Source organism: Micromonospora noduli, assembly GCF_003264475.1.
Classification (GTDB): domain Bacteria; phylum Actinomycetota; class Actinomycetes; order Mycobacteriales; family Micromonosporaceae; genus Micromonospora; species Micromonospora noduli.
Map to the genome: position 1 here is coordinate 341853 of NZ_PYAC01000042.1, position 57066 is coordinate 398918.

At 71.7% G+C, this 57066-nt stretch carries 52 protein-coding genes, 2 tRNA genes and 2 pseudogenes (1 of these 56 cut by a window edge); 24 read left to right on the plus strand and 32 right to left on the minus strand.

Going from position 1 to position 57066, the window contains the following annotated elements; all coding sequences use genetic code 11:
• Window positions 1-11: 11 nt before the first annotated feature.
• Complete coding sequence (locus MED15_RS30560; protein ID WP_112737587.1) at window positions 12-1520, plus strand: glycosyltransferase family 39 protein; 1509 nt, start codon at window positions 12-14, stop codon at window positions 1518-1520.
• Between the two features lie 398 nt (window positions 1521-1918).
• Here MED15_RS30560 and MED15_RS30565 read toward each other — a convergent pair whose 3' ends face one another.
• Together MED15_RS30565 and MED15_RS30570 are read right to left on the minus strand one after the other, a co-directional pair.
• Complete coding sequence (locus MED15_RS30565) at window positions 1919-3511, minus strand: PAS domain-containing sensor histidine kinase (RefSeq protein WP_112600963.1); 1593 nt, start codon at window positions 3509-3511, stop codon at window positions 1919-1921.
• A 25-nt stretch (window positions 3512-3536) separates the two neighbouring features.
• Entirely contained in the window at window positions 3537-4568 is a 1032-nt protein-coding gene (locus MED15_RS30570) for an SIS domain-containing protein (protein WP_112583670.1), read from the minus strand.
• A gap of 189 nt (window positions 4569-4757) precedes the next feature.
• On the opposite strand from MED15_RS30570, the gene MED15_RS30575 reads away from it, so the two are divergent.
• Window positions 4758-6599: a tetratricopeptide repeat protein gene (locus MED15_RS30575; protein WP_112737589.1), complete on the plus strand. Its 1842-nt coding sequence runs from the start codon at window positions 4758-4760 to the stop codon at window positions 6597-6599.
• 31 nt (window positions 6600-6630) lie between these two features.
• Here the strand turns inward: MED15_RS30575 and MED15_RS30580 are convergent, their stop codons facing one another.
• The gene (locus tag MED15_RS30580) at window positions 6631-8217 is read right to left on the minus strand and encodes an MDR family MFS transporter (protein WP_091406083.1); all 1587 of its coding nucleotides are present in this window, start codon (window positions 8215-8217) and stop codon (window positions 6631-6633) included.
• 111 nt (window positions 8218-8328) lie between these two features.
• On the opposite strand from MED15_RS30580, the pseudogene MED15_RS30585 reads away from it, so the two are divergent.
• A pseudogene (locus MED15_RS30585) lies at window positions 8329-9048 on the plus strand (TetR/AcrR family transcriptional regulator).
• Here the strand turns inward: MED15_RS30585 and MED15_RS30590 are convergent.
• Together MED15_RS30590 and MED15_RS30595 are read right to left on the minus strand one after the other, a co-directional pair.
• Window positions 8949-9458 carry a GNAT family N-acetyltransferase gene (locus tag MED15_RS30590; RefSeq protein ID WP_112583673.1) on the minus strand — a complete coding sequence of 170 codons (510 nt, stop codon included), beginning with the start codon at window positions 9456-9458 and terminating at the stop codon, window positions 8949-8951. The pseudogene MED15_RS30585 and the gene MED15_RS30590 sit on opposite strands and share 100 nt — an antisense overlap.
• Window positions 9455-9676 (minus strand): biotin/lipoyl-binding carrier protein, encoded by a 222-nt coding sequence (locus MED15_RS30595; protein WP_181518367.1) that lies wholly within the window; start codon window positions 9674-9676, stop codon window positions 9455-9457. Before MED15_RS30595 ends, MED15_RS30590 begins: the two co-directional genes overlap by 4 nt.
• A gap of 182 nt (window positions 9677-9858) precedes the next feature.
• Between MED15_RS30595 and MED15_RS34835 the strand changes: the two genes are divergently transcribed.
• On the plus strand, window positions 9859-9972 hold the full coding sequence (locus MED15_RS34835; protein ID WP_370453046.1) for a 50S ribosomal protein bL37: 114 nt from the start codon (window positions 9859-9861) through the stop codon (window positions 9970-9972).
• Window positions 9973-10112: 140 nt separating this feature from the next.
• Here MED15_RS34835 and rsrA read toward each other — a convergent pair whose 3' ends face one another.
• From rsrA to MED15_RS30620, 5 genes are all read right to left on the minus strand, one after another.
• Window positions 10113-10400 (minus strand): mycothiol system anti-sigma-R factor, encoded by a 288-nt coding sequence (gene rsrA, locus MED15_RS30600; RefSeq protein WP_030490399.1) that lies wholly within the window; start codon window positions 10398-10400, stop codon window positions 10113-10115.
• Window position 10401: 1 nt separating this feature from the next.
• Entirely contained in the window at window positions 10402-11226 is an 825-nt protein-coding gene (locus MED15_RS30605) for a sigma-70 family RNA polymerase sigma factor (protein WP_112583674.1), read from the minus strand.
• A gap of 235 nt (window positions 11227-11461) precedes the next feature.
• Window positions 11462-12079, minus strand: coding sequence for an alpha/beta hydrolase family protein (locus MED15_RS30610; RefSeq protein WP_112737591.1), 618 nt, complete (start codon window positions 12077-12079; stop codon window positions 11462-11464).
• 51 nt (window positions 12080-12130) lie between these two features.
• A complete protein-coding gene (locus tag MED15_RS30615; RefSeq protein WP_091406097.1) occupies window positions 12131-12523 on the minus strand; it encodes a WhiB family transcriptional regulator in 393 nt (130 codons plus the stop codon).
• A gap of 195 nt (window positions 12524-12718) precedes the next feature.
• Window positions 12719-13429: an SOS response-associated peptidase gene (locus tag MED15_RS30620; protein ID WP_112583676.1), complete on the minus strand. Its 711-nt coding sequence runs from the start codon at window positions 13427-13429 to the stop codon at window positions 12719-12721.
• A gap of 103 nt (window positions 13430-13532) precedes the next feature.
• Between MED15_RS30620 and aroA the strand changes: the two genes are divergently transcribed.
• From aroA to MED15_RS30640, 4 genes and pseudogenes are all read left to right on the plus strand, one after another.
• Complete coding sequence (gene aroA / locus MED15_RS30625) at window positions 13533-14834, plus strand: 3-phosphoshikimate 1-carboxyvinyltransferase (protein ID WP_112583677.1); 1302 nt, start codon at window positions 13533-13535, stop codon at window positions 14832-14834.
• 55 nt (window positions 14835-14889) lie between these two features.
• Window positions 14890-15966, plus strand: a complete 1077-nt coding sequence (rsgA, locus tag MED15_RS30630; RefSeq protein ID WP_112583678.1) for a ribosome small subunit-dependent GTPase A — start codon at window positions 14890-14892, stop codon at window positions 15964-15966.
• 28 nt (window positions 15967-15994) lie between these two features.
• Window positions 15995-16813, plus strand: coding sequence for a histidinol-phosphatase (gene hisN, locus MED15_RS30635; RefSeq protein WP_112600960.1), 819 nt, complete (start codon window positions 15995-15997; stop codon window positions 16811-16813).
• A gap of 59 nt (window positions 16814-16872) precedes the next feature.
• Window positions 16873-17818: pseudogene (locus MED15_RS30640) on the plus strand (hypothetical protein).
• Here MED15_RS30640 and MED15_RS30645 read toward each other — a convergent pair.
• Window positions 17776-18975, minus strand: a complete 1200-nt coding sequence (locus MED15_RS30645; RefSeq protein ID WP_112583680.1) for a glycosyltransferase — start codon at window positions 18973-18975, stop codon at window positions 17776-17778. The pseudogene MED15_RS30640 and the gene MED15_RS30645 sit on opposite strands and share 43 nt — an antisense overlap.
• A 224-nt stretch (window positions 18976-19199) precedes the next feature.
• Here MED15_RS30645 and MED15_RS30650 point away from each other — a divergent pair, with 224 nt between their 5' ends.
• The 3 genes from MED15_RS30650 to MED15_RS30660 all read left to right on the plus strand — a co-directional run bounded on the left by MED15_RS30650 (window position 19200) and on the right by MED15_RS30660 (window position 21650).
• Window positions 19200-20198, plus strand: a complete 999-nt coding sequence (locus MED15_RS30650) for an SDR family oxidoreductase (RefSeq protein ID WP_112600959.1) — start codon at window positions 19200-19202, stop codon at window positions 20196-20198.
• Window positions 20198-20989, plus strand: a complete 792-nt coding sequence (locus tag MED15_RS30655) for an ATP-binding protein (protein ID WP_112583681.1) — start codon at window positions 20198-20200, stop codon at window positions 20987-20989. Before MED15_RS30650 ends, MED15_RS30655 begins: the two co-directional genes overlap by 1 nt.
• A gap of 88 nt (window positions 20990-21077) precedes the next feature.
• Window positions 21078-21650, plus strand: coding sequence for a DUF5709 domain-containing protein (locus tag MED15_RS30660; RefSeq protein ID WP_112583682.1), 573 nt, complete (start codon window positions 21078-21080; stop codon window positions 21648-21650).
• 7 nt (window positions 21651-21657) lie between these two features.
• On the opposite strand, the gene MED15_RS30665 is transcribed toward MED15_RS30660, so the two are convergent.
• The gene (locus MED15_RS30665) at window positions 21658-22311 is read right to left on the minus strand and encodes a response regulator (protein WP_112583792.1); all 654 of its coding nucleotides are present in this window, start codon (window positions 22309-22311) and stop codon (window positions 21658-21660) included.
• A 14-nt stretch (window positions 22312-22325) separates the two neighbouring features.
• Window positions 22326-23456 (minus strand): MacS family sensor histidine kinase, encoded by a 1131-nt coding sequence (gene macS / locus MED15_RS30670; RefSeq protein ID WP_112583683.1) that lies wholly within the window; start codon window positions 23454-23456, stop codon window positions 22326-22328.
• 119 nt (window positions 23457-23575) lie between these two features.
• Between macS and MED15_RS30675 the strand changes: the two genes are divergently transcribed.
• Window positions 23576-24031: an ATP-binding protein gene (locus MED15_RS30675; RefSeq protein WP_112600981.1), complete on the plus strand. Its 456-nt coding sequence runs from the start codon at window positions 23576-23578 to the stop codon at window positions 24029-24031.
• Between the two features lie 111 nt (window positions 24032-24142).
• Here MED15_RS30675 and MED15_RS30680 read toward each other — a convergent pair whose 3' ends face one another.
• On the minus strand, window positions 24143-25081 hold the full coding sequence (locus tag MED15_RS30680; RefSeq protein WP_112600958.1) for a ribose-phosphate diphosphokinase: 939 nt from the start codon (window positions 25079-25081) through the stop codon (window positions 24143-24145).
• 101 nt (window positions 25082-25182) lie between these two features.
• On the opposite strand from MED15_RS30680, the gene glpK reads away from it, so the two are divergent.
• A complete protein-coding gene (gene glpK / locus MED15_RS30685) occupies window positions 25183-26667 on the plus strand; it encodes a glycerol kinase GlpK (RefSeq protein ID WP_112731137.1) in 1485 nt (494 codons plus the stop codon).
• Window positions 26668-26682: 15 nt separating this feature from the next.
• Here the strand turns inward: glpK and MED15_RS30690 are convergent, their stop codons facing one another.
• Entirely contained in the window at window positions 26683-27516 is an 834-nt protein-coding gene (locus MED15_RS30690; RefSeq protein ID WP_112600957.1) for a phosphoribosylaminoimidazolesuccinocarboxamide synthase, read from the minus strand.
• 138 nt (window positions 27517-27654) lie between these two features.
• Between MED15_RS30690 and MED15_RS30695 the strand changes: the two genes are divergently transcribed.
• Window positions 27655-28974, plus strand: a complete 1320-nt coding sequence (locus MED15_RS30695; RefSeq protein WP_112583686.1) for an ABC transporter substrate-binding protein — start codon at window positions 27655-27657, stop codon at window positions 28972-28974.
• 57 nt (window positions 28975-29031) lie between these two features.
• Here MED15_RS30695 and MED15_RS30700 read toward each other — a convergent pair whose 3' ends face one another.
• Entirely contained in the window at window positions 29032-29280 is a 249-nt protein-coding gene (locus MED15_RS30700; RefSeq protein WP_030336617.1) for a hypothetical protein, read from the minus strand.
• Window positions 29281-29443: 163 nt separating this feature from the next.
• On the opposite strand from MED15_RS30700, the gene MED15_RS30705 reads away from it, so the two are divergent.
• The gene (locus tag MED15_RS30705) at window positions 29444-33217 is read left to right on the plus strand and encodes a S8 family serine peptidase (protein WP_112737593.1); all 3774 of its coding nucleotides are present in this window, start codon (window positions 29444-29446) and stop codon (window positions 33215-33217) included.
• A 116-nt stretch (window positions 33218-33333) separates the two neighbouring features.
• On the opposite strand, the gene MED15_RS30710 is transcribed toward MED15_RS30705, so the two are convergent.
• The 6 genes from MED15_RS30710 to MED15_RS30735 form a co-directional block, all read right to left on the minus strand.
• A tRNA-Met gene (locus MED15_RS30710) sits at window positions 33334-33410 on the minus strand.
• A gap of 135 nt (window positions 33411-33545) precedes the next feature.
• Window positions 33546-33619 (minus strand) — tRNA-Met (locus tag MED15_RS30715).
• An 87-nt stretch (window positions 33620-33706) separates the two neighbouring features.
• Window positions 33707-34645: a hypothetical protein gene (locus MED15_RS30720; RefSeq protein ID WP_112737595.1), complete on the minus strand. Its 939-nt coding sequence runs from the start codon at window positions 34643-34645 to the stop codon at window positions 33707-33709.
• Window positions 34635-35144 (minus strand): SigE family RNA polymerase sigma factor, encoded by a 510-nt coding sequence (locus MED15_RS30725; protein WP_112583689.1) that lies wholly within the window; start codon window positions 35142-35144, stop codon window positions 34635-34637. The genes MED15_RS30720 and MED15_RS30725 overlap by 11 nt, the downstream gene beginning before the upstream one ends.
• Before the next feature lie 190 nt (window positions 35145-35334).
• Window positions 35335-38322, minus strand: a complete 2988-nt coding sequence (locus tag MED15_RS30730; RefSeq protein WP_112600954.1) for a UPF0182 family membrane protein — start codon at window positions 38320-38322, stop codon at window positions 35335-35337.
• 96 nt (window positions 38323-38418) lie between these two features.
• Window positions 38419-39432: a YlbL family protein gene (locus MED15_RS30735; RefSeq protein ID WP_181562510.1), complete on the minus strand. Its 1014-nt coding sequence runs from the start codon at window positions 39430-39432 to the stop codon at window positions 38419-38421.
• A gap of 115 nt (window positions 39433-39547) precedes the next feature.
• Here MED15_RS30735 and MED15_RS30740 point away from each other — a divergent pair, with 115 nt between their 5' ends.
• On the plus strand, window positions 39548-40882 hold the full coding sequence (locus MED15_RS30740) for a zinc-dependent metalloprotease (RefSeq protein ID WP_225855440.1): 1335 nt from the start codon (window positions 39548-39550) through the stop codon (window positions 40880-40882).
• An 82-nt stretch (window positions 40883-40964) separates the two neighbouring features.
• Here MED15_RS30740 and MED15_RS30745 read toward each other — a convergent pair whose 3' ends face one another.
• Together MED15_RS30745 and MED15_RS30750 are read right to left on the minus strand one after the other, a co-directional pair.
• Window positions 40965-41573: a hypothetical protein gene (locus MED15_RS30745; protein ID WP_112583691.1), complete on the minus strand. Its 609-nt coding sequence runs from the start codon at window positions 41571-41573 to the stop codon at window positions 40965-40967.
• Window positions 41574-41759: 186 nt separating this feature from the next.
• The gene (locus MED15_RS30750; protein ID WP_091406137.1) at window positions 41760-42293 is read right to left on the minus strand and encodes a M48 metallopeptidase family protein; all 534 of its coding nucleotides are present in this window, start codon (window positions 42291-42293) and stop codon (window positions 41760-41762) included.
• Between the two features lie 513 nt (window positions 42294-42806).
• Here MED15_RS30750 and MED15_RS33695 point away from each other — a divergent pair.
• The 3 genes from MED15_RS33695 (at window position 42807) to MED15_RS30765 (ending at window position 45656) form a co-directional block, all read left to right on the plus strand.
• Window positions 42807-42977 (plus strand): DUF5679 domain-containing protein, encoded by a 171-nt coding sequence (locus MED15_RS33695; protein ID WP_167457767.1) that lies wholly within the window; start codon window positions 42807-42809, stop codon window positions 42975-42977.
• Window positions 42978-43200: 223 nt separating this feature from the next.
• A complete protein-coding gene (locus tag MED15_RS30760; protein ID WP_112737679.1) occupies window positions 43201-44313 on the plus strand; it encodes a TOMM precursor leader peptide-binding protein in 1113 nt (370 codons plus the stop codon).
• Window positions 44310-45656, plus strand: a complete 1347-nt coding sequence (locus MED15_RS30765; protein ID WP_112725338.1) for an ABC1 kinase family protein — start codon at window positions 44310-44312, stop codon at window positions 45654-45656. The genes MED15_RS30760 and MED15_RS30765 overlap by 4 nt, the downstream gene beginning before the upstream one ends.
• A gap of 315 nt (window positions 45657-45971) precedes the next feature.
• Here MED15_RS30765 and MED15_RS30775 read toward each other — a convergent pair whose 3' ends face one another.
• The 3 genes from MED15_RS30775 to MED15_RS30785 form a co-directional block, all read right to left on the minus strand.
• Complete coding sequence (locus MED15_RS30775; protein ID WP_030490434.1) at window positions 45972-46337, minus strand: WhiB family transcriptional regulator; 366 nt, start codon at window positions 46335-46337, stop codon at window positions 45972-45974.
• 130 nt (window positions 46338-46467) lie between these two features.
• On the minus strand, window positions 46468-46683 hold the full coding sequence (locus MED15_RS30780) for a hypothetical protein (RefSeq protein WP_181518366.1): 216 nt from the start codon (window positions 46681-46683) through the stop codon (window positions 46468-46470).
• 155 nt (window positions 46684-46838) lie between these two features.
• Window positions 46839-49004, minus strand: a complete 2166-nt coding sequence (locus tag MED15_RS30785) for an ATP-dependent DNA helicase UvrD2 (protein WP_112583694.1) — start codon at window positions 49002-49004, stop codon at window positions 46839-46841.
• Between the two features lie 92 nt (window positions 49005-49096).
• Between MED15_RS30785 and MED15_RS30790 the strand changes: the two genes are divergently transcribed.
• Entirely contained in the window at window positions 49097-49339 is a 243-nt protein-coding gene (locus tag MED15_RS30790) for a mycoredoxin (protein WP_112583695.1), read from the plus strand.
• Here MED15_RS30790 and MED15_RS30795 read toward each other — a convergent pair.
• The gene (locus tag MED15_RS30795) at window positions 49329-50702 is read right to left on the minus strand and encodes an MFS transporter (RefSeq protein WP_112725337.1); all 1374 of its coding nucleotides are present in this window, start codon (window positions 50700-50702) and stop codon (window positions 49329-49331) included. The two genes, MED15_RS30790 and MED15_RS30795, sit on opposite strands and share 11 nt — an antisense overlap.
• 213 nt (window positions 50703-50915) lie before the next feature.
• Between MED15_RS30795 and MED15_RS30800 the strand changes: the two genes are divergently transcribed.
• The 3 genes from MED15_RS30800 (at window position 50916) to MED15_RS30810 (ending at window position 52763) form a co-directional block, all read left to right on the plus strand.
• On the plus strand, window positions 50916-51896 hold the full coding sequence (locus MED15_RS30800; protein ID WP_112583697.1) for a helix-turn-helix domain-containing protein: 981 nt from the start codon (window positions 50916-50918) through the stop codon (window positions 51894-51896).
• A gap of 74 nt (window positions 51897-51970) precedes the next feature.
• Window positions 51971-52210 (plus strand): DUF397 domain-containing protein, encoded by a 240-nt coding sequence (locus MED15_RS30805; RefSeq protein ID WP_112583698.1) that lies wholly within the window; start codon window positions 51971-51973, stop codon window positions 52208-52210.
• A gap of 277 nt (window positions 52211-52487) precedes the next feature.
• Entirely contained in the window at window positions 52488-52763 is a 276-nt protein-coding gene (locus tag MED15_RS30810; protein ID WP_091406149.1) for a hypothetical protein, read from the plus strand.
• A 127-nt stretch (window positions 52764-52890) separates the two neighbouring features.
• On the opposite strand, the gene nudC is transcribed toward MED15_RS30810, so the two are convergent.
• From nudC to MED15_RS30830, 4 genes are all read right to left on the minus strand, one after another.
• Entirely contained in the window at window positions 52891-53850 is a 960-nt protein-coding gene (gene nudC / locus MED15_RS30815; protein ID WP_112737597.1) for an NAD(+) diphosphatase, read from the minus strand.
• 76 nt (window positions 53851-53926) lie between these two features.
• Entirely contained in the window at window positions 53927-55270 is a 1344-nt protein-coding gene (locus tag MED15_RS30820) for a M16 family metallopeptidase (protein WP_112737599.1), read from the minus strand.
• A 55-nt stretch (window positions 55271-55325) separates the two neighbouring features.
• Window positions 55326-56636 (minus strand): M16 family metallopeptidase, encoded by a 1311-nt coding sequence (locus MED15_RS30825; RefSeq protein ID WP_112737601.1) that lies wholly within the window; start codon window positions 56634-56636, stop codon window positions 55326-55328.
• A 10-nt stretch (window positions 56637-56646) separates the two neighbouring features.
• Window positions 56647-56784: a hypothetical protein gene (locus tag MED15_RS30830; RefSeq protein ID WP_373861174.1), complete on the minus strand. Its 138-nt coding sequence runs from the start codon at window positions 56782-56784 to the stop codon at window positions 56647-56649.
• A gap of 195 nt (window positions 56785-56979) precedes the next feature.
• On the opposite strand from MED15_RS30830, the gene MED15_RS30835 reads away from it, so the two are divergent.
• Window positions 56980-57066 carry the beginning of an ABC transporter substrate-binding protein gene (locus tag MED15_RS30835; RefSeq protein ID WP_112600949.1) on the plus strand. 978 nt of this gene lie beyond the right edge of the window, so the window shows 87 of its 1065 coding nt (coding positions 1-87); its start codon is at window positions 56980-56982; the stop codon falls past the right edge of the window.

The window sequence follows — 57066 nt, forward strand, 5'->3', positions numbered from 1 at the left end:
AGGCTCGGACCGTGGGGCAATTGTCCGAGAGGTCGGCCGGAGCGGCGTGGGAGCACCTGCGCCGCCTGCCGGTCTGGCTCCCCCCGGCGCTGTTGACAGTGGCGGTGACAGTGACCGGGCTGGGATCCGCCCAGCTCTGGCGCGACGAGCTGGCGACGTGGAGCGCGGCCACCCGGTCGCCCGGCGACCTGGCCCGACTGGCCGGCACCATCGACGCCGCCACCGGGCCGTACTACCTGCTGATGCACCTCTGGACGAGGGTCTTCGGCGACTCCACGATCGCCCTGCGCGTACCGGCAGTGTTGGCGATGACAGTGGCCGCCGGGTTGCTCGCCGTGCTCGGCGCGCGGCTCGTCGACCGGCGCGGCGGCCTCTTCGCCGGGCTGCTGTTCGCGGTGCTCCCCGGCACCTCCCGTTACGGGCAGGAGGCTCGCCCGTACGCGCTGGCCACCATGCTCGCCGTGCTCGCCACAGTGCTGCTGGTGACCGCGCTGCGTCGACCGAGCTGGGCACGTTGGGCCGGTTACGCCGCTGCCGTCGCCGCTCTCGGGCTCATTCACCTGATCGCGCTCACAGTGCTCGCCGCCCACGCGCTGGTCGTTCTCATCGCCTGGTGGCGGGGCCCGGCCCCGGCCGGCATCGCCACCCCGTACCAGCCCGACGCCGGGCGGGACCGGCGGGTGTGGCGGTGGCTGGTCGCCGTGGTGCCGGTCGCGCTGCTGACCGGCCCGCTGCTGGTCAAGGCCCGGGCCCAGCAGTCCCGGCAGTTGAACTGGGTCCACCTGGCCCGGCTGGACGACCTCACCGCCTTGCCCGGCGGCGTCACCCAGAGCAGTGTGGTCGGTGGACTGCTGGTCGGGGTCGCCGCGCTGGGCGCGGCCCGACTCGGGCGACGCGCACTGCTGCCGGTCGGCGCGGTGCTGCTGCCCGTACTGCTGCTCTTCGCCGCCGGCACTGTCGTACCGCTGTGGGTGCCCCGGTACCTGGTCTTCGTGGTGCCCTTCGCGTGCCTGCTGGCGGGCGCGGCGCTGGCCGCCGTGGCCGCTCCCGCCGCGCTCGTCGTGGTGGTCCTGGCCGGGCTGCTCGGCCTACCCGACCAGGCCGCGCTGCGACGGACCCACGAGTGGCCACGCAGCGCGCCGGTGGACTACGCGGGGGCGGCCCGGGTGATCGCCGACGGTCAACGCCCGGGGGACGCGGTGGTCTACTCGCCCCGGCACAGCTGGCTCTTCCTCGATCTCGGCATCGAGTACCACCTCAGCGACCCGCCACGCGACGTGCTGGTCACCGAGGACGAGGTCCGCCGCGGCGATCTGTGGGCCGCCGAGTGCTCACAGCCAGCACAGTGCCTGGCCGGTACGACACGGGTGTGGCTCGTCGTCTCCGGCCGGCCCACCGAGCCGCTGGCCGCCGTGCCCGGCGCCAAGGGCGACGCGCTGCGCAGGGACTTCATCGTCACCCAGGTCTGGCAGCGCCCCGGCCTCACCGTCGCCCTGCTGACCAGCCGCCCGGACCGTTGACCCGTTGACACAGCCCCGGGTTGCCGCCTCGGGCCCGTCGCTGCTCGGGCCATTCCCACTCGGCCCGTCATTCCCTCGGGCCCATCACCGCCTGGGGCGGCCGCGGCCGATCACCCGGTCTGGCGGCGCAGCCCGGCCGGCGGTCCGCCGGAAACCCCGGCCGGTCGCCCCGCCAGCCGTCAAACCGCCACCACTTCAGTAGCCGATATACCTGTGGGTCATAAATATGACCCACAGGTATATCGCTCACAACGGCAAGACCGCTCGGGCCCGACACGCCGCCACGTCGGGCCCGCGAACGCGTCGCGCGCTGCCAGCGCTCTGGCTACGGCTAGGCGCGCCTCCGCCGGGCCGGCCGCCGGTCCGCAGCACGCGGAAGGAGGCGGGCGGCGCGGCGGTCAGGCCTGCGAGCGGCCGTCGTGGGTGCTGCGGGCCAGCGGGACCACCAGCATGGCCTCGGTGCCACCGTTGGCGCCGGCGCGCAGTTCGATGGTGCCGCGCAGCTCCCCGGTGATCAGGGCTCGGACGATCTGGAGGCCGAGCCGGCTGCCGCGTTCGGCGTCGAAGTCCGGGGGAAGGCCGCGCCCGTTGTCGGTCACCGAGACGTGCAGCATCTTGCGGAACCGGTGCGCGGAGACCACCACCTCGGGCCGCAGCGACGGGTCCACCTCGGGAGCGGCGACCGGCACCATGCCGGAGGCGGCGGCCACCGGCGCCTCGTCCGCCTCGTCGGCCGGCGGGAAGCCGTGCTCGACGGCGTTGAGCAGCAACTCGTTGAGGACCATCACCAGCGAGGTGGCGATCTCCGCCGGCAGTACACCGAAGCTGCCCCGCCGGCGCATGCCGACGCTCACCTCGGTCGCCGCGACCTCGGTCGCCGCGCTGGCCACCCGGTCGACGATCCCGTCGAACTCCACCGCCTCGTCGCTGGACATCGAGAGCGTCTCGTGCACCAGGGCGATCGAGGCGACCCGACGGACCGATTCCTCAAGCGCGACCCGGGCCTCCGGCATCGCCACCCGGCGGGCCTGCAACCGCAGCAGCGCTGCCACCGTCTGGAGATTGTTCTTCACCCGGTGGTGGATCTCCCGGATGGTGGCGTCCTTGGTGATCAGTGCCCGGTCCCGGCGGCGGACCTCGGTGATGTCCCGGACCAGCACCAACGCTCCGATCGGCACCCCGGCCGGCATCAGCGGCAGCGCCCGGGTGAGCATCGTGGCACCTCGTGCGTCGATCTCCCGGCGGGGTGGCGCCTCACCGCGCAGCGCGGCCAGGATGCCGTTCGAGGCCTCGGTGCCGTCCAGCGGGTCACCGGCCAAACGGCGGTGCAACGCGGCCAGGTCCTCCCCCACCAGGTGCGAGGCGTAGCCCAGTCGGCGGTACGCGGACTGCGCGTTCGGGCTGGCATAGGTGACCTTGCCGCCGGCGTCGAGCCGGACCAGGCCGTCGCCGACCCGGGGTGCCGAGGTGGTCTCGCCCGGATGCCTCGGCGGCGGGAAGGTGCCGTCCGCGATCATCTGCGCCAGGTCGTCGGCCGTGGTGAGGTAGTTGAGCTCCAGCTGGCTGGGCGTACGCGCGGTGGAGAGGTTGGTGTCCCGCCCCACCACGGCGATCACCTCGCCGGCCTCCCCCTCGGCGGTACGCAGCCGAACCGGGATCGCCTCGTGCCGGGCAGGCACGTCGCCGTACCAGACCGGGTCGCCCTCGCGCCAGATACGGCCCTGGGAGTACGCCACCCCCAGGTGGGCCACCTCCGGCCCGCCGACGATCCGACCCACCTGGTCGTCCTGGTAGGCGGTCGGTGCGGTGGTCGGGCGCACCTGGGCGACGCAGAGGAACGTGCCGTCGGCGTCGACCGGCACCCAGAGCAGCAGGTCAGCGAAGGACAGGTCGGAGAGCAGTTGCCAGTCGCCGGCAATCCGGTGCAGGTGGTCGATGTCGGCCGGACGGAGATGGGTGTGCTCCTCGGCGAGGTCGCGCAGCGTGGACACGGTGACCAGGGTGCCACGCCGCGTCTCACATCGTCGCGGTGACCTTCTTCAACCCGCGCGGCGCGTCCGGGTCCTCGCCTCGGGTGAGTGCCAGCGCCAGCGCCAACCGCTGCATCGGCAGGATGTCCAGCAGCGGGGCGTACCGCTCGTCGACCTCGGGGACGGCCAGCCGGGTGGCGCCCGGCACGTCGGCGGAGCCGACCACCACGACGTCGGCGCGGCGTTCGCCGAGGCGGGGCAGCACCTCACCCATCGACCGGCCACCGGGGCCGGAGCCGACCACGGCGAGCACCGGGACCTCCGGGTCGGTCATCGCGAGCGGGCCGTGCAGCAGGTCGGCGCCGGAGAAGGCGAGCGCCGGCAGGTACGAGGTCTCCATCAGCTTCAGCGCGGCCTCCCGGGCGGTGGGGTACGCGTACCCCCGGCCGGTGGTGACCAGCTGACGGGCGAACCGGTAACGCGGGGCGAGCTGGGCCGGGGTGCCGTCGGCCAGGGTGCGGGCGGCCAGCTCGGGCAGTGCGTCGAGCGCCTCCCGTTCGGCCTTTGGGAGCACGCCGTCGCCGGCCCGGATCCCCTCCACCAGCATCAGCAGGGCGAGCAGCTCGGCGGTGTACGTCTTGGTGGCGGCCACCGCCCGCTCGTGCCCGGCGGCGATGTCGACGCTCAGCTCGGCCACGTCGACCAGCGGCGAGTCGGGGGCGTTGGTCACCGCGAGGGTCAGCGCACCGGAGGCTCGGGCGGCGCGCAGCACCTCGGCCAGGTCGGGCGAGCCGCCGCTCTGGCTGACCCCGACGACCAGCGCGTCGGAGAGGTCGGGACGGGCCCCGTACAGGGTGACGACGCTGGGCGACGCCAGCCCGGCGGGCAGGCCGAGCCGGATCTCGGTCAGGTACGCCCCGTAGAGCGCCGCGTGATCAGAGGTGCCCCGCGCGGTGAAGACCACGTGCCGTGGCCGACGTTCCGCGATGACCGCCGCCACCCGGGCGATCTCGGCGGCGTTGGCAGCGGAGAGCAGGCGCGCGTAGCCAGCTGGCTGCTCGTCGATGTCGGCGGCCATTCCAGCCCCTGCACGTGTCACGAAAACCCCTCCCCCTGCGCGGTTGCCGCGCGATTCTTGCTCAGTCTTGCACTTTTGAGCGTATCTCAGCAATCGAACGAGCAGGACTGCGCAGGTGATCACCAGTTGATCTCAATATCAACTAGGCTTTACCCGTTGTGCCCGGTCTAACTGCCACGAGAGGACGACGTGCCCGAGGGAACGGACGATCCCGCGCTCTCCGCGACGGAGGAGCTGGCGCTGGCCCGGCTGGCACTCGACGAGGGCGACCTGCACCACGCCGCCGGCCACCTCGCCGGCGCTCTGGCACGGGCCCCCACCCTGCCGGAGGTGCACGAGACGCTGGCCCGGCTCGCCGCGACGATCGGCGGCGGCCTCGACCTCTTCCCGATCAATCACCACACCTTCGTCGGTGCGGTCGTCGCCCGCGCCCACCTCCTCGCCACCGCCGGGCGCCCCGCCGAAGGGCTGGAGCTGCTGGCCGCGGCGACGTCGTACGCCCCCGGCACCGAGTGGGCCGGCGTGCCCTGGGTCACCGCGCCCGAGTTGGCCGAACGACTGGACCCGGAGCACATCGCCCGCGTCCTCATGCAGGTCTGCGCCGCACTGCCCGACCCGGTGCCACGGATCGGCCGGGCCCCGCTGACCCCGTACCTCACGCTCGCCCGCAACGCCGCCACCGTGCACCCCGAACACGGCCTGCTGCTGGGCGCGGCGTCCGCGCTGGCCCGGCGCCTCGGTGAGGTCGAGCTGGCGGTCCGCTGGGCCACCCGAGGGGTACGCGCACAGCCCTCGAAGATGGGCGAGGTGTGGCTCGGGTACGCGTACCGCAGCTCGGGCCGGACCCGCGACGGCCTCGCGGCCCTCGGTCGGGCCGTCGAGCTCGACCCCGACGACCTGGCGATCTACGCGGACATCGCCGGCACCCTGGCTGAGATCGGCCGGCTGGACGAGGCGTTGGAGTGGACCGAGCGGGCGCTGGCGCGCGATCCGTCGTTCGACTGCGCTGTGCACACCGCCCACCGCCTGCGGCACCTGCGCGACGGTGACCTCGCCCACCTGGTCGCGCTCGCCGACTTTGTGCGGGACCATCCGGACGACAGCCACGAGCACGGCGACCTGGCCCAGTGCTGCCGAGGTCGGCCCTGGCTCGGCCAACTCACCCCGGCCGGTGGGCCCCTGGTCGACGCGATGCGCCAGGCGGTGGCCGATGACGACAACGGTCTCGGCGGTGCCGTCCGCCTACCCGCCGCCGCCCCGCCGAGCGCGGTCGGGACGGCGATCTCCACCGCCCCCGGGCTGCGGATCGAGGTCGTCGGCGCGCCGGAGCCCGACCCGCGCGAGCCCCGGCGGGAGACCGCTGCGCGGTTGTGGCACTACGCGGACGCGGTCCCCACACCCGCGCTGGCGGCGCCATCGGCGACGGCGGTCGAACGGATCGGGCAGATCGCTCACCCGGCGTGGGCACACCCACCGGCGGCGTACGACGCGGCGGTGGGCCTGGCCGGCCTCGACCTGGGCGACCTGCTCGGCCTGTTGGTGCACCCGCCGGCGGCGCCGGCCAACGCGGTGGGTCGGCTGCTGGCGGCCCACGACCCGTCGGTCTGGGTCCGTGGCGTGCAGGTGTGGGCCTGTCTGGGGCTGCTGCACCACCGCACCGACGAGCCGTGGGAGGGCTCGACCCGGCGTCGGGTGCTGCTCGATCTGATCTGGGGCGTCGAGGACTGGGTCACCGAGGCGGCACTGTTCGCCCTGGTCACCGCCGCCTGGGTGGACCCGTCGGTGCGGTCGGACGTGGCCCGGGTTGTGGCGGAGCGGCTGGCCGACGCGGCTGCCGTGGCGCGGAGCCGACCGGTCCCGATCGCCGCTTCGCTGGCTCACCTGGCACTCGCCGCCCCGCAGTTGGATCCGGCGACGGCGGCACTGGCCACCGAACTGCTGGCCGCCCACTCCCCCCGGCTCCCCCGCCCCCGCAACCCTCTGCGCCGCCTCTGGCAACGCCTGAGCAGGCGCGCGCCGCGCCGACCGTGACGGTCGACGCGGCGCGTGTCGCGCGGTTGGGTCAGGCGACCGGGGCCTTGCCGAGGGCGACCTCGGCGTCCTCCTCCGGGGTGGCCTGCGGCGGCGCCTCGTTCGCGGTGCGCAGCGGGATCTCCTTGATGAACCAGGCGAGCACCGGGATCACGATGGTGAAGAGCACCGCCCAGAGGAAGACGTGCGAGATGGCGTCGGAGAGGCCACCGAGCACCGCCTCGCGCGCCTGAGCGGGCAACTCCTTGAGCTTCTCCAGGTCCATGCCGGCGCCGGCCTCGCCGCCACCGAAGGCCCGACCGCCCTCGGAGCTGGCCAGCCGGTTGGCGAAGATCGCGCCGAACAGCGAGATGCCGAACGAGCCGCCGATCGACCGGAAGAAGGTGGCCGCGCCGCTGGCAGCGCCAAGGTCCTTCTGCTCCACGCTGTTCTGCGCGATCAGCATCGACGTCTGCATGAGGAAGCCCATGCCGACGCCGAGCACGATCATGTAGAGCGAGGACATCAGCTTGCTGGTGTCGGTGTCGAGCATGGACAGCAGCGCCATGCCCGCGGTCATCACCACACCACCGATGATCGGGTACGCCCGGTACCTGCCGTTGCGGGTGATCGCCCGGCCGATGACCAGCGAGACGACCAGCATGCCGAACATCAGCGGCAGCAGCAGCAGACCGCTGTTGGTGGCCGATGCCCCCTGCACGGTCTGCTGGTAGAGCGGCAGGAAGTTCATCGCGCCGAACATCGCGAAGCCGAGCAGGAAGCCGATCACCGAGATCAGCGCGAAGTTGCGGTTGGCGAAGAGCGCCAGCGGCAGGATCGGCTCCTGGACCCGGCGTTCCACCAGGCCGAACGCCACCAACGCGACGACGGCCAGCACGGCCAGACCGAGGATCTGCGGCGACGTCCAGTCGTACTCGTTGCCGCCCCAGGTGGTGATGAGCACGATCGCGGTGATGCCGACCGAGAGCAGCCCGGCGCCGAGCCAGTCGATCCGGTGCTCGGTGCGGTACTTCGGCAGGTGCATGGTGGTGATCAGCACGAGCAGCGCGATTCCGCCCAGCGGCAGGTTCACGTAGAACGCCCAGCGCCAGGAGAGGTGGTCGGTGATGAATCCGCCGGCCAGCGGGCCGGCGACCATGGCGATGGCCATGATGCCGGCGATCATGCCCTGGTAGCGCCCGCGCTCGCGGGGCGGGACCAGGTCACCGATGATCGCCATCACGCCGACCATGAGGCCGCCGGCGCCGAGGCCCTGCACGGCCCGGAAGGCGATGAGCTGGACCATGCCGTCCTCCGGACCGCCGAGCATCCCGGAGCCGGCCATGCCACAGAGGGCGGAGCCGACCAGGAAGACGACGACCGAGGTCAGGAAGACTGACTTGCGGCCGTAGAGGTCACCGAGCTTGCCCCAGATCGGGGTGGAGACGGTGGTGCCCAGGACGTACGCGGTAACCACCCAGGTGAAGTGGTTGAGCCCGCCGAACTCGCCGACGATCCGCGGTAACGCGGTGCTGACGATCATATTGTCGAGCATCGCGAGCATCATCGCGATCATCAGCCCGAACAGCACGACCCGGATGTTGTTGGGTCGCGTGCCGGCCTGGGTTGCCTGAGTCATGGGTAAGCTCCCCCCGAAGATTGCCGTACTTACTTGCCGCCCGGCTAGTCACCTTACTAGCCGCACGGTAAGTTGGGTACGAGTAACGGTCAAGCCATTTGGAGGGCGTGCGTGAGCGAGAGCACAGGCGGCGGAACGCGGGAACGGATCAAGGCCGTCGCGCTCGAACTCTTCACCGAGCAGGGGTACGAGAAGACCTCGCTCCGGGAAATCGCCGAGCGCCTCAACGTCACCAAGGCCGCGCTCTACTACCACTTCAAGAGCAAGGACGACATCGTCGCCAGCTTCGTCGAGGACCGGCTGGAGGGGATGGACGCACTGATCGCCTGGGCCGCCACCCAGCCCGCCACCCTGGCCACCCGGCGCGAGCTGATCTCCCGGTACGCCGACACGATGTTCGACGGCACCCAGCCGTCGGTGATGCGCTTCTTCGAGCAGAACCAGACCGCGCTCAAGAGCCTCTCCTCCGGGCAGAAGATGCGCGGTCGGATGTTGGAGCTGGCGGACGCGCTCTGCCGGGGCGATGAATCCCCCGCCGCCCAGCTACGCGCCGCGCTGTCAATCTTCGCGGTGCACACCAGCTGGTTCGCGGTCCGCGCGCCGCACATCAGCGACGACGAACGCCGCAAGCTCGCCCTGGAGGTGGCCGACGAACTGCTGGCCGCCATCGGCACGCAGCCCAACGCCTGACCGGGCGTGACCGCGCCGGCCCGGGCTCGTCGGTCGCCGGCTCAGCCGCGCGTCAGCTCCAGCCGAAGGCCGAGCAGGTCCACACCCGGCAGCGGCGACCAGTCCTTCTCCGGCGAACGGACGAAACCGCGCCGCGAGTAGAGCCGGTGCGCCGGATCAGCCATCCCGGCCCGTACGCAGATCACCACCGCCGTGCAACCCAACACTGTCGCCCGGTCGACACACGCCTCGACCAGCGCGGCACCCACACCCCGCCCCTGAGCGCCCGGGTCGACCGCGAGCATCCGGAACTCCGCCTCGCCCGGCCCGGCCAGCTCGGCGAACGGGGTGCCCGGCAGCACGAACGTCACCGAGCCGAGCACCGCCCCGGTCACCTCGTCGACCGCGACCAGCACCTCGCCACTGGCGGCTCGGGTCGACACGTCGGCCAGCACCTCGCCGTACCCGTGCTCGCCCTTGAGCTGGCCGTCCGCCTCGTACGCGGCCACGGTCAGCCGGGCCACCGCCGGGAAGTCGGCCGACTCGGCCGGACGGACCCGCAACCCGGTCAAGCGATCACGGCGATCAGGTCACCGTCCTGCACGACGTCGCCCTCGTTGACGACGAGCTGCTGGAGCACACCATCGGACTCGGCGACGACCGGGATCTCCATCTTCATCGACTCGAGGATCACCAGGGTGTCGCCCTCGGTCACCGTGTCACCCGCCGTGGCGACGACCTTCCAGACGTTGGCCACCATCTCGGCGCGGATCTCCTCGGCCATGTCCAGGCCCTCCCTCTTCGCGACGTGCCTGCCGATGTATCCAATCATGCGTCGACCGGTGGTGGGCGCGCAGCGGCACAGCCGGGATGGCAGGCCCGCCCTGGGGAAGGCGGCGGGTGTCGACAGCACTACCATCAGCGGGTCGGACCCGACGCCGGACCGCCGGTGGCCGCATCCGCGCCGAGGTCGTGCGCAGGACGGATCCGACCCATCACGAGGAGGTCAGCATGGCGAAGAAGTCCCGGAAGAAGAAGGCTCGTAAGAAGAACGCCGCGAACCACGGCAAGCGTCCCAACTCCTGAACGGGTCGACGGGCCGGTTGCCCGTCGCCGCTCAGCTCGACCCGGCCGGAGGCCGGGCACACCGGTGGCCCGGGTCGACATCGACCCGGGCCACCGGTCTTGCCAGCTCGTGCCGACGCTCGGTCGGCCAGCTCAGACGATCAGTCGGCCAGCTCACGGGAGTCGCTGGTCTCGAAAACGACCAGCTCGGTGAGCTTGACCCGCAGCCGCTCGCGCAGCTGATCCGGCGCGGTCTCGTTGCCACAGCAACGCGCCACCAACGCCCGCACCTCCTGCTCCAGCCCGTACTCGCGCAGGCAGGGCCCGCACTCGTCCAGGTGGTGCCGGATCAGTGAGCGGCGCTCGTCGGCGCACTCCAGATCCAGGTAGAGATACACCTCCGCGAGCACTTCGCGGCAGTCCGTCTCGTGCGGCTCCCCACAGCTCACGTCACACCTCCCGGCCGGCAGCGGCGGTCGAGCCCTTCGCCGAGCGGGCCGCACTGAAGCCCCGCTCTCCCGCGTAACGCTCGAGCAGCTTGCGCAGATTACGACGGCCCCGGTGCAGACGCGACATCACGGTGCCGATCGGCGTGCCCATGATGTCCGCGACCTCCTTGTAGGAGAAGCCCTCGACATCGGTGAGGTAGACGGCCAGGCGGAACTCCTCCGGCAACTGCTGGAGGGCCTCCTTGACGTCACTGTCCGGCAGCCGGTCCAGTGCCTCCGTCTCGGCCGAGCGCAACCCGCTTGAGGTGTGCGACTCGGCCTCGGCGAGCTGCCAGTCGGTGATCTCCTCGGTGGGCGCCTGGATCGGCTGGCGCTGCCGCTTGCGGTAGGAGTTGATGTAGGTGTTGGTCAGGATCCGGTAGAGCCAGGCCTTGAGGTTCGTGCCCTGCTCAAACTGGTGGAAGGCCGCGTACGCCTTCAGGTACGTCTCCTGGACCAGGTCCTCGGCATCCGCCGGGTTGCGTGTCATTCGCAGCCCAGCAGCGTAGAGCTGATCGACGAATGGCATCGCGTCCCGCTCGAATCGGGCCCTGCGCTCGTCCGTCTTCTCGGTGGTCAACCGCACATCCCCTCGCGTCGGATGCTTTCCCGCCGAGGATACGCGCACGGACCTGCCCGCAGATTCACTTCCGGCCGGTGTGCCCGTGCTCACCGCACCCACCCCGCCCGGTCCCGCCGTCGCGGGCCACTCCGGGCCATCCAGCAGCCGCTTCAGCTGCCGGGCGTCCCGCTCGTCCCGTTCCAGGCTTCGTGTCTCGGTTGGCACCGGTCACCCCCTCACAGAAAAGTCGTCCGGGGGTAGTAACGCGAGATGACCACTGGGGCATTCCGTCCGGCCCCTCCCCGTTCCTGGTCCCGGCCCCGACGGCGGCCGGCGCTGGGACCAGGAAGGGCCTGGGAGGACTGGTGTCACCGGCTCTGCTCGGGCCGGCGGCACCATCGGATGCAACGACCCGTGCCCGCCCCGGAAACGGTTGCCCCGGCGAGCCGGGCGCGACGGGTCAGCTGGCCGCCCAGCCCCGGGCGGACAGCCAGTCGCGAACGGCGGCGGCGGTGCCGGCCGGATCCCGGCGCAGGTCGTGCGTCTCACCGGGACGGCTCACCACCTGCACGGCCGGTCCCGGCTCCGGCGTCCCGAACGGATCCCGGTCGCCGTTGACGACCAACGTCGGCAGGCCGGTGCCCAGTTCAGCGGCGCGCGATCGTTCCGGCCGGCCGGGCGGGTGCAGTGGAAAGGCCAACGCGACCACGCCCACCGCGCCCACCGCACGGGCCGTCCGACAGGCGACCCGCGCACCGCTGGAACGCCCACCGACCACCACCGTCGGCACGTCGGCGTGCCGGTCACGCAGCTCGGCGAGCACCGCCGTCCAGGCCTCGTCGAGGTGACCTGCCGGCGCCGGCGCACGTCGACCGGCGACCCGGTAGGGCTGCGTCACCCGGACCACCGCCAGGCCTGCCGCCACCGACGCGTCCCGGACCGCGAGCAGGTCGGGCGCGTCGACGCTGCCGCCCGCGCCGTGCCCGAGGACGAGCAGGGCGGTGGCCGGGCGGACCGGCAGGTCGGTGTCGATCCGCGCCGGACCGCGCGGGGTGTCGATCTCGTTGCTGGCTGGCACCGGCCTATTCTGCGCCGCCGGACGGGCGTCGGGTGCGAACCGGGCCGCCGATCAGCTCAGCGGGACCAGGGCGAGCAGGCGATCGCGCACCGGCGGGCCGGCATCGTCGATGGCGTCCGGATCGGGTTCGACCTCGCCGCGCCAGGCGACCAGCATCGCCCGTCGTTCCCGCGGCGTGGTGCCGCCCCACACGCCGTGACAGTCACCGACGTCGAGGGCCCAGGCCAGGCAGGACCCCTGCACGTCACAACTGCGACACAGCGCGACGGCGGCGTCCGCCGGCTCGTTCGGTGCCGGAAAGAATGTCTCCGGATCGACGCTCTGGCAGGTTCCTCTGGTGCGCCAAGCGTCGTCCTGTCGCCGTTCTCGCACGGCCCGCAGCAGTCGCGGATCTCGCCGCGCCGCTGCCACCTCGTGCGGGCGCGGCATACGTGCCCGTGTCATCCACCCACCTCCCCCGTGGGACCGGCAAAAGCTGTGGACGTCGTCCGCCCCGTGCGGACCGACAGCCACTACCGGCGCTGTGTTCTATCGCACTTAACAACACCGGGACAAGGGTCTGCCGGGAACATGACTGAACAGCCAGGAGACGAATCGCGCGGAACCTGGCAAATCGGCGGCCGACGATGCACGGCGGCGTCAGAACAGGGTCAGCTCCTGCGGTGACACCGTCGGCGCCACCGCCACCCGCGCGGTCAGCTGTGGCCCGTCGTTGCGAACGTCTCCCACCGCCGCACCCACCGGGCGGATCTCCAGCCCCGCCAACTGCTCCGCCGACGCCGGAGTGAGCAGCCGCCCCGGCTCGTCGGTCGGCGCGAGCCACGACGACCACCGCTCAGGGGGCAGCAGCACCGGCATCCGGTCGTGCACCTCGGCCAGGTCGCCGAGCGCCGCGGTGGTCAACACGCTGAAGGTGAGCCGGGTCTCGGCGTCGGACTCCCAGACCGACCAGATGCCGGCCAGCGCGAGCACCGAGCCGTCCCGGGGGGTCATGAAGTACGCCTGTCGCCCGCCGTCGGGCAACCGGACCCACTCGTACCAGCCGTCGGCCGGGACCAGGCAACGGCGACGGGAGAAGGAGCCGGCGTACGCCCGGCTGGTGGCCACCGTCTCCGCCCGCGCGTTGATCATCCGAGCGGCTCCCGAGGCGGACCGGGACCAGTGCGGCAGCAGACCCCAGCGGCCGACACAGAGGCTGCGGTGCCCCTCCGGGCTGACCCGGACCAGCGGCACCGGGTCGGTCGGCGCGACGTTGTGGTCCGCCCGGACCAGGCCGTCGGAGTCGTCGGACGACTCGAACAGCGCGCTCAGCTCGCCGGAGCTCCGGGTCGTCGCGTACCTGCCGCACATGGGGCACACGCTAACGCGTCGGAGGCCCCGTCGGCTGTCCCGCCAACCGGGAGTACGAACGCCGGGCGCCGCCGCCCGCCCGCCGACACGGCAGAATGTAACCGTGGGCAACCTGACCGCGACCCGGCCGCCGCAGCCGTGGACCGCACCGACCGCATCCGACCCGGTGGCGGCGACGCTGCGCCTGCCCGGTTCCAAATCGATGACCGCCCGGGCCCTGGTGCTCAGCGCGCTGGCCGCCGGCCCGTCGACGCTGGCCCGGCCACTGCGCGCCCGTGACACCGAGTTGATGGCCGCCGGCCTGCGCGCGATGGGTGCGCACGTCTCGATCAGCGACGACGAGCGCTGGCTGGTCCGACCGCACCCGCTGGCCGGCCCCGCCCACGTCGACGTCGGGCTGGCCGGCACCGTGATGCGGTTCGTGCCGCCGGTGGCGGGCCTGGCCGACGGGCAGGTCACCTTCGACGGTGACCCGTACGTGCGCACCCGGCCACTCGGCCCGCTGGTCGGCGCGCTGCGCTCGCTGGGCGTCCGGATCGACGTCACCGGCACCGGCAGCCTGCCGCTGACAGTGCTCGGCACCGGCCGGATCACCGGTGGCGAGGTCGTGATCGACGCGTCCGCCTCCAGCCAACTCGTCTCCGGGTTGTTGCTGGCCGCCCCGCGCTTCGACCGGGGCGTCGTGGTCCGCCACGTCGGCCCGCCGGTGCCCTCCGCGCCGCACCTTCGGATGACGGTGCAGATGCTGCGGGCCGCCGGCGCGGCTGTCGACGACAGCACCCCCGACGTCTGGGCCGTCGAGCCCGGCCCGCTCACCGGGCGCGGCTGGGACATCGAGCCGGACCTCTCCGGTGCCGTGCCGTTCTTCGCCGCCGCCCTGGTCACCGGCGGCGAGGTGACCCTTCAGGGTTGGCCGCACAGCAGCGCGCAGCCGGTCGAGAAACTCCGCTCGCTGCTGCAGCGGATGGGCGGTGAGGTCACCCTCTCCACCGACGGGCTGACCGTCCGTGGCAGCGGCGTGGTGCACGGTCTGACCGCCGACCTGTCCGACGTCGGCGAGCTGACCCTCGTGCTGACCGCGCTGGCCATGCTGGCCGACTCGCCGTCGGTGTTCACCGGCGTCGGGCACATCCGTGGGCACGAGACCGACCGGCTCGCCGCGCTCGCGCGCGAGTTCGGCGGGCTCGGCGCGGACATCACCGAAACACCGGACGGGTTGGAGATCCGGCCCCGACCGCTGCGCGGCGGGGTCTTCCGCACCTACCACGACCACCGGATGGCGCACGCCGCCGCGGTGGCCGGGCTGGCCGTTCCGGGCGTCGAGGTGGACGACGTGGGGTGTACCTCCAAGACCATGCCCGAGTTCCCGGCACTATGGTCAGCGATGGTGACCGGCAAGAGCTGACGCGAGAAGAGGACAGGTCCTGGCGACCAAACGGCGGGAGTACGACGAGGACGACGTGCGGGTCCGACCCGGAAAGTCGTCGCGCCCGCGTACGCGCACCCGCCCGCAGCACGCCGACGCGGTCGACGGGTTCGTCATCGCCGTCGACCGGGGGCGCTACACCTGCGTGCTCTCCGGGGCCGAACGCGGCGTGGTCGGCGCCGAGCTGCCCACTGTCACCGCCATGCGGGCCCGCGAGTTGGGCCGCAAATCGGTGGTGGTCGGTGACCGGGTCAGCCTGGTCGGTGACACGTCCGGCGCGGAGGGCGCTCTCGCCCGCATCGTCCGGATCGCCGAACGCCGCTCGGTGCTGCGCCGCACCGCAGACGACGACGAGACCACCGCCGAGGGCCGGCTGGAACGGGTCGTGGTGGCCAACGCGGACCAGTTGGTGATCGTCAGCGCGTTGGCCGACCCACCGCCGCGCACCGGGTTCATCGACCGCTGCCTGGTGGCCGCGTACGACGCGGACGTCGAGCCGCTGCTCTGCCTCACGAAGGCCGACCTGGCCGGGCCGGAGGAGGTGCTCGGCTACTACACCGAGCTGGAGCTGCCCTACGTGCTCAACCGTCCCGACTCCGACCTCGACGCGCTCCGCGCGCTGCTGAGCGGCAAGGTGTCGGTGCTTGTCGGGCACTCCGGGGTGGGCAAGTCGACGCTGGTCAACCGCCTCGTTCCGGACGCGCTGCGCGCGGTCGGCGTGGTCAGCGCGATCGGCCGGGGCCGGCACACCTCGACCAGCGCGGTGGCGCTGCGGCTGCCACCGGTGCACGGGATCGACACCGACCCGGGCTGGATCATCGACACCCCCGGGATCCGCAGCTTCGGGTTGGCGCACGTCTCGGCCGACAGCCTGCTGCACGGCTTTCCGGACCTGGTCGAGGGCACCGTCGACTGCCCACCGAACTGCCCCCACACGGCCGACGAGGCCGAGTGTGGGCTGGACGCCTGGGTGGCCGCCGGTAAGGCCGACCCGCGCCGGCTGGCCTCGTACCGTCGGTTGCTCGCTTCCCGCGCCGGCGAGGGTGACTCGCGCGGCGACAGCGACCAGCGCGGCCCCGGCGAGGGTGACCGGCGCGGCCCCGACGAGTGACCCGACGGGTGTGGGCTAGGTTGCCGGCATGACCGGGTACGCCGACGACCTCGCCCTCGCCCATCTGCTCGCCGACCGGGCCGACGCCATCGCCACAGCCCGGTTCCGGGCGCTCGACCTGCGCGTCGAGGCGAAGCCCGACCTGACCCCGGTTTCCGACGCGGACACCGCCGTGGAGCGGGAGATCCGCGCCCTGCTGGCCGAGCACCGACCGGCCGACGGGCTGCTCGGTGAGGAGTACGGCGCGCAGTCGTCCGCCAACCCGAACGGCCGCCGGTGGATCATCGATCCGATCGACGGCACCAAGAACTTCGTCCGTGGCGTGCCGATCTGGGCCACCTTGATCGCGCTCTACGACGGCGACCGGCCGGCGGTCGGCGTGGTGTCCGCACCGGCGCTCGGACGACGCTGGTGGGCCAGCGCGGGTGCGGGCGCGTACGCCGGGCCGGGCCCCGCGGCCGGCGAGCGGATCGGTGTGTCCGCGGTGCGTGGGGTCGCGGATGCCAGCTTCTGCTACTCGTCGCTGAACGGGTGGGAGGAGGCGGGGCGGCTCGACGCCGTGCTCGACCTGATGCGGGACAGCTGGCGCAGCCGGGCGTACGGGGACTTCTACGGCTACATGCTGTTGGCCGAGGGGGCACTGGACGTGATGGCTGAGCCGGAGTTGTCAGTGTGGGACGTGGCGGCGCTGGTGCCGATCGTCACTGAGGCGGGTGGCACGGTCACGGATCTGGCCGGACAACCGGCCCCCGCCGGGGCTCCGGGCACCGACAGCAGCGTGGTGGCCACCAACGGTGTGCTGCACGCCGACATCCTCGCCCGCCTCAATCGACCAGCCGAGCGCTGACCCCCGGCAACCTCTATCCTCGCCAGGTGGTCTCCTCCGGTTGGTGCTTTCTCGCGGCGATGATCGTCGCGTACGGCTTCGCCAACCTGCTCCAGTCGGTGGCGGCGGCGCGCACCACGGTCCACCACACCTTCGATCCGGGCCTGCTGCTGCGCCTCGCCGGGCACCGGACGTACCTGATCGGCCTCGGCTGTCAGATCGGCGGTTTCGTGCTCGCCTTCCTGGCCCGGCGGGACCTGCCGCTGTTCCTCGTGCAGGCCAGCGTGGCGGCCGGGCTCGGGGTGACTGCCATCCTCGGGGTGCTGGTGCTGAAGTGGCGGCTGCCGGCGGCGGAGGTGGTGCTGTTGGCGCTGCTCTTCGCGGGGATCACCGCGCTGGTGCTGTCCGCCCGGCCGGCGCCGTCGAAGCAGCTCGGCACCGCCGGCTCGATCGCCCTGCTGGTGGCGCTGGGCGTGATCGCGGTGCTCGGTTTCTTCGCCGTCCGGCTGCACGGGGCACCGGGTTCGGTGGCCCTCGGCTCACTGGCCGGGCTGGCGTTCAGCTCGGCCGCGGTCGCCGCCCGGCCACTGGCATCCGCGCCGTCCGCCGAGGCGTTCCTCGCCGACCCGCTGTTCTACCTGCTGATCGCCCACTCGATAGTGGGTCAGCTGCTGCTCGGTCTGGCCATGCAGCGCGGCTCGACGACCGCCGCGGTCGCCGCGATGGACGCCGCCGGCGCGGTGCCGGCCGCGATCGTCGGCCTGCTGCTGCTCAACGACAAGATCTGGCCGGGGCGGGAGTGGCTGGCCGCGGTCGGCTTCCTGGTGACCCTGGCCGCGGTGATCGGCCTGACCCGGTACGCCGAACCGCAGCAGCACCGCTCGGTGGCACGCCGTCGGGACCCCGCCATGGTCGGTGCCGGCCGGCCGGGCTGACCGTCCGGCACCGCATCACGGCAGAGGTGTCGCAGCAGCACCGCCGACTCAGGCCTCGACCGGCTTGCGGCGACTCACCACCCGTTCGTAGAGGCGCTCCAACGCACCGGCGGTCCGCTCCCAGGTGTAACTGCTGCGCACCCGGTCCACCGCGGCGTGCCCGTACGCGAACCGACCGGCGTTGTCGGCGAGCAGACGGCGCAGCGACACTCCGAGCGCCCGTACGTCACCGGGGGGCACCAGGCGACCGGTGACCTCGTCGACGACGGCGTCCGCCAGGCCGCCCATCGCGTAGCCGATCACCGGCACCCCGCAGGCCATCGCCTCCAGCGAGACCCGCCCCGCCGAGGAGTAGTGCGGCGTGCAGGCGACAACGTCCGCCGACCGGTACCAGGTGGCCATCTGGTCGTGCGGCACCGCCCCGACGAGCCGTACCTGGTCGACGACGCCGAGCTGTTCGGCCAGCTCGCGCAGGCGTCGTGCCTCAGCATGGTTGGCCAACTGGTCGACCGGCGGCCCACCGGCGATCACCAGCTCGGCGTCACCGACCAGCCGCATCGCCCGGATCAGGTCCTCCTGGCCGTGCCCGGCGGCCAGCGAGCCCACCGAGAGGATGCGGGGCCGCTGTTCGCGCGGTGCTGCCTCGCCGTCGGGGTGGAACAGGTCGATGTCGACGCCGGCCGGCACCAACGCGACCGAGCTGCGTTGCAGACCCATCCGGGTCAGCTCGTCGACCTCGTCGTTGGACTGGGCCACGGCGATGTCGACCGCCCTGGTCAATGCGCGCTCCAGCGTGATCCGCTGGCCCGGCCCGTCGTAGTGGCCGCCCAGGTGACGCAGCTGCTCGATGCCGAGCGAGTGGAACGTCTGCACCACCGGAATGTCGGTCTCCCGGACGGCGTGCGCGGCGGCCAGGCCACCGACCCAGTAGTGCCCGTGCACCACCTCGGGCCGCCAGGAACCCGACCACTCGTCGGCCAGCCAGCGGCCGACCTCCGTCACGTACGGGATCAGCTCGACGGTGGGTAGCGGGGTGGGCGGGCCGGCGGGCACCTGGTGCACCTGGTAGCCGTCGACGTTCATCGTCGCCGGCAGCGTCGGGTCGTCCCGGCGTACGTAGAGCCGGACGTCATGGCCTCGCTCGGCCAGCTCGGCGGCGACCCTCGCGGTGTGCTGTCGGGTGCCGACCGGCGGGCCGTCGGCGTGGCGGTAGGAACTGGCGTGCGCGCAGACGAGGCCGACGCGCATGGGTCACCTCCCTGCGATCTTTCCTCGGCGGTGGTCCTCCCGGTCAGAGCGTCCCATTAACCCCGCGACGCTGAGCCGAAACCTGGCAGATCAGGAAGAGTCAGCGCGAGTGCCACCGACACTTGCGCCACGGCAAGCACAGGCGGCACACGACAGTGGGGTTCGACGATGATCCACAAGCCGTGGCCGGTGTGACCAGGGCCGGCCGGGGGTACCGCTCAGAAATGCCGCTGACCCGCAGTCTCGACGATTCGACCGTGGTGATCACCGGCGCGTCCAGCGGGATCGGCACGGCGACCGCGTACGCATTGGCCCGCCGGGGTGCCGCCGTTGTGCTGGCCGCCCGCAGCGAGCCCGCCCTGCAACAGGTCGCGCAGCGCTGCCGGGAGTTGGGCGGCCAGGCGCTGGTCGTACCGACCGACGTCACCGACCTGGAGTCGGTGCGGCGGCTGGCCGAGCAGGCGGCGGCCGAGTTCGGCCGGATCGACGCCTGGGTGAACAACGCCGCGGTGAGCGCCGTGGGGCTGTTCGACGAGATCCCGGTCGCCGAATTCCGCCGGGTGCTGGAGGTCAACCTGCTCGGGGCGGTGCACGGCATCAAGGCGGCACTGCCCTACCTGGGCGCCGCCGGTGGCGGTGTGCTGGTCAACAACGCCTCGGTGCTGGCCGAGGTGGCCATGCCGTACCAGTCGGCGTACAACGCCTCCAAGCACGGCATCCGCGGGCTGGCCGACACCGTCCGACAGGAGCTGCGGGTCACCGGTCGCGGTCACATCTCCGTCTGCACAGTGCTGCCGGCCACGATCGACACCCCGTTCTTCCGGCACACCGGCAACCACAGCGGCCGGGAACTGGTGGCGCCTCCGCCGATCTACCCGCCGGAGATGGTCGCCGAGACCATCGTCCGGTTGCTGCGCCGGCCCCGCCGCGAGGCGTACGCCGGTGGCGCGGCCCGGCTGATCGGCCTGCAGTGGCGGCTGGCGCCCGCGCTGGTCGAGCGGACCCTCGGCTGGTACGCCCACCGCACCCAGTTCGGCCCGGGCGCCCGGGTGGACAGCAGTGGCAACGTGTTCGACGCCGATGCTCTGGCACGCCAGGACGGTGGCTGGCACGGTCGGCGGCGGCAGTTGGTGCGGATGACCGCCGCGTTCGGTCTGGCTGCCGCCGGCACCGCTGTCGGCACCCTGGCGGCCATCAACCGCCGCTCCCGGTCGGACCGCTGATGGCCGATGTCGAGCGCCCGAATGCGCTCACCGTCACCGGCGCGCACAATGGGGCGATCATGTCGAGCTGTCTCGTGGAAATCGACGAGTCGTCAGCGGTGGTCCGGCTGACCGGTGTGCTCGATGCCGCTGGTGCCGAGGCGCTACGCGGCGCGCTGCTCGCCCGTCTGCTGGCCCGGCCCGGCCCGGTGGTGGCCGACGTGACCGGCCTGCGGGTCGTCGACCCGGCCGGGCGCGGTGTCTTCGCCGACGTACGCCGGGAGGTCGCCGACTGGCCCGCCGCGGACCTGCTGCTGTGTGACCCGGCGGTCGACGGGCCCGCCCATCCGGACGCCGCGCTCGCCGGGGTGCCGGCCTGGCCGACGCTCGACGGGGCGCTGGCCGCTGTGGCGGCGACACCACTGGCGGCGGTGCTCACCGCCGACCTGGCTCCGGCGGTGGGAGCCGCCCGGCAGGCGCGCGAGCTGGTCACCACCGGTTGCGAGCGCTGGGGCATGCCGACGCTCACCGACCCGGCGTGCATCGCGATCACCGAGATGGTCAACAACGTGGTGGCGCACGCCCGGACCCCGATGACGGTTCGGCTGGCGCCTCAGGAGACCACCCTGCACCTGGCGGTTCGCGACCACTCCCCGCGTCAGCCGACCTTCGCCGGGATCTCCCCGCCGAATCGCGCCGGCGGCCGGGGCCTGCTGCTGATCGACACTGTGACCCGTCGCTGGGGGAGCAGCGCCGTACCGGACGGCAAGGTCGTCTGGTGTGTGCTGCACCCCGACGACGAGGCTCTCTGACGGGGCTTTCGCCATCGGCGCCCGGTTCGGCGACGTACCTCCGGAGGCCGCCCGGTTACGGCGGCAGGGCAGCGGGTAGTGATCAGACATGCGCGACAACGAGTACCCGACCCCCGTGTCCGACACCGAGGCGCAAGGGCTGCCCGACACCGCCGATGACGACTCGACCGCCAACGACGACGTCCTCACCGGGCGCGAGGCGGACGGCCCGGACCCGGCCCAACTGCCCGGCGATCGGACGCCGGTGGCGGTGGACCGGTTCGGAACGACCGCCGAGGAGCAGCTCGACGGTGAGTCGTTGGACTACAAGCTCGACCGCGAGGTCTACGAGCGCCCGGCGGACGACCCGCTGGCCGGCACCATCGACCCGAAGATCGCCTTCGAGGCGGACAACCTGGAAGCCGCGGCGGAGGCTCAGCTGGACGCCGACGTGATGGATCCCGGGCCGACCTCGGACCCGAACTCACCGGTCTCCCTCTACGACCACGGTCAGCTCGGCACTGTGGCCGACGCCACAGTAGGCCGGCTGGTGGAACCGGACGAGGGGTCGCACACCGACCAGGAGACCGATTCGGTGGCGTACGACGCCGGATCGGCCGGAGGCGGAGCGACCGCCGAGGAGCTGGCCATCCACGAGACGGAGCCGCCGCGCTCGGTCTGACGTCCGCTCAGTCGTCCAGACCACGTTCGATGGCGTACCGGGTCAGCTCGACCCGGTTGTGCAGTTGCAGTTTGCCCAGGGTGTTCTGCACGTGGTTCTGTACCGTGCGGTGCGACAGGCCGAGCCGCTGGGCGATCTGCTTGTACGACATCCCCTTCGCCACCAGCCGCAGCACCTCCGTCTCCCGTTCGGTGAGCTGGGGCGTAACGGGTTCGGCAGCGCCGGCCGGGCCGGTCCCCCGCCCCGGTCCGGCGGCCAGCCGGCGGTACTCGCCGAGCACCAGCCCGGCCAGGCCGGGGGTGAAGACCGCGTCGCCGGCCGCGGTGCGGTGCACCGCCTCCAGGAACTCGGCGGGCGCTGTCGACTTCACCAGGTAACCGGTGGCCCCGGCCTTGACCGCGTCCAGCACGCTCTGCTGTTCGCCGCTGGCACTGAGCATCAGCACGCGTACGGCGGGCAGTGCCGCGCGCAACCCCAGGATCACCTCGACCCCGGAGATGTCGGGTAGTTGCAGGTCGAGAACGACGACGTCGGGCCGGGCGGCGGCGGCCACCCGGATGGCCTGTCGTCCCTCGCCACTGGTCGCCACCACCAGGAAACCGGCCTCGGTCAGGTCGCGGGCGACGCCCTCCCGCCACATCGGATGGTCGTCCACCACCATCACCCGGATCGGGTTCACCGCGTTGACCTCGGCACGCTCAGCTCGATCTCGGTGCCCGCCTCGGGGGCGGACACGATCCGAACCGTGCCGCCCACGTCGGCCACCCGGCCCCGGATCGACTGGGTCACGCCGAGCCGACCCTGGGCGGCCGCCTCGTCCAGCCGACCGTCCGGGATGCCCGGCCCCTCGTCACGGATCGACACGGTCACCGTCGCCCCCTCGTCCTCGATCAGCACCCAGGCCCGCCCACCGGCGTGCCGCCCCACGTTGTCCAGTGCCGCGCCGGTCGCGGCCGCCAACTCTCCGGCCACCCGTCGGGGCAGCGGCACCGGGGTGGCCGGGGCGGAGAGCGCCACAGCCGCGGAGGCGTACCGGCCGAGCAGGGTCCGCAGGTCCACCGCCTCGCCGCCGTCCGGGAGGCTCGCGGCCGGGCCGGCGCCGGCGATCAGCGCCCGCAGGGCAACCTCCTGCTCGCCGGCCAGCCGGGCCAGCTCGCCGGCCTCCCCGGGCAGGTCCGCGCCGCGCCGCTGCACCAGCGCCAGCACCTGGAGCACCGAGTCGTGGATGTCCCGGGCCAGCCGCTCCCGCTCCCGGGTGGCGGCCTCCAGCTCCACCGCGCGCTGCAACCGCTCCTCGGCGCTCACCGCGAGCCGGGCCACGTGCCCGACCACCACTCCGGCGAGCAGCATCAGGATCACCCCGGTGAACGAGGACTGGCCGATCCGCTCCCGGGTGGCCAGGTCCGCGCCGGCGACCAGCAGCGCGGCGACAGTGCCCCGTCGCCGGCCACCGGAGACGGCCCAGGCCAGCACCGGGCCGGCCATCCAGGCCACCCCCAGGGTGGGTACGCCGTGGGTGAGCGCCGTCCGGCCGACCACCCACGGGGTCGCCAGCACGATGGCCATGACCACCCCGAGGTCGGCCAGCAGCAGCGGCCAGCGCCGCCAGGCCGGTCGGGCGTACCCGATCGCGGTCGCGCCGGTCCAGGCGATCATCAGCAGGATCAGGGCGCCGACGGCGTACGGGTGGGCGTACCGGTCGGCGTCGCGCACCGCGAGCGCGCAGACGTACGCCAGGGAGGCCAGCCTGAACACGGTGAGCGCACGCCACAGCGGCACCTCGAACCCACCCGGCGGCGACGGCATGGCGGTCAGGATGCCACAACCGGGCCGGCGCACGGCGAGCAGCGAGTGCGGTTCGGGAAACCCTGACGTACGGTGGAAAAGCCGCGAAATACTCCGAGATGCGCCGCCGGGACGGGCCCATGACGAACGCAGACCCGCACGCACGGCGTACGGTTGTGCCCATCGAACCTGCCCTCCTGATCGCCGAAGCCTTTGACCAGGCCCAGGTGACCGAGATTCGACACTCGGTCACCTCCTGCGCGCATGCCTCGGGTCTGAGCGGCCAACGGCTGGACGACTTCGTGCTCGCGATCAACGAATTGATCACCAACGCGGTGCGACACGGTGGCGGGCGCGGCTGGCTGCGGCTCTGGCACGAGTCGGGTGTGCTGGTCTGCGAGGTCGCCGACCACGGGCACGGGATCAGCCCGCAACGGCTGGGCGACCGCAGTCGGCCCGCCCCGGACACCGCCGGCGGCTGGGGCCTCTGGCTGGCCCGCGAGCTGACCGACGCGATGGAGGTCGTCACCGGCACCGCCGGCACCACCGTCCGCATCACCACGGGTCTCACCAACCACAATCACACCCCGCGCTGACCCCCACGCGCCCCCTCTGCGCGATCTTGCACTTACTGTCCCGACGACCGTCTAAAACCGCTCATTCTGACGCAGAAACTGCAAGATCGCGGGGGCAAGGAGCGGGGCGGTTCAGGCGAAGAGGGCGGAGACGGACTCTCCGTTGTGGATCCGGCGCGTCGCCTCGGCAAGGGCGGGGGCCACCGACAGGACCTGCAACTTGGGGACCCGCTTGGCGGCCGGGATGGGCACCGTGTTGGTGCAGACGATCTCCAGGACGCCGTCCTGGTCGCTGAGCCGCTGCAACGCGTCGCCGGAGAAGAGGCCGTGCGTGCAGGCGAGCCGGATCGACCGGACCCTCAGGCCGCGCAGGTGCTCCATCAGCTCGACCACCGTGCTGCCCTTGGCGATCTCGTCGTCCAGCACTATGACATCCCGGTCGGTCACGTCGCCGATCACCGCGCTGATCTTGACCAGGTCGTCGCTGAACCGCTGTTTCGCCCCGGCCGCGACCGGCGTGCCGAGCAGCCGGGCGAACGCCGCTGCCTCCTTGGCGTTGCCCAGGTCGGGCGAGACCACAACGGTGTTGCTGAGGTCGTAGCGCCGGAAGTGGGTGGCCAGCTCCCGCAGCGCGTGCAGGTGATCCACCGGGACGCTGAAGAAGCCGTGCACCTGCGGCGAGTGCAGGGTCATCGCGAGCACCCGGTCCGCCCCGGCCGAGGTGAGCAGGTCAGCGACGAGCCGCGCGCCGATCGAGATCCGTGGCGCGTCCTTCTTGTCCGACCGGGCGTACGCGTAGTGCGGCAGCACCACAGTGATCCGACCGGCGGAGGCGCCCCGGGCGGCGTCGATCATCAGCAGCAGCTCGACCAGGTGCTCCTGCACCGGCGGGACCAACGGCTGGATCAGGAAGACGTCCCGCTCCCGGCAGTTGGCCTGCAACTGGACTTCCAGACAATCGTTCGCGAACCGGGAGACCCGCACCGGGTGCAGCGGCACCCCCAGGTGGGCGCAGATCTCGGCAGCCAGGTCGGGATGGGCGGTTCCACTGAAAACTGCGATGTCGCGCACGTTCGCACATCGTAGGGGAAGCGGACGGCCGCCGACGGCGGCGGGCCGGAACCCGCCGTGACGCCTGTCGCGCCGCGCCGCCGTCCGGGTACGGTGCTGCGGTGACCCCCCAGTACGTCGCCGCCATCGACCAGGGCACCACCTCCTCGCGGTGCATCGTCTTCGACCGGGCCGGGGACATCGTCGCCGTGGCCCAGCGCGAGCACCGGCAGATCTTCCCCCGACCGGGGTGGGTGGAGCACGACGCCGAGGAGATCTGGGACAACGTCGAGCAGGTGGTCGCCGAGGCGCTGCGGGCCGCCGGCACCGACGCGTCCGGGCTGGCCGCCGTCGGCATCACCAACCAGCGGGAGACCACAGTCGTCTGGGACCGGGCCACCGGCCGCCCGGTGGCCAACGCCATCGTCTGGCAGGACACCCGGACCGGGCCGCTGCTGCGCGAGCTCGCCTCGGCGTACGGCGAGGAGCGGTTCCGGGCCCGCACGGGCCTGCCGCTGGCCACCTATTTCGCCGGGCCGAAGCTGCGCTGGCTGCTCGACGAGGTCGACGGCCTGCGCGAGCGCGCCGAGCGCGGCGAGGTGCTCTTCGGCACCATGGACAGCTGGTTGATCTGGAAGCTGACCGGCGAGCACGTCACCGACGTGACAAACGCCAGCCGGACCATGCTGATGGACCTCACGACCCTGGACTGGGCCCCGGAGCTGCTGGGCGCGATGGGTGTTCCGGCGGCGATGCTGCCGGAGATCCGCTGCTCCGCCGAGGTGTACGGCACAGCCGACGGGGTGCTCGCCGGGGTGCCGGTGGCGAGTGCGCTCGGCGACCAGCAGGCCGCCCTGTTCGGGCAGACCTGCTTCCAGCCGGGTGAGGCGAAATGCACCTACGGCACCGGCAGCTTTCTGCTGCTCAACACCGGCGCCAGCCCGGTCCCGTCGACGCACGGCCTGCTCACCACTGTCGCCTACCGGATCAAGGACCAACCACCGGCGTACGCCCTCGAAGGCGCCATCGCGGTCACCGGCTCGCTGGTGCAGTGGCTGCGGGACAACCTCGGGCTGATCTCCACGGCCGCCGAGGTGGAGGAGTTGGCCCGCACCGTGGACGACAACGGCGGCTGCTACGTGGTGCCGGCGTTCTCGGGACTGTTCGCCCCGCACTGGCGCAGCGACGCCCGCGGGGTGATCGCCGGCCTGACCGGTTACATCACCAAGGGGCACCTGGCGCGTGCGGTGCTGGAGGCGTCGGCGTGGCAGACCCGCGAGGTGGTCGACGCGATGAACGCCGACTCGGATGTGGCGCTGCGCCGTCTCCGGGTGGATGGCGGGATGACCGCGAACGGCCTGCTCATGCAGTTCCTCGCCGATGTGCTCGACGTGCCGGTGGTCCGTTCCCGGATCACCGAGACCACCTGCCTGGGTGCCGCGTACGCGGCCGGTCTGGCGGTCGGCTTCTGGCCGGACCTGGCCACCCTGCGGGCGCAGTGGCGCTCCGACGCGCAGTGGGAGCCGGCCATGGCCCCGGAGCTGCGCGAGAAGGAGCTGCGCCAGTGGCGCAAGGCCGTGCAGCGCACCCTCGACTGGGTGGAGTGACCGCCGCTGCGGCGGTCACTCCCAGCGGTTGCCGGTGAGCTTCTCGTAGACGTCGATGTAGCGAGCCCGGGTCGCCTCGACCACCTCGGCCGGCATGTCCGGGGCGGGGGCCTGCTTGTTCCAGCCGCTGCCGGTGGCCCAGTCCCGCACGTACTGCTTGTCGTAGGAGAACTGCACCCGGCCCGGCTGGTACGACTCGGCGGGCCAGAACCGCGACGAGTCGGAGGTGAGCAGTTCGTCGGCGAGGACCAGCGTGCCGTCCGGTGCCCAACCCAGCTCGAGCTTGGTGTCGGCGATCAGGATGCCCCGGTCGGCGGCCAGCTCGGCGCCGCGCCGGTAGATGTCGAGGGTGATCTGCCGCAGCCGCTCGGCGGTGGCCTGACCCACCTTGTCCACCACGTCGTCGTACGTGATCGGCTCGTCGTGCTCTCCCATCGGCGCCTTGCTCGACGGTGTGAAGATCGGCTCGGGCAGGATCGACGCCTCGCCCAGCCCTCGCGGCAGTGGGACGCCGGAGACCGCGCCGGTCTGCTCGTACTCCCGCAGGCCGCCGCCGGTCAGGTAACCGCGAGCGACGCACTCGACCGGAACCATGTCCAGCCGCTGGCAGCGGATGGCCCGCCCGGCGAACTCGGCGGGCACGTCGGTGGCCGAGATGACGTGGTTCGGCACGAGGTCGGCGAGCTGCTCGAACCACCAGAGCGAGAGCGCGGTGAGCAGGCGACCCTTGTCCGGGATCGGCGTCGGCAGCGCCACGTCGTAGATCGAGATGCGATCCGAGGCCACCAGGATCAGGTCGTCGCCGTCGGCGTAGACGTCCCGGACCTTGCCCGAGTGCAGAAGTTCCACGCGCCCTAGTACACCACGCGACAGTGGAACGGCCTGATTCGACCACCCAGCCGAGGGTGACCGGACGGACGTTGACACCTTCGTGCGCTGCCTGCGTGAATGGTCCGACCGCCACCCCCGTAGGTCCAGGAGAGCCCCGTGCCCGTTGTTCGACCCCCGCTCGACCGCCTCGGTGCCGACCCGGGCCGGCGCCGACTGCTCGGCGCGCTGCTCGGCGCACCTCTGCTCGCGTCCGGCGGGCTGGCGGGGTGCACCGACGGCGCCGCCACCTCGACCCAGGACGGGCCCGTCGAGCTGTCGGTCTTCTGGTGGGGTGGCACCAAGCGGGCCGAGCTCACCGAGAAGGCGCTGCGGCTCTACTCGGATCGCAACCCCCGGGTCACCTTCCGGGTCACCTGGCAGGGTGCCGACGGCTACTACGACCGACTGGCCACCCAGGCGGGCGGCGGCAACGTACCGGATCTGATCCAGATCGACGACGCCATGTTGACCGAGTACACCCAACGTCAGGTCATCCTCGACCTCACCGACCACCACCTGGATCTTCGGGGCCTGCCGGAGGGTCTGATCCGCTACGGCACGGTGGAGGGGCGGACGATGGCGGTGGCCGCCGGGCAGACCCACGCCGTGGTGGTGTTCAACCGGGACCTGCTGCGGGAGCTGGAGATGCCGGAGCCCCGCGCAGGGATGACCTGGGCCGACTACATCTCCTGGGCCACGCAGGTCACCGAGGCCAGCGACCGCCGGGTGGCCGGCACCATGGACGGGTCGGGCGACTACCGGGCGCTCTGGCTCTGGCTGCGGTCGCAGGGCGGCGAGTTCTACCGGGGCAACCAGCTCGGCTTCGGCGCGGACGAGCTGATCGCGTGGTTCGAGTTGTGGCAGCGGGCCCGCCGGGGCCGAGCCACGCCGAGCGCGGCCCTGGTCGAGCAGGCCGACAGCGGCGAGCCGGCCCGGCAACTCGTGGTGAACGGGGTGACGGCGGCGTCCTTCGCCTGGTCGCACCAGCTACCGGAGCTGCAACGACTCACCGAGTCCGAGTTGGGCATCGTCGGCATTCCCGGCCCGCCGGGGGCTCAGTGGGCGCGAGCGTCGATGTACTGGGCGGCGTTTCGGGGCACCCGCCACCCGGACACGGTCGCCGACGTGATCAACTTTCTGACCACCAATGGTGAGGTTGGCGCCGTTCTCGGCCACGAGCGGGGGCTGAACGCCAGTGCCCAGGTCCGCCGCTACGTTGAGGGCAGCATCACCGACCCGGCGCAGCGACGTGCCGCCGAGTTCGGCGCCAGCATCGCCGACCTGCTCGGGCCTGCACCGGCGCCGCCGCCCAAGGGGCACGCCAAGGTGCGCACCCTGCTGGTCACCGCCGCGGAGCGCATCCGCGTCAAGCGCGACGGCACCCGCGAGGCCACCGCGCGCTTCCTGTCCCAGGCCATCGCGGCCCTGGCGGTGTGAGCACCGGCGGCCGGCACGGAGCCGGCCGCTGGTGACCCGTCGACGCCTCGGGCCCGGTCAGCGCGGCGGGCCACCCCGGCGGTTGCGCATCAGACGCAACACCAGGAACACGACGATCGCGACCACCACCAGGCAGCAGAGCAGCGGGAGCACCCCGAAGCCACTGCGGCCCCGCCGCCGGGCGGCCTCCACCACGAGTTCGCCGGTGCCCGTGGACGCCCAGGCCGCGACGGGCACGAACACCGCCAGTACGACCGCACCGAAGACCGCGCTCAGGCGGCCCCACCACTTACCGAATGAAGACATGTGCCCATCCTCGCCGAAGGGCGCAACCTCGGCACGTCGGTCCACGCCGAATCACGGGACCGGATCGTCCGGAAGCTCTCCGGCCGGGGCGCAACGCGCTCGCAACGTCCCGGCAAAGATGATGATCTTTACATGAATCTCTCGAGGTGATCGGATTCGCCTCATGCTCAACTCTGTAGACAGTGCGCGGATCTCTCGCACCCGAAGATCTGCGGCGGCAGCGGTCGGCGTCACCCTCGTCGCCGCTCTCCTCACCCCCACCGCGGCGCACGGCGCCCCACCGCCCCCACCGCCGCCGACGAGACCCGCTCCGAGCGGCGACGCGGACCGCACACCCGTCACGGTCACGCTGATCACCGGCGACCGGGTGACGGTGACCCCGGGCGTCCACGGCGCAACCGGATCGGTGGATGTCAAGCGCGCCCCGGGCGCCACCGGCTCCGTACGCGTCTCCACCGAGGGCCGGGACACCTACGTGTACCCGGACGAGGCGTTGCCGTACCTCGCCACCGGTCGACTCGACAAGCAACTGTTCGACGTCACCCAGCTCATCGCCCAGGGCTACGACGACGCTCGGACCGCTGAACTCCCCCTGATCGTCACCCGCACGACGGGTGCGGCGAAGCTCAGGGCCGGCACCACGCTGCCGGGCGCGCGGACCACGCTGGAGCTTCCCTCCGTCAGTGGTGAGGCGATCCGCACCCGCCGATCGCAGGCAGCGGACTTCTGGTCGGCCCTCACCGATGGACAGTCGCCGACCGGCCGCAGCGCCGCCACCCCGGCACCCTCCTTCGCGGCCGGCGTCGACAAGGTGTGGCTCGACGGCAAGGCGAAGGCCACCCTGGCCGACACCACCGCCCAGATCGGCGCGCCTGCGGCGTGGGCCGCGGGTGGCACCGGCAGCGGTGTCCGGGTCGCCGTCCTGGACAGCGGAGTGGACAGCACCCACCCGGATCTCGCCGACCAGGTGGCGGCCTCCCGGAGCTTCATCCCCGGCCAGGACGTGATCGACCGGAACGGGCACGGCACCCACACCGCCTCCACCGTCGGCGGGACGGGCGCCGCCTCCGGCGGCAGGGAACGGGGCGTGGCCCCCGACGCCGACCTGGTGATCGGCAAGGTCCTCGACGAGTACGGCAGCGGGTCCATCTCCGGGATCATCGCGGGCATGGAGTGGGCGGCGCGGGCCGAGCACGCCAAAGTGATCAACATGAGCCTCGGCGTGAGCGCCTGGCACACCCAGGACGACCCGTTGAGCCAGGCCGTCAACCAGCTGACCGCCGAGACGGGCGCGCTCTTCGTCGTGGCCGCCGGGAACAGCGGACCAGACCCGTACACCCTCGGTGCGCCGGGCACCGCGGACGCCGCGCTGACCATCGGCGCGGTGGACACCTCCGACCACCTGGCGAGCTTCTCCAGCGTCGGACCCCGAATGAACGACGAGGCCCTCAAGCCAGACATGACCGCTCCCGGGGTGGATGTGCTGGCGGCACGCTCGCAGCACATCTCCTGGGGTGAGGGCTACTACTACGCCGACAGTGGCACCTCGATGGCAGCGCCGCACGTCGCCGGGGCGGCCGCCCTGCTGGTGCAGAAGCACCCGACGTGGAGCGCGCGGCAGATCAAGGACGCGCTGATGAGCACCAGCGTCCGCACGCCCGACTACGACGCCTACCAGGCCGGCAGCGGTCGGTTGAACGTCGCCGCCGCCTACCACCAGGACCAGGTCGTCGCATCCGGGTCGGTGGACGCCGGACTCGTCGGCTGGGGCAGCACACCACAGCCGATCAAGCGGACGATCACCTACACCAACACCACTGACAGCCCGATCGCGTTGGAGCTCTCCGTCGACCACGGCACCTCCCCCGCGCAGACGTTCACGGCAACCGCCGACCGCGTCACGGTGCCCGCCCGGGCCAGCGCGACCGTCGACGTCGTGGTGGCCCCGGCCGGCCTTCCCGCCGGCAGGTACTCCGCCCAGGTCACGGCCCGCTTCGCCGCCGGCGAGGTGCACACCGCAGTCGGGGTCGCCGTCGAGTCCAGGAAGTACGACCTCACCATCCACCTGAAGGACCGCGCCGGCCGGCCCATGAGCGGCGAGGTCGAGGTCGTCAACGCCGAGACCGGCTCCGCCTTCATGTGGGTGCCGGACGGAAAGCTCACCGCCCGCCTGGCGCCCGGCTCCTACACCGTCGTCACGGCGGCGGACGTGGAGGGTCTGCACGGGCCCCGCTCCCTCGGGCTCGCGATGCTGACCGCTCCCGAGGTCGACCTGACCACCAACCGGGTCGTGGAACTCGACGCCGCGCGAGCCCGCCAGGTGAAGGTGGCGACACCCCAGCCGACCGCCGTCGTCAACAGCAGAATCGACGTCTACCGCTCCTTCACCTCGAGCGAACCGACACCCGCCGACTGGAGCGCCCTCCGCGAGACGTTCTGGCCGGGCGCCGCCTACGACAGCCTGTGGGCCCTGCCGACCACTGACAAGGTGCGCAAGGGCAGCTTCGTCTTCACCACCCGGATCCGCGCCGAGCAGACGCCGCTGGCGATCAGCTATCACGGCCGGCACCTCAGCGACCCGCTCGCGCAGCCCGGTTCCCCGCCGCTGCCCGACGGCACCTCGCGTCTGGACACCGTCTTCGCGGGCGTCGGCGGCGCCGCCGACTACGCCGGCGTCTCCGCCCGCGGCAGGGCCGTGGTCGTCCGCGCCAACGACTCGGTGACCCCCACGGACCAGGCAGCGGCGGCGCACACCGCCGGTGCGGCGATGCTCGTCGTGGTCAACGACCGGGCGGGCCGCAGGAGCGACTGGTACGGCAACCCCGACGCCGTGACGACCGGACCGATCCCGGTGGCCTCGGTGACCATGGACGAGGGCGAGGCGTTGATCCAGAAGATCGCCGCCCCAGGCCGCAACCCGGTACGACTGGTAGTGGTCGCCCACCCCAGGGCGAAGTACCTGTACGACCTGGTGGATTACCACAGTGGCGGGGTGCCGAAGGACCCGTCCGCCAAGACCGACCCGCGCAACCTCGCCCGGATCGATCTCACCTTCTCCCCGCCCCCGGGGAAGCAGTCCAGCGAGACCCGAATGGACTTCCCGCCGTACGAGTACGCGGCGGCACGGCCGTTCCCGTTCGAGCCGGTCGAGCCGGGGCCGCGTACCGACTGGGTCTCCGCGGGTGGCGGCATCAAGTGGATGCAGTACGCCGACGTCGCCGACTGGGCGCGGTCCAACACGGAGGCCATCGCGTACCGGCCGGGCAGCGTGCAGAAGGACCGCTGGTTCGGGCCCATCACCCGGCCACGGCTGCTCAGCACCGAGATCCCGTTCCGTGGTGAGACCGCCATGAGCGCCTACATCCAGGGGTTCGGCGACGCGGGCGCCGCCCACAGCGGCGGGGCCAGCATGTCGCAGATCGCCACGTTCTATCAGGGCGACAAGCAGCTGACCCAGTTCGACGGCTGGCCGGAGGTCGGCGCGGGTGACCTGTCACCGGAGAAGCTGCCGTACCGACTGGTCGTCGAGACCACTGGCAAGCCCGAGTTCAGCCCGTACTCGACCGCCACGCACACCGAGTGGAGCTTCGTCTCCGGCGGCAGCACCGAGGTGCAGGCCATCCCGCTGGTCCAACTGGACTACGGAACGGACGTGGACTTCGCGGGTCGGACGAAGCGCCGAACCGACTTCTCGATCACGCCAGTGGTGGTGGGCAGCACCGCGGCTCGGGACGCCGTGTCGTCACTCCAATTGGAGATCTCCTACGACGACGGGGTGAGCTGGCAGCGGCAGGACCTGCGGGAGAAGAAGGGCACCTGGCAGGCGTCGCTGAACGCGCCGCACCTTGCCGACTTCGTGTCGATCCGGGTCACCGCCAAGCAGCGCAACGGTGGCGGTGTCACCCAGACCGTCACCCGGGCCTTCGGCCTGCGGTAGACCCCCCGGGGCCGGTGCCGACGAGGTGCCGGCCCTCCGGGGCCCATCATTGCGACAGCGGCGCCAAAACAAGTCCGGCCCCCACAGTGTGGGGGCCGGACTCATATCACTTTCAGTGGTAGCGGGGACAGGATTTGAACCTGCGACCTCTGGGTTATGAGCCCAGCGAGCTACCGAGCTGCTCCACCCCGCGTCGACTGGTTAAGACTAACTCACCCGTTCTGGACGATGATCAGTGGGGTCTCCATCCCCTGTGGCCGGCACCCCGGAATGCCGAAAGCCCGCCTCCGGCAAACCGGAGACGGGCTTTGAACTGGTGTTTCTCTCGTAGCGGGGACAGGATTTGAACCTGCGACCTCTGGGTTATGAGCCCAGCGAGCTACCGAGCTGCTCCACCCCGCGTCGGCTCGATAACCGTAGCGCACCGACCCGGGACACCGCAAAGCGACTGCGATACCGCCGACACGGACAGCTCTGACCTGGGCATTGTCAGTCGAGCCAGTTCTCGATCGCCGCGACCGCCCGTCGACTGTCAGCGTCGACCTGGGACCGAACGACCGCCGTGTGCTCCCAACCCTGCTCCCAGAGCACTGTCACCACGTCACCGACCCGGACCACCCGGACCAACCGAACCTCCTCCGTACCCGGTTCGCCCATCCCGTCCGGCATCGGGGCTCGCATCTCGAACAGCACCGACTCGTCCCCGTACACCCCCGAGGCCAGCAGCCGCTGTCGCCACGTCCTGCTGTCGTCGGGCAGCTTCTGGTCGGGGCAGCCGCGCACGGCCTGCCGCAGCTCCCGCAACGCGTCGTCGGCGCGGCCTGGCCGGTAGATCGTGATGGTGTGCCGGTAGCTGCCGTCCGGCACGTGCCCCGTCGGCGTTTCCGACAACTTGTAGGCCAGGTAGCGGCCACGGCGTTGGACCATGGCCGAGTCGCTGGACAGGCGCGTCCCGCACAGCGTCGGCAGTGCCGGACCGTCCCCCGAAGATTCCAGCCCGGTCCGGTTAGGGGCCGCCAGCACGAAGAAGGCACGGTCCGGGATCGATGTGGGCGGCCGAGGTGCCCCCGGTCCGGTGGCCGGCTGCGACGGCGTACCGCTCGTGGTGGTCCGCGACGGCGGCGGGGACGAGAGTGTCGACGCCGGGGTCCGCGTGGGTGACGGCCCGGACGTCGCGGGCGCCCCGGTCGGCACCGGGCCAGGGGTGTCGGCGGGCGGCGGCAGCGGCGCGGAGCCGTCCGCCGGGTACGCCAGTCGGCCACCGACGGCCACCCCGCCCACGAGCAGCGCCACCGCGAGCGTCGAGCCGGCTATCCGGGCTCGGGCCCGCCGGTCGGCGAGCCGCCGAAGCGACTCGGGACGGGTCAGCTCCTGCCCGTCCGCGACGGTGCTGAGCGACCGGTACAGGTCAGAGAGTTCAACTGACATCGTTCGCCTCCAACTCCACGGCGCAGAGGTCGGGCAGCAGCGCGGCCAGCCGGGACCGGCCTCGGGACAGCCAGGACTTCACTGTGCCGACCGGGACGTCGGTCTCCCGGGCGATCTCCTCGACGGACATGTCGAAGAGGTAGTGCAGGGCCAGCGCCTGCCGGTGCGTGGCGGGCAACTGCCGGAGCGCCCCGACCAGGAGCACCCCGTCCTCACTGGGCGGGGGTGCGACCGCTGGTGGTCCGGTACGGCTCAGCACCACCCGCCAACGGTGCAGACGCCGCCAGCGGTCCGTCGCCAGCCGGGCCACCACGAGCCGTAGCCACGCCTCCGGCGCCGGATGCGACGACAGTCGCCCCCACTGCCGCCAGGCCCGGGTGTACGCCTCCTGCACCAGGTCCTGCGCCTCGCTGTGGTCGCCGGCGACCGCATAGCCGTACCGCAGCGTCCGCCGGGCGGTGCTGCGGTAGAAGTCATCGAAGCTCTGCGCGTCCCGCACGGCCGACCCCCCTCGTTCCCACCCCGTCGCAAGGAGGACGGCGGACCGGCGTCGCAGGTTGCGGTGGTGGAGGGTGCTGTCGGCGACGTGACAGATGCGCACAGATCAGGACATGGCCGAGCCCCCGCCGTTCGGACCTGATGCGGTCCGAGCGACGGGGGCTCGGGGAGGAACTGCGCGCGGTGGCGGGTCAGCCGCCGGCACTCGGGCTGGCACCCGGCGCACCAGCGGCCTGCTGCGCCTGCTGGAACGCGGTGAGCGCCTCGTCGAGGGCCTTCAGCGCCCGCCCGTACCGCTCGAAGTCGCCGGACGTCTGCGCGGCCCGGACCTCGGTGATCGCGGTCTGCACCCGGTCCGCGGCGGCGGCCAGGTCACCGGTCGGCGGCGGTGGGGTGCCGGGGCTCGGGGTCGCCGTCGGTGCTGGCGTCGCCGTGCCCGAAGGCGTCGGCGTGGGCGTCGTCGGGTTACCCCCGGTCGTCGGCGGCGGCGACGTGCCCTGCCCGGCCTTCTTACCCTGCTCGACCAACTGCTTGATGCCGTCGTTGATGTTGTCGGCGAGCGCCACGAAGGAGCCGCCGTCACCGTACGAGAGCAGCACCTTCTGCAACAGCGGGTACGCGTCCTGCTGGTTGCTCTTCACGTAGACCGGCTCGACGTAGAGCATGCCGTCGGCGAAGGGCAACGAGAGCAGGTTGCCGTACTGCACCTGCGCCTGGTTGCTGGAGAGCAGGTTGAGCTGCTGACGGATGTTCGCGTTGTTCGTCATCTGCTGGTGCACCTGCACCGGGCCGGAGATCCGGGTCTGGTCCGGCAACTCCAGCACCTCCAGCCGGGGCTTCCCCTCGACGTACGACCCGGAGATCAGCGCGGCGAGGTTCTGCCGGCCGTTCGGGGTGACCGCCGAGGTGAGCTGGAACCGAGGGCTCTCCTGCCCGGGGAACTGGGTGAACAGGTAGTACGGAGGCTGCTTCTGGCCGCTGTCCGGGGCGTCCGGCACGTTGGGCACCTGCCAGAAGTCCTGCGCGGAGTAGAAGTCACCCGGGTTGGTCACGTGGAACTTGGTGAGCAGGTTGCGCTGCACCTTGAACATGTCCGCCGGGTAGCGCAGGTGCTCGGTCAGCTCGACCGGGATCTCCGCCTTCGGCAGCACCAGGTCACCGCCGAACGCCTTGTTCCATGCCTTGAGCACCGGGTCGGTGTCGTCGTACTCGTAGAGCTTCACAGTGCCGTCGTACGCGTCGACGGTGGCCTTCACCGAGTTACGCATGTAGTTGACGTCCTCCCGGGCCAGCTGGAAGGTGCCCCGGTTGGTCAACTCGTCGGTGGTCTCGGTCTGCAGGTTGACCTTCTCCGCGTACGGGTAGGAGGCCGCCGTGGTGTAGCCGTCCACGATCCACTGCACCCGACCGTCGACCACCGCCGGGTACGGGTCGCCGTCCAGGGTGAGGAACGGCGCGACCTTCTCCACCCGGTCGCGCGGGTTGCGCACGTAGAGCAGCTTGGAGTCCTTGTTGACCGCCTCGGAGAGCAGGAAGTTCGACTCCTGCTCCTTGATGGCGTACAGCAGTCGCCGGGTGAAGGAGCCGATCTCCACACCGCCCTCACCGGTGTAGGTGTAGGACTCGCCGCCGCCCTCACCGACCGGCCTGTCGAACTCGGCCTTCTTGTTCGGGTCGGACTGCCCGACGATGGCGTAGTCGTCGGCCGCCATCCGCTCGCCGTAGTAGATGCGCGGCTGCTTGGCCGGGATCTGCTCGGTCTGCGAGGAGCACGCCTCCTGGGTCTTCTCGCCGAGGAAGCCGGAGACGAAGAACGGCTGCCCGCCGCAGACCACCTGGTTGGCCGGGGCGGCCACCAGCCCGTACCCGTGGGTGTAGACGGTGTGCCGGTTGATCCAGGTGTTCTGCTGGTCGGTCAGCTCGCCGTAGTTGATCTCCCGGACGCCGACCACGTAGTCGGAGACCTTGCCGTTCACCCCGTACCTGTCGATGTCCAGCTTCGGGCCGAAGTCGTAGAAGCCACGCACCTGCTGGAGCTGGGTGTACGTCTCGCTGACCAGCTGCGGGTCGAGCAGTCGCACGTTCGACACCACCGAGGTGTCGGTGGCCAGGTTCGCTGGTGGGGTGAGGTTGTTCGCCGCGTACGGTGTCGTCTCGGTGGCCCCCAACCCGAACGCCGCCCGCGTCGCGTCGATGCTGCGCTGGATGTACGGCGCTTCCTTGTCCTTGGCGCTCGGCTTGACCTCGAAGGTCTGCACCGCCCAGGGGTAGATGCCGCCGATGGCCACCGCGGACACGCCGAGCAGCGCCAGCGAGATCCCCGGCCAGACCAGGTTCCGCATCCAGGCGTTGGAGAACACGAGGATCGCGATCGCCACCACGATCGAGATGTAGGCGAGGATCTCCTTCGCCGGCAGCAACGCGTTGACGTCGGCGTAGCCGGCGCCGTACAACTTGGCACCCTCGTTGTACTCCAGCAGCATGGCCCGCCGGTCCAACACGTACGCGATCGCCTTCAACAGCACGAAGACCGCGACCAGGGTGCTCAGGTGGGCGCGGGCCGCGTTGCTCATCCGGTCGCCGACGCCCTGCAGGCGGACCCCGCCGAAGAGGTAGTGCACCGCCAGCGCGCCGATCACAGCCAGCACCACAGCGGTGAAGGCGACCCCGAGCAGGTAACGCCAGAACGGCAGTTGGAAGACGTAGAAGCCGATGTCGACCCCGAACTCCGGGTCCTTGATGCCGAAGTCACCGCCGTTGCGGAAGAGCAGCCACTGGTTCCACCGGTTCTGCGCGGAGAGACCGGCGAAGAGCCCGACCACCGCGGCGGTCAGCGAGATCCAGGTGCCGAGACGCGGGCTGAGCACCATCCGGTAGCGCTCCAGGGTCGCCTGCTCCACCGAGTGCGGACGCAGTCGCGGGCGCAACCGGTAGGCCAGCCACAGGTTGCCACCGACGATCAGCGCCATGCCGAGGCCGATGGCGAGGAAGAGCACCAGCCGGGTGAGCAGGACGCCGGTGAAGACCTCGGTGTAGCGGACCTCGTCGAACCAGAGCCAGTCGGTCCACGCCTGGACACCCCAGCCAAGCAGGGTGAAGAGCACGAACACCCCGACCAGGACCGCGATGGTGACGCGCCCGCGCCGGCTCATCCTCGGGAGGGGGCTGCTGCTTCGCATGACCACTGTTGGCTCCGCACGCTCGATATGATCGGCTCCGACCAGGCACCCAGAGTACGGGGTGTTCCTGAGCGTGTCGGGGCACGGTCACACCGGTCAGCAACGCGTCGGCTGACCACCCGCGCGCAACGTCTCCAGGGCGGTCATCGCCTCGTCCAACGAGCCCACCCGCAACAGCGGCAGATCGGGCTGCGGATTGCGGACCGCCTCGGCGCAGTTGTCCGCCGGCACCAGGAAGACCTTCGCCCCGGCGCGCTTGGCGCCGACCAGCTTCTGGGCGATCCCGCCGATCGGGCCGACGGCGCCCTCGTCGTCGATGGTGCCGGTGCCGGCGATGATCTGGCCGCCGGTGAGGTCGGCCGGGGTCAACTTGTCCACGATCCCCAGGGCGAACATCAGACCGGCGCTCGGCCCGCCGATGTCCCCCAGGTCGATGCCGAGCGTGAACGGGTGCGGCTGCTGCTGATCGATCTCGACACCGATCCGCGGTCGGCCGTCCTGCTCCTGACTGGTCACGGTCGCGGTGGCCGGCACGCCGTCACGGCTGTAGCCGATGGTCAACGCCGTGCCCGCCGGCTTGGCCCGGACCAGCTCGGTGACCTTCGCGGCCACCGGCACCGGCTGGCCGTCCACCGAGGTGATCACATCGCCGGCCTTCAGCGCCCCGGCCGCCGGGCCGTCCCCGGCCACCGTCTTGATCACCACCTGCACCGGAAAGCCCAGCTCCCGCAGCGCGGCGGTCTCCGCGCTGGTCTGCGACGCCTTGAAGTCCTCGGCGTTGCGCTGCTCGACCTGCTCCGTCGACTCCCCCGGCGGGTAGACCAGCTCACGCGGCACCACCGCCTCGTCGTCAGAGAACCAGCCAGCGATCGCCCCCCGCAACCGCACCGTGGGCTGCACCCCCACCGTGGTCAGCCGCAACTGGCCGGCCGAGGTCGAGGTCTCCCGACCGGAGACCTGGATGACCTCCTTACCGTCGGTCGTACCGAGGGTGTTGACCGTCGGCCCCGGGCCCAGCACCACGTACGGAATCGGCACCCGGAGCACCCCGATGCTCAGCAGGGCGGTGAACAGGGCACCGAGCAGGACCGTCAGGCCACGACGTCTCATGCCGCAGAGCGTACCGACCGGCTGCGGGTCACCCGCCGGATGCGCCGCGCGACTTCGCCCTCAGCGCAACGCCAGCGGCGGCTACCTGGGGCGCGGTCCGCGTACCGTAGATGTCGTGCCTGATATTCCGTTCGGTTTCGCGCTCCCGGGTGGGCAACCACCAGACCCCAACGATCCCGCGCAGATGCAGCAGTTCATGTCGCAGTTGCAGCACCTGCTCTCCGCGCCGGGCAGCGGGCCGGTCAACTGGGACCTGGCCCGGCAGGTAGCAGCCAGCCAGCTCGCGGCCGCCGGTGACCCGGCGGTGTCGATGTACGAGCGCAACGCGGTCGAGGAGGCGCTGCGCCTCGCCGACCTGTGGTTGGAGCCCGCCTCGGCGTGGCCCTCCGGCATCCAGAACCCCGTTGCGTGGAACCGCAACGAGTGGATCTTCAAGACGCTGGACGTGTGGCGCAAGCTGTGCGACCCCGTCGCCAGCCGGATGGTCGGTGCGATGGGCGACCTGGTGCCACCGGAGGCGCGCGCCCAGCTCGGCCCGATGCAGTCGATGGTGGCCTCCCTCGGCGGCGCGCTCTTCGGTGGCCAGCTGGGCCAGGCCCTCGGTTCGCTCGCCGCGGAGGTGCTCTCCGCCGGCGACATCGGGCTGCCGCTCGGCCCGGCCGGCACGGCCGCGCTGATCCCCGCCAACATCCGGGCGTACGGCGAGGGCCTGGAACTGCCCGAGGACGAGGTCCGCCTCTACGTGGCGCTGCGCGAGGCCGCCCACCAGCGGCTGTTCCAGCACGTCCCGTGGCTGCGTGGGCATGTGCTCAGCGCGGTCGAGATGTACGCCTCGGGCATCCGGGTCAACCGGGAGGCGATCGAGGAGGCGATGGGTCGGGTCGACCCGACCGACCCCGAGTCGATGCAGGCGATCGCCCTGGAGGGCATCTTCACCCCGGAGGACACCCCGGCGCAGAAGGCCTCACTGGCGCGCCTGGAGACCGCACTCGCCCTGGTCGAGGGCTGGGTGTGCCACGTCGTCGACAGCGCCGCCAGCGACCGGCTGCCCAACGTCGTCCGGCTGGGCGAGGCGTTCCGCCGTCGCCGGGCCGCCGGCGGTCCCGCCGAGCAGACCTTCGCCGCGCTGGTCGGTCTGGAACTGCGCCCCCGCCGACTTCGCGAGGCCGCGGCGCTCTGGGCCGCGCTCACCCAGCACCGTGGCATCGAGGGCCGCGACGCCGTCTGGGGCCACCCGGACCTGCTCCCGTCGGACGACGACTTCGCCGACCCGGTCGCCTTCGCGATGAACGACATGGACCTCAGCGAGCTGGACAGCTTTGACTTCACCGCCCCCGGCGGGGTGGAGGAGAAGGCCCCCGGCCAGTTGGATCAGCCCGGTCCGTCGGGTCAGTCGGGGCAGCCCGGTCCGTCCGACGAGACCGACGGCGAGGGCGACACCAAGTCCTGACGCCCGCACATCGACGGCCTGCGCCGCGGGTGCCCGCAGATCGGCAGCGGGCACCCGCGGCGCGTTCGGCGGTGCCGACGGTTCAGATGGGTCGGCCCGACCCGGAGAGCAGGGCGCGCGTCGCTTCCCAGCCCTCGAAGGCCGGGTCCAGCGTGGCCAGGTCAGCCGGACCGCGCAGTCGTCGCCAACCCGTGGTGACCGCCACGTCACCCGGGCGCGGGGCGTTGGCACGCGCCTCAGCCGGCGTCGCCGTGTCCAGCTCCAGCGTCGGCAGCCAGTCCGGCGCGGGCAGTCGTACCGCGACCCCGAGCAGACCCGGGCCGCCGCCCTCGACCGGGGCCACCGCGACCGGCCGGCTGGTGAGTGGGCGGAGCAGCTTGCCGACGGTCAGGGCGGGCAGGTCAGGCACGTCACTGACCAGCACGGCCGCCTGGTCGTACCCCTCCAGCGCGGCGAACACGGCGTTCGGCGTCGGCTCGGCCACCTCGTACACCGCCGTACCGGGCCACACCAGCGCATCGGCCAGGGCCCGGTCGGCCGGGGTCACCGCGACCGCGACCTCCACCTCGTTGAGCGTGGCGAACAGGTCGATGACGTCTTCCGCGAGCGCCGCTCGCCACTGCGCCAGGTCGACGCCGGGCGGCGACCAGTGCACCGGCCCGAGCAACGCCACCACCACCCGTCGCGCCATCCCCCGACCCTAGCGCCCCACCCCACACAGCCACCCCACCCGGCCCGCCCCCGGAGCGCCCTGGCGCGGCTCGACGGCATGATCAACCCGGCTTCATTGAAGTCGCGGTGTCCCAGCAGCGCGGATAGCGCGTTTTTCAGGAAGGCGAGTGGATCTAGGTCGATCACGCGCGTCGGGGGGTGTGGATCAGGTGGGAAGCGGTGCGCAGGAGGAGGCGGCGGCGACCCCTTCGAGGTAGCCGCGGGCGCGTTCCGCCTTGGGATAGCGACCGACCAACGCCCAGAACCGGGCGTTGTGGCTGGGCACGATGAGGTGCGCCAACTCGTGCAGCAACACGTAGTCGATCACCCATTCGGGCATCTCCTGGACGCGGTGCGAGATTCGGATGCTGCGGTCCGCCGGTGTGCAGGAGCCCCACCGGCCGTTCTGATTGGTGACCCACCGGACGCTGGCCGGCACCGCCTTCGTGGCGTACCCGGCGAGGTAGAGGTCGATGAGCCGATTGGCGCGGGCCAGCAGCTCGTCGTCGGAGCGGGCGAGGCGCCCCTCCCGGGCGGCGAGCCGGGCGAGCATCCGGTCGACCCACTCGCTCTCCTCGGCACGGGAGAACTGGTCGGGGATGAGGACGACCACTCGCTCACCGTCACGGTACGCGGACACCGTGCGTCGTCGACGCTGACTGCGCCGCACCTCGACGACCGGCTTGCGCGTCCCCGCCATCACTGGCCCGCGCAGCCTCGACTACGTGTCACGAGGGAAAGCTAATGCCCACTGACCAGGGGTCCGCAAGAGTCAACCGCACGACACGCGCCCAGAAAATGGTGATTGGTCGCCAGCCGTCCCGAAAATTTCTTGACCGCAGCGTCATCGCGCCATCTCGTCACCCTTGGTGAACGCCGATGGCGCCGGTGCGCGGCACGTCTCCACCGTAGGTGATCACCGCCCCGGATGCCGCCGCGGGGGCACTCGCACGGGTGGCTGTCAGGGTTTGGTCGGCGTGTCCCCGCCAAACTGACTTATCCGACCTATTTCGCCGTGCACACTCTCGACGTCGACTTGCTCACAGTGTCGATGCACAGCTGACATGGAACTGCCCAGACCTGGGTAGGGTCCGCGAACCAGCGGTCACGAAGGTGGCCGCGGAGTGAGACCCAGCGCCGGCGCCCCGTGTGGCCCGCCGCCGGGCACCCCGCCGGAACGGCATTGACCGGCGGACGAGACGAGGAGGGCACCGTGGCCGACCAGGCCCAGACGACCTACAACGGTTACTGCGTGAAGTGCAAGGAGAAGCGGGACTTCGAGGGGCACGTCGAGGTCTCGAAGACCGGGATGAACATGGCCAAGGGCAAGTGTCCGGTATGCGGTACAACAGTGAACCGCATCCTGGGCAAGGCCAAGGTCTGACCCGAACGGGTGAACGGGGGGTGGGGTGGCCGGGTGGCCGCCCCACCCCCGTTGCCGAATCGGGAGTGCCTGCCACCGCTGCCGTAGCGCTGTCGGGTGACCGACAGCAGGCACGAAGGGCTGTGGAAAACCCGTCAAACCCTGTGGATAGCGCTGGACAGCGGCCTGACCGCCTGTGGACAACGATCGACCGAACGCGAGGTTGCGATCACGATTCGTGACCATGAGCCGCACCGTACTGCCCCGCCCCACCCTGCTGCCCGGCCTCAACCGGCTCTGGCGGGACCGGCACACCCTTCAACTCGGCGTCGGCCCTGGGCCGGCCGCCCTACTGGAGTTGGCCAACCCCCGCGCCGCACACCTGCTCGATCTGCTCGACGGCACCCGCAGTGAGCGCACCGTGCTGGCCCAGGCGGCGTCCGTCCAGGTCAGCGTCGACGACGCGCTTACCCTGCTCGACACCCTGCGGGGCGCCGGCCTGTTGGTGCCCGCGCACAGCCTGCTCCCCCGCGACCTGACCGGCCCGGTCCGCGCCCGGCTCGCGGCGGAGGCCGGCGCGCTGGCCCTGGCCGCCGCCCGACTGCCCGGCACCCCCGCGCAGGTTCTACGTAGGCGGCGGGCGGCCCGCGTCCTGCTCACCGGCGCCGGGGCGCTCGGCGGGCCGCTGACGGTGGCGTTGGCCCAGTCCGGCGTAGGGCAGGTGATTCCCCAGCTCACCGGCCCGGTACGCCCCGTCGACCTGATCGGCACGGGCATCCCCGCCGCCGAACTGGGTCGGCCGCTGGCACCGGCGGTGCGGGCTGCGGTCAACCGCGTCGCACCGGGCACCGGCACCCGGCCGAGCCGCGCCGGGCGGATCGACCTGGTGATCCAGCTCGGCACGGACCGGCCTCCGGCGCTGCTCGCCGCCGGTCTCGCCCAGCGCCGGCAGCCGCACCTGCTGGTCACGCTGCGCGAAGGCGTACCGGTGATCGGGCCGTTGGTCCGCCCACCCGCCGGGCCCTGCCTGCACTGCGTCGAGCTGCACCGGGCCGATCGCGACCCGGACTGGCCACGGCTCGCCGCTCAACTCGCCGCCGCCGACCCGGTGGCCGCCGGAACGACCGGCACGCTGCTCGTCGCCTGCGGGTACGCGGTGGCCGAGGCGCTGACGCAGCTGGACGGCGGCCAGCCGGAGACGCTGGGTGGTGCCATGGAGATCACCGGTGCCGGTCGTTTCCGTCGTCGGGGTTGGCCGCCACACCCGGCGTGTGGGTGCTCGCGAGGCCGAGTGTCCGCACCAGCCCAGCCGCAGAGCAGCAGCGGGGCCCTCCGGTCGGTAACAATGACCGTGTGACCGACATCCCGCGCCGCGCCGTGTCCCGCACCGCCAAGCTCGCCGCCCTGCCGCTCGGCTTCGCCGGCCGGACCGTTCTCGGGATGGGAAAGCGCGTCACCGGGCTCGCCTCCGACGTGATCTCCGCAGAGATTCAGCAGCGCACCGCCGAGCAGCTGTTCAGCGTGTTGGGCCAGCTCAAGGGCGGGGCGATGAAGTTCGGCCAGGCGTTGTCGGTCTTCGAGGCGGCATTGCCGGAGGAGATCGCCGCCCCCTACCGGCAGGCGCTGACGAAGCTGCAGGAGGCGGCGCCACCGCTGCCGGCCGCCAGCGTGCACAAGGTGCTGGCCGAGCAGCTCGGCCCCGACTGGCGGGACCTGTTCGTCGAGTTCAACGACGTCCCGGCCGCCGCCGCCAGCATCGGCCAGGTGCACCGGGCGCGCTGGCGCGAGCCCGGGTACGACGAATCGGGTGCACCGCACAGCCGCGACGTGGCGGTCAAGATCCAGTATCCGGGGGCTGGCGACGCCCTGCTCGCCGACCTCAAGCAGCTGTCCCGCCTGGGTGGGATGTTCCGGGCCATCCAGCCCGGCCTGGACGTCAAGCCACTCCTGGCCGAGCTGCGCGAACGGATCACCGAGGAGTTGGACTACGAGTTGGAGGCCGAGTCGCAGCGCACCTTCGCCGCCGCGTACGCCGACGACCCGGAGATCTTCATCCCGGAAGTGGTCGACGCCTCACCCCGGGTGCTGGTCACCGAATGGGTGACGGGCACCCCGCTGGCCGACATCATCCGCGAGGGCACCGAGGAGGAGCGCGACGAGGCGGGTCGGTTGATGGCCACCCTGCACCTCTCCGCGCCGCAGCGGGCTGGGCTGCTGCACGCCGACCCGCACCCGGGAAATTTCAGGCTGCTGCCCGACGGTCGGCTCGGGGTGATCGACTTCGGTGCGGTGGCCCGGATGCCGGAGGGCACCCCGGAGCCGATCGGCCGTATCGCCGCGACGGCCCTGCGCGGCGATGCCAACGAGGTGGTGGCAGGGCTGCGGTCGGAGGGGTTCATCGGCTCGACCGAGGAGATCGACGCCGAGGGGGTGCTCGACTTCATCCGCCCCATGTTGGAGCCAATCGCGGCGGACGGTTTCCGGTTCACCCGGGCCTGGCTACGGGCCGAGGCGGGTCGACTGGCCAGCCCCCGCTCCCCCACCTACCAGCTGAGCAAGCGGCTCAATCTGCCCCCCTCGTACCTGCTGATCCACCGGGTGACACTCGGGTCGATCGGGGTGCTCTGCCAGTTGGAGGCGAAGGCGCCGTACCGAAGCATCCTGGAGCGCTGGCTGCCCGGCTTCGCCCCGGTCGCCTGACCGTCGAGGCCCGGGCGCCTGACGACATGGGGAAGGGCGGGTGCCGACCGGCACCCGCCCTTCTGCGTGGGGTGGTACTAGAGAACGCCCAGGTCGCGAGCCGCCTGGTTGCGGCTGGTCATGGCGACGGTACGGGCGGATCGGGTTGCCTCAGTGCTCGTGGTGGTACGACCGGCCTGAGGCCGGCGCATTCGAGCCCGGGTCAACGCTTCGTGGAGTAGTTGCATCTCGAAGGCTCCACTCGGAACGTTCAACATCGTTTTCTCACTCACTGCCGGTGTGCCACCGGCGTAGTTGGAACGGGTCGGGAACATGTCAGGCTGCCAGCCGGACCGCGCCACGCACCTCGGACAGCCCACTGGCCGCCAGGCGCGCCTCGGCCTCGACCCGAAGCTCGGCGTCACGGGCGACGTCCTCCTTACGCGGACGGCCACGGGGCCGCTTACGCGGGACAACCGCGCCACGCTCGAAGATCTCGCCGCCCCAGACGCCCCACGGCTCCGCTCGCTCAACGGCTCCGGCCAGGCACTCGACACGCAGCGGGCAGTCCCCGCAGAGTGACTTGGCCAGCTCGAGCTCGGTGGGCGAGTCGGAGAACCACAGGTCGGGGTCGAACTTCCGGCAGGGCAGGTTCGCCTCCATCTCGACGCTCATGTCGAGGGGGGCCAACGCCAGACTCATCTCCCGGTCACCTCTCTCTCACTTCGATCTCGTGGATCGCATTCCGACGTACTTACGGCGGGCAAAAAACTGAGGCCGCGGATCCCGGTAAGCGGGTTCCGCGGCCTCGAGGTGAGCCGGAGTCTGATGGTCAGACCGGTTTACCTCGAGGTGGAACGCCGCGGACATCCATGCGCTTCTTGGCGACCTGGATGCCATTGCCCGTGAAGCCACTGGTCCCCTCGACTCCAGCGGGCGCGACGGTCAGGATCAGCTCGGCCTGAACCTGGTGCACCTGTGGAACCGACGGTCGTGCAGCCGCAAGGGCCACCCGGACAGCCGACAGCGGAGCGCAGACAGACGGCATCGCCGCCAGACGCTCATAGGTGAAGATCTTCACGGGAACCACCTCCCTCACGTTCCTCGAATCGACTGGACCGCACCCCGTGAGCAGCCGGAATGGCGCCGCTCGCGTGGTGTGTCCTGAGGCTATTCCTCGCGCCGGGGCGAGGGCAAACGAATTTACGACGAGATTTCGAAAGTTTTCTCCGGGCAGACATCGTCCACTCCGGCACCGGCCACGAGGGCCAGCACCGACTCCCCGTAGAGGCCCAGCTTGCGCGGGCCGATACCGGCGATGGCGATCAACTCCTCCGACCGGCCCGGACGTCGCTCGGCCAACGCGACAAGCGTCGCGTCGGTGAAGACCACGTACGCCGGGACCTTCTGCGCACCGGCCACCCGCTGCCGCCACTCGCGCAGCCGTTCGTGCAGCTCATCGTCTATGTCGGACGGGCAGGTGGGGCAGCGGCCGAGCTTGCGGTCCGGGCCGGCGAGCAGGGTGGCGCCGCAGATCCGGCAGGAGACGATCTGGGTTCGCCGTCGCTCGGGACGGCGGGCCGGACCAGCGCCACCGGTCGCCCGTTCGGTGCCGCCGGAGCGGTCCAGTTGGGGCAGGAACCGCGACGGCCGCCGGGCCCGTCCGCCCGGCGAGCGTGCGGTGGCGTACGACAGCCAGAGCCACTCCCGGGCGCGGGTGATCCCGACGTAGAGCAGCCGGCGCTCCTCCTCGACCTGTTCGACGGTCTTGGCGTACGTGGTGGGCAGGGTGCCCTCGGCGAGGCCGACCAGGAAGACCGCGTCCCACTCCAACCCCTTGGCCGAGTGCAGGGACGCCAGCGTCACGCCGTCCACCGTCGGCACGTGCTGCTGGGCGGCCCGGCGCGCCAGTTCCTCGGTGAAGTCGGTGAGGGTGACCGGGCGCTCCACCGAGGCGGCCTCGCCGATCGGCACGACCTCGGGGGTGGCCGCGTACTCCTCGGCGAGTTGGACCAGCGCGGACAGCGCCTCCCATCGCTCGCGGGCCGCGCCGCCGGCCGGGGGCGCGTCCGGAGCCCAGCCGACGGCGGTGAGCGCCTCGACGACGGCGGCCGGCAGCGGTGTCTCCCCCGGGATCGAGCGGGTGGCCGCACGCAGCGCGACCATCGCCTGGCGCACCTCGGTCCGTTCGAAGAACCGCTCCGCGCCCTGCACGACGTACGGCACCGCGGCCTCGGTGAGCGCCTTCTCGTACGCCTCGGACTGCGCGTTGACGCGGAACAGCACGGCGATCTCCTTCGCCGGCGTGCCCGCGTCGATCAGTGACCGGCAGCGCGCGGCCACCGCGTTCGCCTCGGCCGGCTCGTCGGTGAAGATCCGCAGGTCCGGCTCGGGGCCGGATGGGCGTTGCCCGCTCAGCTCCAGCCGCAGGCGCGCCTCGGTGCCCCGGGCCTGGGAGATCACCGCGTTGGCCAGCCCGACCACCTGCGGGGTGGAGCGGTAGTCACGGACCAGCCGCACCACTGTGGCATTGCGGTGCCGGCGGGGAAAGTCGACCAGGTACGCGGAGGTCGCCCCGGTGAACGAGTAGATCGTCTGGCTGGCGTCGCCGACCACGGTCAGGTCGTTGCGGCCGGCCAGCCAGGCGTCCAGCAACCGCTGCTGGAGGGGGTTGACGTCCTGGTACTCGTCGACCACGAAGTGCCGGTACTGGGTGCGGATCTGCTCACCGACGTCGGGGTGCTCCTCGATGCCCCACACCGCGGCCCGCAGCATGTCCTCGAAGTCGATCACGCCGTTGGACCGTTTGAGCTGTTCGTACGCGGTGAACACGTCGGCGACCTTCGTCGGCTCGTGCGGTGTGTCGCGCAGTGCCCGGGCCGCGGCCACCACGTAGTCCGTCGGCTCGATCAGCGACGACTTCGCCCACTCGATCTCGCCGGCCAGGTCGCGGGCGGCGGCCCGGTCGGTACGCAGGCCGACCCGGGCGGCTGCGAGGGTGACCAGTCGTACCTTGCTGTCCAGCAGTTCGGGCATGGCGCGGCCGGCCAGCAGCCGGGGCGCGAAGTACCGCACCTGGCGCAGCGCGGCCGCGTGAAATGTTCGCGCCTGGACACCGTGCGCCCCGAGCAGAGTGAGACGGTGTCGCATCTCGGCGGCGGCGCGGGCGGTGAAGGTGACAGCGAGCACGTGCCGGGGGGAGATCTCCCCGGAGAGCGCCCGGTGGGCGATTCGGGAGGTGATCGCCCGGGTCTTGCCGGTGCCGGCGCCGGCCAGGATGCAGACCGGGCCGGCAGGTGCGGTCACGGCGGAGCGTTGCTCCGGGTCCAGCCCGGCGAGCACCTGTTCCGACGCTGAGTGAACCGCCACAACCAGGAATCATCTCAGCTCCTCCCAGCGTTGCAGCGAACAGGCTCGGCTTGATCCGCAAGCCGCGGCCGGAGGAGTTGGAGGATCCGAGGATGCTGACGATGTATTCCACCCCCTGGTGCGGCTACTGCCACCGGCTGAAGTCACAGCTCGACCGGGAGGGCATCGGGTACGAGGTGGTCGACATCGAGCAGGACCCGAAGGCCGCGGAGTTCGTGATGAGCGTCAACGGCGGCAACCAGACGGTGCCGACGCTGCGCTTCGCCGATGGCAGCGCCCTGACGAATCCCTCGATCGTCCAGGTGAAGCAGCACCTGGAGACTCTCAACGCCTGATCTGCCGGTTCATTCTCGACGAGCGGCCGCCCCACCCGGGACGGCCGCTCGTCGTGTTCCGGAGCGGGTCACGGCGGCGGCGGTCGGCGGGTGACGAAAGCTCGGATCGGTCGGCGTCCTCGGCCGGTCGGCGGGGTGCCGGGAGCGTCGGGCGGGTGGGCGGCGTCGGCGGGCGGGCCCCGGCCGGCGCGCTCAGGTGCCGGCCCCTCCACAGGTAGCTGCCGGCGGCCAGGGTGGCCACCCCGACCAGCGCGAACAGCAGCCGGTAGTCCAGGAACCCGACCAGCAGGGCACCCGCCCCGATGGAGACCGCCTGCGGCCCGCTGACCACCGCCTGGGTGGCCGCGGCGACCCGGCCGACCAGCGAAGGCGGCGTGCGGCGCTGGATCAGCGTGTGCAAACCAACCATCGTCAGCGGGAGCGAGACCCCGGCCAGCAGCACCGCCGCGAACCCGAGCCGCAGATCGGGGAACGCGAGCGCGAGCGCGGCCGGAGAGAAGAAGGCGACCCCGGCGGCCAGCGTGCCGACCTCTCCGAGCCGGCGGACCAGCGTCGGTGAGCAGAGTCCACCGAGCAGACCACCGACGCCCTGCACGGTGACCAGCACCCCCACGAAGGCGGCATCCCGGTTCAGCCCCTGGTCGACGTAGGCGAAGATGAGCGACTCGCTGAAGCCCATCACCAGTGACCCGAGCCCGTAGCCGAGCAGGGCCCGCCGCAGGGCCGGCTCGCCGGCCAGGTGCCGCAGACCGGCGCCCAGTTCGGCCGGCCACCGCAGCCGTACGGCCGGTGGCAGCTGTTGCGGGGTGGGCAGCGCGGTGACCACCGCCGCCGCGGTCAGAAATCCGACCATGCCGATTCCGGCCAGCGCCCACCCGCCGAGCGCCGCGTAGAGCGCCGCGCCCACCAGCGGGCCGACCAGTCGGATCCCCTGACGTACGGTCTGCAGCACGCCGTTCGCGTCGGCCAGCAGCTCGACCGGCACCATCTCGCGGATGAGCCCACTGAGCGCCGCGCCGAGCGTGATGGACGAGAGTCCGTACAGGGCGGCCACCAGATAGACGACCCAGACGTCGCCCGCATCGCGGACGGTGAACAACGGGGCGAGCAGGGCTGCGGTCAGCACGTTCGCGGCCACGAAGAACGGTCGGCGCGGGTAGCGGTCGACGACCCAGCCGACCAGCGGCGCCAGCGTCATCGGCGCGATGACCGCGAAGATCGTGGCACCGGCCAACCCGTTCGAGCCAGTCAGATCCTTGACCCAGATGGCAAGTGCGAGCAGCAGGATCGACTCGGCGGTCATGCTGGCCAGCAGGCCGCCGAAGAGCAGGCGGAAGTCGGGTCGGCGCAGGATCGTGCGCATGGGTCCCTCCGGCGGGATGGCTGCCCAGGTGGGCGAGGTCGACGGGCCGCGACCGCGGGTCCGTCGTCGTCCGGCATTCCCGTGGTGCGATTTTCGCAAGACACGCCCTCGCCGGAACCTCCGACACCGGTCGCGCCGTCCATACTGACCGTGGGGGGCGAATTTCATACAGTTACCGTCGCGTCTGCGGCGGTCGACGGGAAAGAGGACACTGTGCCTCCTGCCGCACCCAGCCCGATCCTGCGTCGTCGCCGGTTGGGCATCGAGCTGCGCCGCCTACGTGAGGCTGCGGGCCTCACCGGCGATCAGGTCATCGAGCGTATCGGTTGGGCCTCCGCGTCCAAACTGTCCCGCTTGGAGAACGGCCGCAGTCGACCGGACCCGCAGGACGTCGGCGACCTGCTCGACCTCTACGGCGCCGACCAGGCGCTGCACGACGAGTTGCTGGGCATCACCAACGAGGCCGGCGACATGCGCGGCTGGTTGAAGAACTTCCCGGTGATGACGCAGCAACAGCGCGGCTGGGCCGAGTTGGAGGCGGGCTGCGCGGAGATCTCCGAGTACAACCCGGTGCTCGTGCCGGGCCTGTTGCAGACCCCCGGGTACGCCCAGCTCCGGATCGTGTCGGCCCGGCAGGTGAACGCGGGCGCGGGCGAGCCGGAGCCCGGCGACGAGCCGGAGACCGAGGTGCAGGCGCGGCTGGCCCGCCAGTCGCTGCTGACCCGCGAGCCGCACGCTCCCCGCTACACCGCCGTGTTGGAGGAGGCGGCTCTCGGCCGCCGGGCCGGGCCGCCGGAGGTGCTGCACGAACAGTTGCTCCAGCTCTGCGAGTTGGCGCTGCTGCCCAACGTGGCCCTGCACGTGCTGCCCCGGGACACCCAGATCGGCGATTGGTACCTTCCGCCGACCGCCTTCTCGGTCTATCGGTTCGCCGATCCCCTCGATCCGGAGACATTGGCCATCGAAGGTGGCTTCACCGACGTCATGTCGACCGAGTCAATCACGCTAAATCGCTATAAAGTGGTGTTCGAGTGGCTATGCAAGGCGGCACTTGACGCCTCGGACACCCTCTCCTGGCTGATCGAGGCGACGGGACGGCTGACCGAGGCGACGCCCCCATCCACAGTGGCGTTCGGGCCGGCAACGGCGCCGACCCAACGCCGCCGGGAATCAGGGCGACTGACGGACCGGTGATCCACGGGGGACCCTCCGTCGGGACGTGCGGCACCACTCGTCCCATCGGATCGCTGCACATCAGGAGCAGAACCATGAACGAAATCCGCAACACGCCGTCCGTCTCCGCCCACTCGTTGGCGGACGCCCCGTGGCGTACCAGCACACGCAGCCAGACCTCCAACTGCGTGGAGGTCGCCCCGCTGGCCACCGGCCCGTCGGCGGTCGCCCTGCGCGACAGCAAGGACCGGGGCGGCCCGGTACTGCTGTTCAACCGCGCGGGATGGCTCGGTTTCATCACCGGGGCAAAGAAGGGCCAGTTCGATCTGAACTGATTCGGTGACTGGTACGGGGCCGTCGGCGCACTGCCGGCGGCCCCGTCGCGTCATACCCGCCGGCTCCGTCGCTCGGCGACACGCCGACTCGGTCGACCCGCCGACTCCGTCGCTTTGCGACCCGGCGACCCTGCTGAGCAGCCATCCGCCGATCGGACGAGGCTCGAAACCGATAGGCGCGTTTCAGTTGCTGGGACGAACACGGGGCGTAACATGGCCCTCGGATACGTGGAACTTCCACACTGGCTCATCCGTCGCGGTTCATCCGGAGACCCTCATGCGGTTCCTGATCGTTCGCACCGACATCCGCGCCGTCGCTGACGGGGACATCGCCGCCGCCTGGGCGGACGGCCACCGACTTCGCGACGAGACGACCACGCCCGAGCCGCGCCGGCAGATCGTGCACGCCGAGGACCGGGACGCCGCGCTGCTGCTGGCCCGCGCCCTGGCCACCGTCGGCGCGGTCCGCGCCGGCAAGCAACGGGTCAAGGTCCTCCCGCTGATCGAGTCGCGGCCCGCCTTCCGACACAGACCGGGCCGCACCGGCACCTGATTCCACAGGTCGTCCGTCGTGGTCGGACCGGCTCCCCCGCCGCGTTACTCGCACCCGCCGACCACGACGGCCCGTGTTCCCGGCCCGTGACCGCCGCGGCAACGGCGGCCACGGGCCGGGACCGTGCTCAGCGGTCGGCGTCCACCCAGCCGTCCAGCCAGCGGTGAATGAGGAACAGCGCGATCGACGACGGAGGCGGCAGGATCAGCCGGGCCCCGTCGCCCACGTCCACCGACTCCCCGGCCAACGCCGCTCCGATCTCCCGGCGGGAGAACCACCGGGCGTACGCGATCTCGGACGGGTCGACCCGCACCGGCTCGGCCGGGTTCGCGGTGGCCAGGAAGCCCAGCATCAGCGAGCCGGGGAACGGCCAGGCCTGGCTGCCCACGTACCCGACGCGCTCGACCCCGATGCCCACCTCCTCGCGGACCTCGCGCAGCACGGCCGCCTCCGCCGACTCCCCCGGTTCCACGTAGCCGGCCAGGCAGGAGTAGCGGCGACCACCCGGGGTGCCCTGCCAGCCGGCATTGTTGCCGAGTAGGCAGCGGCCGTCCGGGCCGTCCACGCCGTCGTGCACGAGCACGATCATCGCCGGGTCGGTACGCGGCCAGATCCGCCCACCATTCCGGTCCACCCGGGACCAACCGGCCTCGTCCATCGCGGTCGGCGCGCCGGTGCTCGTCGAGTAACCGTGTCGGGTGTGCCAGTTGACCAGCGCCAACGCGGTGGTGAAGATGCCGGCCTCCCGGTCGGCGAGCAGGTGACCCACCTCCCGGAGGTGGACCGCCCGGGTCCCCGGGATCGCCGGAAGAGGCGCGTCGACAGCGAAGACCGGCACCCCGTCCGGTTCGACACCCAGGAACATCGCCATCGACTCTGACCCGGCGGGTACGTCAGCCGCCCCGAACAGCACCAACGTCGGAGGCGACGTCTCGGTGCGGGCCAGTGTCCGACCCTCGTCGGTCGAGTCGAGCAGCAACACCCGGGCGCGCAGCCACGCCTCGGTCAACCACTGCGAGTCACCCCGCCGGTGCGCGGCCCGATCCAGCGTGGACCGCGCCAACGGCGGCGCCGCCTCCCCGCTCACGCCGGCGCTCCGCTTCGCTGCACGCCGCCATGAGACGGCCCGCTGCTGAACCCCATGGCCCGCTCGCTCCGCTCGCTCACGCCTCTTGCTCGGTCTGAACCGTGGTCAGCGCGGCCAGCCCCGGGGTGACCCGCTCCGCGTCACCGAGCACCACGATCGCCGCCCGAGCCGGGGCCAGATAGCGCGCCGCCGCCTGCGCGACGTCGTCGATGCTCGCCTTCGCCAACCTGGCGGCGTACTCGGCGAGGAAGTCCAGGCGCAGACCGTTGCCGGCGTACGCACTGGTCAACGCCGCCAACCCGGCCTGGGTGGACATGCCGAGCTGGAGGGTGCCCAGGGCGTACTGCCGGGCCTGCTCCAACTCCTCGGGCTTCGGCGGGAGTGACGCCAACCGACCCAGTTCGTACGTCGTCTCCAGCAGCGCCGGGCCGGTGACCTCGGTGGCCACGTCGGCGGCGGCGACCAGCACCGACCCGGCGACGGAATGCTCGATCACCGAGTGCGGGCCGTACGTGTAGCCCTTGTCCTCGCGGATGTTCTCCACCCACCGGGAGGAGAAGTAGCCGCCGAAGATCAGGTTGGCGAGTTGCAGCGGGGCGTGGTCCAGGTCGGTGCGCGACACCGCCGGCAGCGCGATCCGCAGCGAGGACTGCACCGAGCCGGGCCGGTCGACCAGCAGCAGCGGCCCCGGCTCCAGCGGCGGAGTCGCCGGCAACTCGGCCACACGCCCGGCACCCGACCAGCCGCCGAGCGCCCGCTCGGCCGCGTCCAGTGCCTTCTCCGGCTGTACGTCACCGACCAGCACCATCTGCGCGCCGGTCGGGTGGACCCGCTCCGAGTGCAGGGTGCGCAGCGCCGCCGGTCGGACGGCACGGATCTGGCCGGGCTCCGGCGTCTGCGTCGCGTACGGGTGCCGGCCGTAGATTCGCTTTAGCAGCGCCTCCCGGGCCAGGTGCGAAGGCTGGCTCTGCGCCACCTGGATCCGGTCGACCAGCCGGTCCCGTTCGGTGGCCACCTCGTCACCGGGGTAGCTGGCGCCGGTCAGCACCGCGGCCAGCAGCTCCAGCATCCGGTCCAGACCGGTGACCAGGCCGGCGCCGGAGAGCATCAGCCGGTCCGGGTCGACGCCCGCGGAGAGCCCGCCGCCCACCTTCTGCAACTCGGCGGCGATCTGCACGCTGGTCATCGACTCGGTGCCGGAGAGCATTGTCTGCGAGAGCATCGCGCCGCGGGCCAGGTGGACCCGGCCGAACGGCACCCAGAGCCGCAGTTCGACAAGGGGTACGGCGGGCCGGCGTACGGCGATCACGGTGAGCCCGTTGCGCAGCGTGCGCTCGGCCTGCTTGGGCACCTTGAGCTTGCGGGTCGGCCCGAGCGGCGGCAGCGTACGCGGGCCGGCAGGAGCTGTAGCGATACTCACTGTGTCACCTTCGTTCGCGACTGCGGGGCTCGCAAAACCGGCTCACTCCTCGCGCTCACCGAACGCCTCCGGCGATGACCTCGATGGCGGCCCGGCGCTCCGGGCGCACTGTGGCCGCAGCGGCCCGGACCTGCTCCTCGGTGACCTCGCCGACCAGCCGGGGGAGTTCGTTGAGCAGACCCGGTTCGCCGCGTTGCTGCTCCAGCACTGCCATCCGCAGTGCCCGACCGAGCACCGCGTCGGTGTCCCGCAGCAGGTGGGTCGCCATCCGGGCCTGGGTGCGGGCCAGCTCACCGTCGGTCAGCCCGTCGGTGGCCAGCCGGTCCAGTTCCTCGTCGATGGTGCGCAGCACCTTGTCCACATCGCCACCGGGCGGTAGGTGCGCCTGCAACAGCAGCGCGGTGGGGTCGCGGACGTCGAACGGGTCGCCCATGAAACCGAGATATCCGCCGAGGCTGGTCACCGTGCGGTCCCGCTGCACCAGCCGTTCGACCAGCCGCGATGCGTCGCCGTCGGTGAGCACCTCGGCCAGCACCACGTACGGCAGGTAGCCGGCGAAGTCGGTGACCGGGTCGGGCACGCGCCAGGCGCCGGCCACCGCCGGCAGCGGCGCCAGGGCATCGGTGTACGAGGTGCGCCGCTCGGCGCTCAGGTCGGGCTCGGTGAAGTCGGGCCGTTGCGGTGCCGGCCGGGCCGGCACGTCGCCGAAGTGCCGGGTGACCAGCTCGGTCGCCTCGGCCACGTCGATGTCCCCGCTGACGGCCAGCACGGCGTTACCGCTGGCGTAGTAGCGGCGGAAGAAGTCCGCGGCGTCGGCGACGGTCGCCGACTCCAGGTCGTCGAAGGAACCGTAGCCGTCGTGGGCGTTCGGGAAGGTCTCGAACATGACCGGCGGCAGAGTCAGCCAGGGGAAGCCGCCGTACGGACGGTTGAGGACGTTGACCCGGATCTCTTCCTTGACCACGTCGACCTGGTTGCGCAGGTTCTCCTCGGTCAGCCGGGGCCCACGCATCCGGTCCGCCTCCAGGAACAGCGCGCGCTCCAGCGCGTTGCTCGGCAGCGTCTCGAAGTAGTCGGTGTAGTCCAGGTGGGTGGAGCCGTTGAAGGTGCCACCCGCGCCCTGCACGTGCCGGAAGTGGGCCAGCTTCTCCAGGTTCTCCGAGCCCTGGAACATCAGGTGCTCGAAGAGGTGGGCGAAGCCGGTACGCCCCTCCGGCTCCGAGCGGATGCCGACGTCGTAGACCACCGCCACCCCGATCACCGGGGCACTGCGATCGGGGGTGAGCACCACCCGCAGGCCGTTGTCGAGGGTGAACCGCTCGACCGGATACTTCGTCGCTGGAATTCTGGATCTCCGCGCCGCCACGGAGTCGACCCTAGCGCGTCGACACCTCCGCCACCCGCGACCTTCCCGGAGCCGCCGCGACCGGGGCCGCCACCAGGGGCAGCACCTCGGTGCCGACCCGCTCGGCCTCCTCCCGGTGCGGCCAGCCGGAGAGGATGAACTCGTCCACGCCGAGCGCGGCGTACTCGTCGATGCGGGCCGCGACCTCGGCGTTGACCGGATGGCGATTATCCTAGCAAGCTGATAGGAAATACCGACATAACTGAGACGCGCCATCCCGCCATGTGGATGGGTCTTGACGCTGGCCGCAGGCTGGCCCACTCTTCCTACCAACTAAGTAGGAATACTGTGGATTGGATGAACGATGAGACGGCTCCCCCTGCGCCGGTTGGTCACCCTGGCCACCCTCGCCGCCCTCGGCGCGGCGACCCTGGGCAGCACCGCCGCGTGC

Bases quoted from the DNA above. Each gene is read 5' to 3' on its own strand.
- MED15_RS30735 (WP_181562510.1), bottom strand. From the start codon at position 39,432: ATGAGACGTCGTGGCCTGACGGTCCTGCTCGGTGCCCTGTTCACCGCC.
- MED15_RS30645 (WP_112583680.1), bottom strand. From the start codon at position 18,975: ATGCGCGTCGGCCTCGTCTGCGCGCACGCCAGTTCCTACCGCCACGCC.
- MED15_RS30620 (WP_112583676.1), bottom strand. From the start codon at position 13,429: ATGTGCGGCAGGTACGCGACGACCCGGAGCTCCGGCGAGCTGAGCGCG.
- MED15_RS30570 (WP_112583670.1), bottom strand. From the start codon at position 4,568: ATGGCCGCCGACATCGACGAGCAGCCAGCTGGCTACGCGCGCCTGCTC.
- MED15_RS30745 (WP_112583691.1), bottom strand. From the start codon at position 41,573: ATGGCGCGACGGGTGGTGGTGGCGTTGCTCGGGCCGGTGCACTGGTCG.
- MED15_RS30615 (WP_091406097.1), bottom strand. From the start codon at position 12,523: ATGACACGGGCACGTATGCCGCGCCCGCACGAGGTGGCAGCGGCGCGG.
- MED15_RS30780 (WP_181518366.1), bottom strand. From the start codon at position 46,683: ATGCCGTCTGTCTGCGCTCCGCTGTCGGCTGTCCGGGTGGCCCTTGCG.
- MED15_RS30810 (WP_091406149.1), top strand. From the start codon at position 52,488: ATGCGGTTCCTGATCGTTCGCACCGACATCCGCGCCGTCGCTGACGGG.
- MED15_RS30775 (WP_030490434.1), bottom strand. From the start codon at position 46,337: ATGAGTCTGGCGTTGGCCCCCCTCGACATGAGCGTCGAGATGGAGGCG.
- MED15_RS30760 (WP_112737679.1), top strand. From the start codon at position 43,201: ATGAGCCGCACCGTACTGCCCCGCCCCACCCTGCTGCCCGGCCTCAAC.
- MED15_RS30705 (WP_112737593.1), top strand. From the start codon at position 29,444: ATGCTCAACTCTGTAGACAGTGCGCGGATCTCTCGCACCCGAAGATCT.
- MED15_RS30720 (WP_112737595.1), bottom strand. From the start codon at position 34,645: ATGTCAGTTGAACTCTCTGACCTGTACCGGTCGCTCAGCACCGTCGCG.
- MED15_RS30655 (WP_112583681.1), top strand. From the start codon at position 20,198: ATGGCCGATGTCGAGCGCCCGAATGCGCTCACCGTCACCGGCGCGCAC.
- MED15_RS30675 (WP_112600981.1), top strand. From the start codon at position 23,576: ATGACGAACGCAGACCCGCACGCACGGCGTACGGTTGTGCCCATCGAA.
- MED15_RS30660 (WP_112583682.1), top strand. From the start codon at position 21,078: ATGCGCGACAACGAGTACCCGACCCCCGTGTCCGACACCGAGGCGCAA.
- MED15_RS30665 (WP_112583792.1), bottom strand. From the start codon at position 22,311: ATGGTGGTGGACGACCATCCGATGTGGCGGGAGGGCGTCGCCCGCGAC.
- MED15_RS30795 (WP_112725337.1), bottom strand. From the start codon at position 50,702: ATGCGCACGATCCTGCGCCGACCCGACTTCCGCCTGCTCTTCGGCGGC.
- MED15_RS30750 (WP_091406137.1), bottom strand. From the start codon at position 42,293: ATGGCGGGGACGCGCAAGCCGGTCGTCGAGGTGCGGCGCAGTCAGCGT.
- MED15_RS30805 (WP_112583698.1), top strand. From the start codon at position 51,971: ATGAACGAAATCCGCAACACGCCGTCCGTCTCCGCCCACTCGTTGGCG.
- MED15_RS30580 (WP_091406083.1), bottom strand. From the start codon at position 8,217: ATGACTCAGGCAACCCAGGCCGGCACGCGACCCAACAACATCCGGGTC.
- MED15_RS30650 (WP_112600959.1), top strand. From the start codon at position 19,200: ATGCCGCTGACCCGCAGTCTCGACGATTCGACCGTGGTGATCACCGGC.
- macS (WP_112583683.1), bottom strand. From the start codon at position 23,456: ATGCCGTCGCCGCCGGGTGGGTTCGAGGTGCCGCTGTGGCGTGCGCTC.
- MED15_RS30790 (WP_112583695.1), top strand. From the start codon at position 49,097: ATGCTGACGATGTATTCCACCCCCTGGTGCGGCTACTGCCACCGGCTG.
- hisN (WP_112600960.1), top strand. From the start codon at position 15,995: ATGACCGGGTACGCCGACGACCTCGCCCTCGCCCATCTGCTCGCCGAC.
- MED15_RS30700 (WP_030336617.1), bottom strand. From the start codon at position 29,280: ATGTCTTCATTCGGTAAGTGGTGGGGCCGCCTGAGCGCGGTCTTCGGT.
- MED15_RS30730 (WP_112600954.1), bottom strand. From the start codon at position 38,322: ATGCGAAGCAGCAGCCCCCTCCCGAGGATGAGCCGGCGCGGGCGCGTC.